This is a genomic window from Psychrobacter sp. PG1, from assembly GCF_014897815.1.
Lineage (GTDB): Bacteria > Pseudomonadota > Gammaproteobacteria > Pseudomonadales > Moraxellaceae > Psychrobacter.
In genome coordinates, this window is sequence record NZ_JABUZG010000056.1 from 1 (window position 1) to 57,444 (window position 57,444).

Here is a 57,444-nt window from a genome sequence, read left to right on the forward strand (position 1 = left end):
CTCAGAAGTGAAACATCATTGCGCCAATGGTAGTGTGGATTCGTCCATGTGAGAGTAGGTCATCGTCAGCTCTCTATTCTAAGAAAAACCCCCTGCGACTTATGTCACAGGGGGTTTTTCTTTGCCTGGGGGTTGGAAGATTAAGTGTAAAATTATACTTAATCTAACTTACTTTTATAATTCACACTCTATAAGTGTATTTTCTATTTGAATTGACGATTTTCTTTGTTTAATTGCTATGCAATTTTATGAATATAATTTTTAGTCCTGCCATCAAAATGATTTGACTTATATCATTATAGCTGCTAATTTTAAACTAGATTTTTATTACAGGTATGTAAAAGATATATTTAAAACTTGTAAATTATTACATCTGATATATTGGATTATTTACCAGTGATGTATTACTCCTATTTTTACAATTATCAAAAGGAATTGATAATGAAGCTAGCTCCTCTTTTTTTAATTGGTGCCTTAGCGGCTGTAAGTCTTTTAGGCTGCTCTAACCAATCTGCTAACACGACTGATGGCTCATCAGCAACCTCTCAAGAAACGACCGTTTTACGCTTCTCTCACTTTTGGCCAGCAACCTCCTCTATCAGTACAGAGGTTTTTGAACCTTGGGCAAAGCAAATTGAAACAGATTCTAATGGTCGCTTAAAAGTAGAGTTGTATCCTTCCGCGGGTCTTGCCAAAGCAGATGTTACGTACGAATCTGCTGCTAAAGGTACGATAGATATCGGCTCACAAGCACATGGTTATACCAGTGGTCGTTTTCCTTTAACTCAAATCACTGAACTTCCTGGTTTATCAAACTCAGCGACTCAAATGAGTTGTATGCTTCAGACTCTTTATGAGGATGGCACGCTTGCTAGTGAGTATGAAGACTCACATCTACTATTCATGTATGGTGCTGGACCTGGCTCACTGCATACTACGGATAAGTTGATTCGGACTCCTGAAGACATGAAAGGCATGCGCATCCGCCGCCCTTCTGCGGTCGCGGGTGACATTATCGAAAGCGCTGGGGCATCACCAGTAGGATTGCCTGCTAATGATATGTATACCTCGCTACAGCGCGGCGTCGTCGATGGGTTGAGTTTTCCATGGGAAGCCGTAACAGCATTCAAAATCGATGAAATCACTAAATATCACACCAATATTCCTTTTTATAGTTCGGCGCTGATGGTTACTATGAATAAGGATAAATATAACAACTTACCTGATGATTTAAAGCAAGTGTTGGATAAAAACTCAGGAATGGCATTGGCTAATAAAGTTGGTGAAGTGTTTGATAAGCATGATCAAATGGCCATTCAAGCTGCTAAAGCTAAAGGCGATGAGATCGTTGAAATTCCTGATCCATTGAATGATCCTGATTGGAAAGGACCACTTGAAAAAGGTACTAAAAAATATCTAAGTGATGTCAATGCTTTGGGTTTAGATGCTGATAGTGTCTATGAGAAAGCAAAAGCTGCCAGTGCTGCTTGTAAAGTGGTATAACCCGTTGGAGGTGTCACATGGTGTTTTTAGTAAAAATCAGCATTCTAATCTCTAGATTATGCCAGTTTATTGGTGGTATCAGTCTTATTATTATTGTTCTCACAACGATGCTCGATGTGACTGCTCGTTATATTTTCAAGCTGACTGGTGGCGAGTTTGGCTTTACTGTTAAAGGCAGTGTAGAGATCGTTTCTTACTTCATGCTGTTTGCTTTACTTGCTGCCTTTGGCGCTTTCGTCGAACGCTCACAAATCATCGTTGATGTCTTTACCCAAAAAATGCCGCAAGCCATTAAAGGTTATATGATGGGCGTCTTTATGATGGGCTTTTTTATCATTGGTATCGTCTTTGCTTGGGGGCTTTATGAGAGTGCTGTTGATGCCATAGAATACGGCAAAGTCACTCAAGATCTTAGGTTGTCAATGATGCCCATCTATGCATTTAGTGCATTTTTAAGTCTCTTACTCGCCATTCGCTCATTAATCGAATCCATTAATATCTTTAAAACGGGCGAGTTCTTTGACGCCGAGGAGACAGGCGCATGAGTCCAGAAATTATCGGTGCGATTGGCCTAGTTGTCATGATCTTGCTTGTTGTCCTACGAGTACCAGTGGCGCTTGCCATGTTAGGTGTTGGATTGGTTGGTTTTGGCGCAGTGACGGCACCCAGTGGTGCATTACAAATGCTCAAAGACATCCCAGTCGATGTTTTGGCAAAGTATGACTTTAGTGCGATTCCCTTATTTATTTTAATGGGCGTTTTTGCCACTCATTCAGGGATGGCAGGGAAATTGTTTGAAGCTACCCGAACTATTTTTGGTGGAGTGAGGGGTAGTTTGGGTATCGCTGGTATAGGATCGTCTGGTATTTTTGCTTCTATCTCAGGCTCATCCTTAGCCACAGCGTCCACTATGACCAAGGTTGCGCTGCCACAAATGGAGAAGTATGGTTATCAACCAGGTTTTGCCTGTGGTATTTTAGCAGCGGGTGGCACGTTAGGTATTATGATTCCGCCTAGCATTGCGCTACTGGTTTATGCCATCTTAACCCAGCAGTCAGTCGGTGACATGTTCATCGCTGGTTTCTTGCCTGGGATTTTGGGCATGGTGATGTATTCAATCACTGTTATGATTATGGTACGCTGGAAGCCGCATTTAGCGCGTCGCGGTGAGCCTACTTCTTGGAAAGCCAAGCTGCTGTCATTGACGGGACTCATACCATTTAGCTTTATTTTTATTGTGATTATTGCTGGTATTTTCTTTGGATTATTTACCCCAACAGAAGGAGCAGCAGTCGGTGCTTTTGTTTCTTGGGCTTATGCTTTTGCCAAAGGCATGCGTATAAAAGGTCTAAAGCAATCTTTGATTGAAACGCTTGCATTATCAGCGGTGGTGTTCTTTATGCTGCTGGGTGCAGAAGCCTTGGGTTACTTTATCTCCGTTTCACGCTTGTCTTATACCTTAGCGACTTGGATTGGTACATTAGCAGTTAGCCCAATGATTGTACTGATCTGTATCTTAATCATGTACTTCCTCTTAGGGTTGTTCATGGATGCTTTGGCGATGCTGGTCATTACCATTCCAGTGGTATATCCAATCATTGTGGCGTTAGGGTTTGATCCCGTATGGTTTGGTATCATCGCTGTATTGACAGTAGAGCTTGGACTGATTACGCCGCCGATGGGGATGAATATCTTTGTCATTAAGGCAATGGCACCGCATATTAAGCTGTCTGATATGTTCCGCGGGGTCGCACCGTTCATTGTCTCTGATCTGATTCGACTGGTTATTTTGGTCGCCTTTCCGGCGGTATCTTTAGTGCTGCTAACGTAAGCGCTATTGATAAAAGTAAGCTTAGAAAATCATAGCTTCGTCGTTCATCTGTATTGTTGATTAATAGGGCCATATTGTTTTTATAGCAATATGGCTTTTTTATGATAAAAGAAAAAGTCGACATAACAATTCTATGGTTAAATTATTCCACATAAAGGCATATAAAGTCACATTATGAGACATTTTTTGAGCGGTCATTTGGATTACTTAGAAGGTGGTTTTTATACTAAATGACATTATACGTGGATAACTTTTCTTATCATTCTAAGGGCTTGTGAATGTAGTAAACTGGTTGGCATTTCCGAATAGATAACTTTATAAATAGAGAAAATCATGGCAGTCGATTTTAGTAATACGCTCATCGTCGCGATTTCTGCAACGGCACTTTTTGATTTAACCGAATCAGAAAATTATTTGCTAGAGCTGCTAGAGCAGAGACCTGTAAGCGCCATAAAAGAGTTTCGAGATTATATGACCAAGCGTGAGAACGATGCTCTCAGCATTGGTGCTGGTTATCCATTAATTAAAGCTCTATTAAATCTGAATAATTATTGCAATGATGGCATGCAAGATTTAGAGGTTGAGACACCTTTGGTGGAAGTGGTCATTGTTTCAAAGAGTAGTCCAGATACGGGCATTCAAGTCCTCAATGCCATTCTTGAACATGAGCTGACTATCTCGCGCTCGGCATTTATTTCAGGCAGTCCTGTTGCTCCTTATATTAAAGACTTCAATGTCGATCTATTTTTGACGACCAATCGCGAAGATGCCCAGCAAGTGGCTGATGCTAATATCTGCGCTTGTGCGATACTCGACGCAACCCCTGTCAATACTTATGAGTTAGATACCGATCAGCTACGTATTGCTTTTGATGGTGATGCGGTGCTGTTTGATGATTCAGGTGAACTGCTGTACAAGCAAAAAGGACTGCGTGCTTTTCACGATCGCGAAATACAGATGCGTGATTTACCGATTGAAAAAGGCCCCTATGCTGAACTGTTGATTAAACTATCAAATTTACAGGAACGTCTACCCGCTGGTCTCAAGTATTCTCCCATAAAGATTGCATTGGTGACAGCTCGCAACGCACCCGCTGATCTGCGTGCGATTAAGACATTGCGAGAGTGGGGCGTCAATGTTGATATGGCGTTTTTCTTAGGAGGTTTAGAAAAAACAGCTGTACTTAGAACGTTTGCACCTCATATCTTTTTTGATGATTCTATCAAACATATCGATGCCGCTCGTCGCTTCGTACCCACCGCTTTGGTGCCTTATCACTCGACGTCGTTATTACATAGTGACAGTTATTTGATGACTGACAAAGAAGCTGCATTGTTAGATTTTACACCTGTAACACGCTCCACTGCTACGCTGAGTCATTAAAATATCGCTAAAAACATGAATTAAAACATGAATTAACAGAGTAGGGCCTTATATGAATTGGCAGCAACTGCTTAACTTGATTATGATACGAATAAAGCAGGTTATAGGCTTATATGCTTTTGTATTAATACCGATGTGGGGCATGTTTTTTTTAAATGAAGTGGCATTATTCGGCATGTGGAATATCTTTGGGATTGTACCTCGTGCCTTAGATGTGGGCAGTATGATTGGGGTATTTGCGTCATGGACGATGCATGGTAATTTTTCACATTTGCTTGGTAACACCTTGACGTTATTACAAATTTTATTTTTGTTTGGGTTGTTTGAGAAGAACGCCTATCGAACGGTAATTAAGCTGATTATGGCATCTGGATTGGTCACTTGGATCATTGGCTCACCATTGTCAATTCATATTGGTGCATCAGGGTTATGCTTCGCGATGCTCGGTTATATGATTGGCGGAGCTATATTTGCGCGGCGCTGGGGTTACTTGCTTGCCTGTATTGTCATGGGTACTGGCTATTGGTTGACTATCAAGCAAGGATTGATGCCGCAACAAGGTATCTCGTTTGCGGCGCACTTCGGTGGGTTATGTGCTGGTTTGCTGCTAGGTGCTAACTCTAAGCATACTTATACGTCAACTTCTCAGCGCAATTGAATACATGACTATAAGATAAGCAGACTTAAACCCCTTAATCATTATCATATGCGTTATCAGTATTTCATATATATATTTATGGGGAAATTAGCTTTTATCGGTGCAAATACTAATAAACAACGGATCATCTGTTGCCAACTCTCGCCATGCTGTTGTTTGTCTCACATGTTCATCAATCGTTAGCTTGCTGTCTTTTTCGGGCATTACATAATCTGCACGTGCAGGAATACGACAGTCTATAACTTGTGGTACTTTCTGCACACTTCTGCGTCTTTCAAACAAATATAAATTGACCAAATATACATTTGGATTGTCTACCTGTACGCTAGCATTACCTGTATCGGCAGCGATAAAACGCAATATTTGCGGCTTGACATAAGACCATGGGCGAAACCACTCGGTGCTTTTTGCTACTTTGACGACTTGTACGCCTGCTGGTAACTTGCTCACTTGCTGATCATACCAGTTATATTCTTGGTGTATTTGAAAGGCAAACATACCGATCGCCGCAAACAAAGGGATAAGCCACTTCGGTGCGCGTTTGCCAGCCAGTTTACTGAGGTGAGTTATAATCAGTGCTAGACCAGCCATGCCAAACGCGGCAGCGATGGTAGCGATAAACTCAAAAAGCATAAAATCTTCCTTAATGCGTTAGGCACTTTTAGTTGAGTGCTTTTAACTAAGCATAATTAGTAAAGTATATTCAATAAAGCAAAAATCTAACATTTTTTATAATAAATAAAAGATAAAAAAATCACTCACAAGCAGCTACTGCCTGTGAGTGATATATAGTAACTGAAGATATATCCTCATTAGTACGCTTAGTGGTCGACTGCCCCGCCTGCGCCACGTGGAGAGCGGACACTTTCAACCAGCTCTTGGATGTATAATGGTGGGGGAGCAGTAGCATAAGAGACAGCAAATGCTACGATAAAGTTGAGTAATGCTCCAACTGCACCAAATGACAGTGGCGAGATACCAAACAACCAGTACTCTGGTGTATCAGGGAAGTTCGCCGTACCGCTGATGAAGAACCAACCTTTAAAGACAAAGATATAAACAAGGATGCTGATCAGACCTGTTAGCATACCAGCGATGGCACCAACATTGTTGATACGTTTGGAGAAAATACCCATCATTAGTGCAGGGAAGAGCGATGCACCAGCGATACCGAATGCTAATGCGACTACCTGTGCGGCAAACCCTGGTGGATTTATTCCTAACCAAGTAGCAACTACAATCGCAACACCCATCGTAATACGCGCAACTCTCAATTCGCCTTTATCAGTAATGTTTGGATTAAGGTTTCGTTTAATCAAGTCATGACTGATCGCTGACGAAATAGCGAGTAATAGGCCTGCTGCTGTTGAGAGCGCTGCTGCCAAGCCACCTGCGGCGATAAGACCAATAACCCATGGTGGAAGATTCGCAATTTCTGGGTTAGCTAATACTAAGATATCGGCATTGACATCCAGCTCATTACCCTTCCAGCCTGCTGCGGTAAAGCGTCCATCAAGTTCTAGATCCTGTGCGACACGTGCAGTCTCTACGGCTGCAGTGGCAGCGGCTACATCGCCACCATCCGCTTGTGCAGCACTCAAGGCAAGCTCAGCGGCACCAAGCCCACTGTCGTTGTACATTTGGATACGACCATCATTATTAAGATCATTATATTTAATAAGACCGGTATCTTCCCATGTCTTCATCCAATCTGGACGTTGATCATAGTTTATAGGTGCTTCTGCTACCCCTTGTGGATAAATCGTATCAATCAGGTTTAAACGTGCCATTGCACCTACGGCAGGAGCAGTGAAGTATAATAGCGAGATAAATACCAACGTCCAACCAGCTGTCCAACGCGCATCAGCGACTTTAGGTACGGTGAAGAAGCGGATGATAACGTGTGGTAGACCTGCTGTACCAATCATGAGCGATAAGGTAAATAGCACCATGTTTAGCTTGTTAGGAACGTCAGCGGTATAAGCCGTGAAACCCAAATCAGTAACCACCTGATCTAGCTTGGTTAAGATAGGAACGCCTGCTTCCACATGGTTTGAAAACAAGCCCAAACCTGGAATTGGATTGCCTGTTAACTCAAGTGAGATGAAAACAGCAGGAATGGTATATGCAATCATTAGAACCACATACTGCGCTACCTGCGTATAAGTAATCCCTTTCATACCACCAAGTACAGCGTAGAAGAAGACAACAACCGCAGCAATCAGTAGACCAGTAGTGTTTTCAACTTCCAAGAAGCGTGAGAAAGCGACACCAGCACCCGTCATCTGACCAATAACATAAGTCGTTGACGCGATAATCAAACAAATTACGGCAATCATTGCTGCCGTTTTTGAATAAAAACGATCACCGATGAAGTCAGGTACCGTAAACTTACCAAACTTACGTAAATAAGGCGCTAGGAGCATTGCCAGTAGTACATAACCACCTGTCCAACCCATCAAATAAGTTGATGCGCCATAACCGCCAGCGGCAAGAATACCTGCCATCGAAATAAATGACGCAGCACTCATCCAGTCAGCAGCCGTTGCCATACCGTTGACCACAGGGTGAACACCGCCGCCTGCTACGTAGAATTCACTCGTTGTGCCAGCACGTGCCCAAATTGCAATACCGAAGTATAGAGCGAAAGATAGACCTACAAAAATAATATTAATCGTAAATTGACTCATGGGGCTATTCCTCGTCTACGCCGTATTGTTTATCTAACTTATTCATACGCCAAGCGTAGAAGAAAATTAAAACGATAAATACCCCAATGGATCCTTGCTGAGCAAACCAAAAGCCCAAGTCGGTACCACCGATTTTAATACCTGCTAAGAGAGGACGTAATAAAATCCCAAACCCGTATGAGCATAGCGCCCAAATAAATAGGCTACCTAAAATGAGACGGACATTGGCACGCCAATAACCGGATGGATCGTTGTGGTTTTCCATAGGACAACTCCTTTTGCCTAACATAAAAACAAGATTACTGATTTGAGCCTGACAAGTTATTTTGCTTTAGCATGTATCACATGATGAACGACAGTTCGATACGTTGTCTATAAACGGATCCTAAAATCAGTTTATAGGCTGATAAAGCAGAATGACCAACCAGTAATAAGTAACCCGATATTATCGAAAAAAAAGCAGATTTCTATCAATCAAAGCACTACGAAAAATACTTTTCTGTGGTTCGATTTTGCTAAAGATTACATTGTAAAATATGGCTGTGGGTCGACTATAACCTAAACATCTAACAAGATTTATGGGCTATAGAATGACTGGATTTATAGTATATAGAGATGAGGATTTATGGAGGAGGGTCGTTATTGATTGACAGTCCTCTGTCTTATTATGCTCATCATCCCTGATGATATTGTCTTAATATTTCAACTTGTTATTCATGCCAATAAGTATTGCAAGAAATATTTATGAACTTATTGGGAATATATACAATATTGACTTAATTAACAATAAATAAATTTTATTTACTTTATGTAACTAAATGTTTGCTTTATGGAAACCATGGTCAACTTATGTTAGAGAGACCAGCTAAAAAAACGGCCGTTGCTCAGGAGTTGTGCTAAAACCATATTTATATTAAGGATTTAGTTTTATAGAGGTATTAGAGCATTATTAGCAATAAAAGTCATTCATTCTATAAATATAGCCAATATTTTGCTCAATAAATATTATGGCAGAGACTATTTTTTTGGAATGGTATTTATATGAATACGTTTTAAAGTCTAACTGTTATACCTAGTCTTAAAAGTTTTCTTCAATATTTTATATAAAAAATATTCTTTTGATCTTTATCGAAATACCTTGCAAAAGTTCGTAAATATTTAATTTTTATAATAGAGGTTTGAAATAGTTAAATAATCTCTAGTCAGTTAAAATGTAGCGACAGGATGTTAGTGATTTACTTTGCCAGTATATTGATCAGATATTTACTGTTTCATGAGTAGGCAGAGGGATTAGTAAGCATTTTTAAATATCATTAATCACATCAATCCATAAAATATACTAGCAGTATAAAATGTAAGTGAGAGGATAGCAGTATGGGTGAAGGGATAGCAGGTTGGTTTAATAGCATCGTCAATTATGGTGTCAGCATTATTTGGGGCAACAATGATTGGTTGATTGCGAGTAACCCTTGGTATGGATTACTGATGTTCGTACTGATTGGTGCGGGTCTTTATTTTACCATTGCCACACGTTTTATTCAGTTTCGCCACTTTGGGCATATGTGGCAGCTATTGCGCGTGTCCAATCAAGGGCGTAAAGATGGCGGCATCAGCTCATTTGAGGCGCTGATGACCTCATTGGCAGCGCGGGTCGGTACGGGTAACTTGGCAGGGGTCGCAATCGCGATTTACCTTGGCGGTCCGGGTGCAGTGTTTTGGATGTGGATGACTGCGATCGTCGGTATGTCGACCAGTTTTATCGAATCAACATTAGCACAAGCCTATAAAGTGCCGCACAATGACAATGTTTACCGCGGTGGACCGGCTTATTATATCGAAAAAGGTCTCGGTCAGCGCTGGCTAGCGATATTTTTCTCATTATGCTTATTAGTAGCGTTCGGTTTAGCCTTTAATGGCGTGCAGTCAAATACTATCGCACAAGCGACCAACGAAGCGTTTGGCGTGCCAACGTGGATGACAGGCTTGGTGTTGGTCGTATTAGTCGCGCCAGTGGTATTCGGTGGTTTGCGCTCGGTTGCGCGTATTGCGGGTAAGATCGTACCCGTTATGGCGATTCTCTATATCCTATTAGCATTGTTCATTATCGTGACGAATTTTAGTCAATTTCCAGCGGCGATTGTGTTAATTGTTAAATCGGCATTTGGTTTTGAGCAAGCAGCAGGCGGGGTGATTGGTTATGGTATTGCTCAGGCAATGATTAACGGTATCAAGCGTGGTCTGTTTTCAAACGAAGCAGGTATGGGTTCAGCGCCTAATGCGGCGGCAACGGCGAAGAGTCACCCCGATCATCCAGCGGTGCAAGGATTTATGCAAATGCTGGGTGTGTTTATGGATACCCTTGTCATTTGTACGGCAACGGCGTCAATTATTATTTTGTCCGGTGTGGTCGATCCTAGTGTTGAGCAAGAAGGTATTCAGCTGACTCAGTTGGCACTGTCGCAATATGTGGGTGATATGGGTGTTATCTTCGTTGCGATTGCTATTTTCTTCTTCTCTTTCACCTCCATCATTGCCAATTATAGCTATGGTGAGTCAAATCTTGAATTCATCTCTGGTGCCAAAAATGCCAAAGTCATGATCATGATATTCCGCTTTATGGTGCTTGGCATGGTATTTGTGGGTGCTATTGCCAGTCTTCCTGCCATATGGAACTTCGCTGACTTATCAATGGGTCTAATGGCACTCGTTAACCTAGTGGCTATTTTAATCTTGTCACCCGTAGCACTGCGCATATTGCGTGATTACGAGCGTCAGATTAAAGAAGGTAAAACCGGCGATCAAATCAAGTTTAATCCTGATGACTTTGTGAAGCTTAAAGACGAAGCCAATCGTGATGCATGGACAGATTAATCTCACCTGATTAAAGATAAACTTGCCTCATGTTTCGAAGCCAAAAAAACCGCCCTTATGAATTCATAAGGGCGGTTTTTAGTATCAGCGATTAATTCTAATATTGTTTATATTTACATATTAGGGTAGTTAGGGCCACCGCCACCTTCTGGCGTTACCCAAGTGATATTCTGTGAAGGATCTTTGATATCACAAGTTTTACAATGCACACAGTTTTGCGCATTGATCACAAACTTAGCTCCTTCCGCATCTTTTACTATTTCATATACACCAGCTGGGCAGTATAAACGAGCAGGCTCAGCATATAGCGGTAAGTTAATTGAAACAGGTACCGTTGGATCAGTCAGTTTCAAATGTACCGGCTGGTCTTCTGCATGGTTAGTATTAGAGATAAATACCGATGACAGCTTGTCAAATACCAGTTTGCCATCAGGCTTGAGGTAGGTTGGCTGAAAAGCGTGATTGGCACGCTCTAACTGATCATAATCTGGCATGCTGTCATGTAAGGTAATTGGCATTTTACCCTTTAATAAGTTGTGCTCGATGAAGGTAAAAGCACCGCCCATAAACAGACCCATGCGATGTATTGCAGGCGAGAAGTTGCGTGACTCATAGTTGTCTTGATACAACCATGACTCTTTATACATGGTGGTATAAGCAACCACTTCATCATGCTGACGATCGGCTTGTAGTGCCTCGAAAATGGCTTCGGCGGCTAGCATGCCTGACTTCATCGATGTGTGTGTGCCTTTGATTTTAGCAGGGTTCAAGAATCCAGCATCATCACCGACCAATACACCACCTGGGAAAGTGAATTTCGGTAGAGAGTTTAAGCCACCTTTGGTTAAAGCACGTGCGCCATAGGAGATGCGCTTACCGCCTTCCAATACGTTTTTGATGACAGGATGGGTCTTTAGGCGCTGCATCTCATCGAATGGCGACATATATGGGTTGTGGTAAGACAAGTCAGCGACAAGACCAAAGCTTACTTGGTTGTTTTCATCGAAGTACAACCACCAGCCACCAGTAGAGCCAGTTTCGGTCAATGGCCAGCCAAGACCGTGCATGACCACGCCTTGCTCGTGTTTCTCAGGGGCTACGTCCCACAGCTCTTTTAGACCGATACCATAATGCTGAGGATCTGAGTCTTTATCAAGATCAAAACGGCTGATTAAGCGCTTACCTAAATGACCACGGCTGCCTTCGGCAAAAATAGTGTATTTAGCAAGTAACTCATAACCTGGCTCAAAGCTAGGCTTGGCTTCGCCATTGGCAGCCACACCCATATCGCCCGTTAAGACACCGCGTACAGAACCGTCATCATTGTATAAAATATCATCTGCAGGGAAGCCTGGGAACATCATGACTTCAAGCTCTTCAGCTTGTACCGCCAACCAGCGCACCACATTGCCCAAGGAGACAATATAGTTGCCATTGTTGTGCATCGGTCCTGGAATCAACGAGTCAGGTACTTTAGTAGAGCGCGTGGCTGAGTTTAGATAATAAAAGCGATCTTCGGTCGCTGGCACATTAAGCGGCGCGCCTTTTTCTTTCCAGTCTGGTATCAGCTCGTTCAAAGCGCGTGGTTCGATGACAGCACCTGATAAGGTATGCGCACCAAACTCAGAACCTTTCTCGACCACACAAACCATAAACTCATCATTACCAGCAGCGATAGCGAGCTGACGCAGGCGGATAGCAGCAGATAGCCCAGCAGGTCCACCACCAACAATGATAACGTCAAATTCCATGGACTCACGTTCAATCTCAGGCTCTGCCGCGACAGCTTCTACTACTACTGGCTCTGGCGCTTTGTCGATAGCGACTGTTTCAGCTGGCACTTCTTGGGTCACAACGGCTGACTCTGCTTTATCTAGATTTGCCGTCTCTGTCGCTACTGATGGGTCAGTATTCACAGTGTCACTATCAATGACTGGCTTTTGATTGTCTTGCTCTTGCATACCTACTCCTAAACTTTTAGTGGCTTATCTCAGGGCATCATTAGCTTAACAATTGAATAATAGACTTGCGGCGCTAACATTACTCAGACATATGGCTGCCCGATAAAAACTGTCTTTGCGACATCAATTGACCATGTTACTGTCGAGATCCATGTATTTAAGGATATCAACACATCACGTAAAATGTGTCATTAACACAACACCCACTTGACCATTTCAATAAAAAATCGTTACTCATTATAAAAGAAAAGTCCTACAAACACGATACGCATTTATGAGTATCGATGTTAAGGTAAGATTGAACTAATGAGGGTGCTAAGATGATATGTTTTCATCATACCCGAAACTAAAATTTATAGTAATAATAGATTTGCCAAACTTTGAATACTAAGTAAAGGATTATACGATGAATAACAATAATGAAGACATAATTCAAAACGATGAAACGGCAGCTAAACCGCCAAAAGACGTGCTATCTGAGCTAAGTAATATGGATTCGCTCAGTCAGTATCTAAAGTCTACCGTAGGCAAACGTGAAGGACGTGCCATCCCACCATTGGATAAATGGCACCCAAAAGATGTGGCCGATATGGATCTGGTCATAAAAGCAAATGGCGAGTGGTGGCATGAAGGCGGGCAAATGACCAGAGAGTCATTGGTGAGCTTATTTGCGACTATTTTATGGAAAGAAGACAATAATGGCATCATTGAATATTTTTTGAAGACGCCAGTACAGAAAATCCGTATCCAAGTTGAAGATGCCCCTTTATTAATCAATGACGTCGGTATCGTCAACGAAGGCAATAACCGTTGGCTAGAATTTACCACGACGACTGGCGATGTGGTGCGTTTAGATGATGAGCACACCATCACATTAAAGGCGTATAATCCTACAGACAATGATACGATTGATCAGCAGACAGCTGCGATAAATACTGAAAACAGTCAGCAGACAGCAATTGATATGCAGGTACGTCCTTATATGCCCGTTAGAAATGGTTTGGACGCACTTATTGGGCGTAATACTTTTTATCACTTGACCGAAATTGGCGAATTGACAGAGCAAAATGGTGAGACGATACTGACGTTACAAAGTGGCGGAAAATCCTATGAGCTGTCGATGCCAGACAGTAATGCAAGGTCTCAAAGCTAAGTATCTGTCAAATGATTTACGGCTTAGATATAGTCAATCCTATATAAATCAGATACGGTGTCAGGTTCGCTTAGTCTACTATTTGTAGTACTTTCGCTTGCCCTCCTTGTATCCAAATTATATTGAACCGACTATAGCGATAAATCACTAGATAATTACTGTAGTATGCCAAACAGCAAACAGCAAACAGCAAACAGCAAACAGCATAAAGATGACAATATGTATATAAAAATGGCAGTAGAGTAGTGATGGATATTGCTGCAAGTAATAGCTTAAATAGGGTGAAAATGCGCTCAGATAGCCTTGATGGTAAATATGTTGAGCATGTCGAGAATGCAACTAATGCTAAAGCTGACATCCATAAAATGAATCTCGGCACAGTTATAAATAATAAAAAGCGCAATGCGCCAATCGGATTGTTTGACTCTGGTGTCGGTGGACTGTCTGTTTATCTACATTTGGCACAGCAGTTGCCTGCCGAGCGTTATGTCTATTATGCAGACACCTTAAATGTGCCTTATGGTAATCGTGATAGCGCTGATATTGAAGCGTTGACTTTAACAGCCGTTGATTGGTTGTATAAGCAGGGCTGCAAGCTCATTGTTATTGCTTGTAATAGCGCCTCAGCCTATGCTTTGGAAACAGCCAGACGGCGTTATCCGCAGCTGCCTATCGTCGGATTAGTCCCGGCGCTAAAGCCCGCCATATCGGCGAGCAAAACTGGTCGCGTGGTCGTTTTAGCGACTAAAGCTACCTTGAATGGCACATTGCTTAATGAGGTCATCGATCACTTTGCCAAACCCAACAATACGGTAGTGACCAAATATTTTGATCCGCAATTGGTACCTTGGGTCGAGGCGGGAATGCCAGAGCAGGACGATACTGTTTTAAGATTACGCCAGCAGCTCACATTATTTGCTCATGATGGCGTTGATCAATTGGTACTAGGCTGTACGCACTATCCATTTTTCAAAACGTTTTTGTTAGATGAGATTGCTCAGCAGCAATTGGCGATGCAGGTCGTTGATTCTGGACAAGCGATTGCTGAGCGAGTTAAGCAGCTATTGGCTGCAAACCAGCTGTCTGCATTGGTTGACAATACCCCAGATGATCATTGTTTAGAAACAACTGACAGAACAAAAGTTGTCATTCGACCGCCATTGATTTTTTATGCGACTAAGTTCGATGATAAACTGGGTACTTTAATAGCGCGTTTGCTTGGCAAAGACGCCATCTTGCAATACTGTTCTGAATAGGCGCAGCTAAAGGTGTTTATATCAAACCCATAACCATAATATTGATATATTAAAAATAAATTGAGCTTATTTTTATAAGATTATGCTAGGCTGTGCAACACAAGATATTTGTGCTCTATTTTATATCATATTATTCTATGTCATGACCTAAGCTTAGAGGTGATTGTGCCAAACCGTCGCTATCATATTCACATCATATGCGCTGACAATGATGAATTGTTGGTCTTGGACAGCTTGGCGATATTTTTTCAGTCGCGGGCTTTCTTGACCTATGATGTGTCGAGCCAATTGCCAAAAGCATCGCTATATGGTCGACAATGTATCGACTCCTGCGATTATGCACTGATGCTCATTGGAGACAGTTATGGCACCGTGCAAAGGAATGGCGTTAGCCAAATGCATTTGAGCTATTTGAATGCCAAAGCCAAGCTCAAACCGTTAATCATCTTAATCAAAAATCATCATCCAGATGCGAGTATCAGTCGTCAACTGCAAGAATTTATTAAGTCGGTAACTCGGCAGGACAATACGATATATTATTATGATACAGAAACGGATATTGAGCCATTACTTGTACAAGCTTACTATAACGCAGTGACCAATCATCAGGTCGTTGGTGGATGGCTGAGAGCTAATGAGGAAATGATTAAATTTAGCAAGCAAACCGTGGCGGAACGGTTTGCAGATCTATTGTCTACTGACAAAACGCTAAAGGAAAATAACCCACCTGCTGATGAATTCGTCTCTGATGATGTGAGTAAGCCAATTGTATTGTTAGAAGCTTTTGATATTCAATATAGCGCTCAAGCTTATGCAGGTGGCAACCTGACGGATGTTACCAGACCCATGACCTTAACATGGCAAGAGATATTGATCGTCTTAATGAAAATACCGGCGACCTTTTCGAGCTATGGCTTGCAAAATGCTATGAATCGTTTAATAGCGTCAAAAGCTGAGCAAGACATCAAAAAAGAGATGCCGAATGTCCATGCCGTCTCGCGCTGCCAAATTTCTCAAGATGATTTGAATCAGCTACAACGTCAGCTAGTGGGTGCAAACTGGATACAGCTCACAACCTATGGCACTCGCGTCTCGCAAGAACTTTGGAAGTTGACCTTTCATGCAAAAAATCTATTGAACGAAGTCCATCATAACTCCCAATGATTCGCACTCTGCACTAATAATATTCCTGCCTTCCTCATTTAAAAATAGTCATAGCCTGTCTGCTGTAAAGAGCACACGTGTGGCTGTGACTACGTTTTGTAATACAAAGCATACGCGTCAACGGTTGTGAATCCATTTAAGACTGGTAATATTAAGACTAATCAGAGATTGATAATAAATACATTATTTATATTAAAATTACTGACTTATATATTGTATACATACAAATCGGATGTATATAAATCGCATAATAATACTGACTAAGGAGAGCACCTGATGAGTAACGCTAAAAACGATGCATTAAAAAAAGAGCTTGATGGCTTAGAAGAATCTATGCATGCTGCCGAGCAGTTTCATACACTAGAAGAGCAAGTAGCGGACATGAAACGTCGCGGTATCGACCCTAGCCAAGCTTATAAAGACTTGGACAGAAAAGAAGAAGATGCTGATTGGGGTGATGCTACTTGGAAAGAAAACGGCAAGTGGGAACCAAAAACGCCTGCTGATCTAGATGAAAAAGCACGTGAGAACTGGGATGGTGATAATGGCAAACCGAACCCACCACCGATCGTTTAAGTTGACAATTGACTAAAAACTAAAGAATGAACCTTATGAAAAAAGCCACGTTATTATTATGAACTGACCCCCATAAATTGGACATAATTTATGGGGGTTATTTTATGCGTTACGATCTAGACTTTAAGATTAAAGTCATTGCATACTATAGAAAAGGACGTACTGGAGTTTCCACAGCTAAGAAGTTTGGACTTGATGAGAAGATAGTATCTAGATGGGTCCAGCAATATCAAATCGGTGGTATCGATGCTATCAAGCCTAAAAATAGCAAAACCAGATATAGTGCTGATTTTAAGTATAAAGTGATAACAGTGATGTTGACAGAAGGTTTGAGCCAATCTGAAACGGCACTTAAATTTCATATTAGCTCACCTGCTCTCATCAGTCATTGGCATAAAGCTTATCGACTCTACGGTATGTCTGGCCTCACATCCAAACATAAAGGGAGTATCCCTATGAAGTCTCCTATCATAAGCAAACCTGACGATGAAAAGACGCCTGCTGAATTGAAGCGTGAGAATGAGTATCTACGCGCAGAGAATGCCTATCTAAAAAAGCTGGATGCCTTGCTAAGGGAAAGGGAACAAGCTGCGACAAAGCAAGGCTCATCGAAGCGTTAAGAGAGCAGCATCTATTATCTGACTTATTAACCATAGCAACCCTTGCAAGGAGTAATTTCTACTACCATAGAGCGCAGCTGTGGAATAAAGATAAGTATGCCGACTTAAAGCAGCATATCATCACCCTTTATCACCAGCACAAAGGCAGATATGGTTATCGTCGAATAACAGCTGCCTTAAAACAGCTAGGGATTCATCATAATCATAAACTTATCGCCAAGCTTATGAAGCAGCTGAAGCTCAGTGCACGGATTCGACGGCAAAAGTGGCGCTCATATAAGGGACAACAAGGCAAAATAGCAAACAATCATCTAAAGCGTCGGTTCAAGGCAAGTAGACCCTTTAAACGTTGGCTCACTGACATTACCGAGTTTAAGGTCGGTGATAAAAAATTATACTTATCACCGATACTCGATTGTTATAATAATGAGATTATTAGTTATACGCTCTCAAAAAGGCCGACCTATGATTTAGTAAGTCGAATGCTAAGTCAGGCACTGGAAAAAACCAAAGCCAGCCGTCATAAGAAGCTAATGCTACATTCAGATCAGGGATGGCATTATCAGATGAAGCCGTTTAAAAAGACGCTCAAAAAGCATCAGCTTAAACAAAGTATGAGCAGGAAAGGAAATTGCCTCGATAATGCGCTGATGGAAGGCTTCTTCGGTACACTAAAGTGTGAGACTATTTATATTGAGAAGCCAGACTCGATTGAGGCGTTAGAGAAACAGATTCATGAGTATATCCACTACTACAATCATGAAAGAATTCAGCTTAAACTAAAAAGACTGAGTCCTGTGCAATACAGAACTCAGTCCTTGAAATAAACTTAAACCGTCTAAGATTTGGGGGTCAGTTCATTAACGTGGCTTTTTTTATTTGCTTAACCTAAGATACATCTGCAGAATACTAAGAACCTTCGTCAACACGAACGAGCTTCACCACACCGTCGCTACCAATGACACGGCGATAGCGTGTGTTACCAGAGGTAGGTGATTGCGCAGAAGGCTGCGTCGAGTAAGTATTAGGAGTACTCGTTTGCTGCTGAATCAGCTGTCCCATGCGATCAGCAGAGGCAGGGTTTAAAGGCTGGCTATTCGACGGCTGTCCGTATTGATTGCCGTATTGCGTACTTTTCGGGGCTGTGTTTCCAGCATCTCCAATGATTGCGCGGTAGAATTTCTGTCCTGCGCGGCCATCCGCTGGCAAGATACCATGACTAGATTGGTATTGCTGAATCGCGATACGGGTATTATCGCCAATAATGCCGTCAACACCACCAATATCGTAACCCGCGTTCAATAACGCCTGCTGGATATCTTTGGCTTGCTGGCGACTGATACCAGGGTCATCGGTAGGCCATGCCGTGACAAAATCAGTTTTGCTGCTGTCCTCTTTGGTGATTAAGTCTGATAAATGGGCGATTGCCAATGCATAATTTTCTGACGCATTATAAGAGTAAAACGTATCAAAGTTTTTACCAACTAAGAAAGCAGGACCATCTTTGCCAGCGGGTAATAATAGACCAGCACTACTCAAATCGTTTGGCAATGGACTGCCATTGGCGAGCGTGATACCTTGATTGCGCCAGTGGCTGATAGACTTCTTGTTTTTACGGTCAGACGCTGCCCAAAATCCACTGGGCAGCTTGACTTCGTAACCCCAAGGCTCGCCCGTGCGATAGCCGCGCTTATCTAAGAAGTTGGCGGTAGAGGCTAGCGCGTCAGGCACACTATTGACCAAATCGCGGCGACCATCACCATCGAAATCAACTGCCAACTCTAAAAAGGTACTTGGCATAAATTGCGTTTGCCCAAAAGCGCCCGCCCATGAGCCCGTCATATCACTTGGCGCGATATCACCGTTTTGGACGATTTTTAGCGCATTGGCGTATTCACCTTGGAAGTAGCTCTGACGGCGATCGAAACAAGACAGCGTCGCTAGAGACTCAAACAAAGGTTTTTTGCCCAATGTCTGCCCAAAGTTTGACTCAACGCCCCATACACCTAATACGTGCTCGGCTTTGACGCCATAGCGTGATTCAATTTGACGTAGCGTATCCGCCCATTGACGCTTGGCGCGGATGCCATCTTCTACACGCTCTTTATCGACCAATGAAGATAAATAATCCCAAACGTCTTTTTGAAACTCTGGCTGATAATTCAATGACTGAATCACGCTAGGATCAGGCTGGCTAGGGCGATAGTTATTAAAAGTAGAGCTATCAACCCCTCGAAATTTGCTAGAGTTTTTCAAACCGTCTAAGCATTGTTGAAACTCGGCATTAGATAAGTCTGGCGCTGGAGGTTTGGCTGCTTGAGCAGTGCTAGCAAAACTCAGCCCAACAGCAAGGCTAAGTAATGATAAAGTAGAAACTGGAGTCAAACGCATGAAAATATCCTATAAACGTTGAAATAGTTATTAAAAGAGAAAGCAAAGCGGATTGGTACAGTATGGACTTAGAGTAACCAATCTCATGGGTAAAGAAAAGGTATCGAAGTAAGCGGTTACTATAAATTGACGGTGGCGTGAGGTTGGGATAGGGTTTAGGATAGATAAGCTAAAATGCATCAAGTACTAAACAAGAAATAGAATGAATCATTTCCATTTCCTTCAAACCCTAATCACTTACCTAAAACCCCATCTAACTCTTCAATAAACTTATGAATACGCGCCGCATTTTTGCCCAAATCGCTCCCACCAACCCGTGACTTGCTACGAATATCGACCAAACGTTCATTACCGTTATCCGTGATACGCACGACAACATCATCTTTAAAACCGAACCAAGCAGTCGTATCTGTCGCTTCAATGATGCCTTTGTCGGCTTCGGCATTTACCAACTCCCAGCCTAAATTATCGATGGCTTGTTTGGTCGCCTCAACCAGCTCGGATTTTGATTGGGGATAATTTAATGTTTGTAATTCAGGGTAGGCGGCGCGTTGTTGCTCTGCTGTCTCGATGCCATCATAGGCTATCGGATTGGGTGCATCAGCGCGTAGTGGGGCAATGGCTACAAATTCAGGTGGGTTCACTAAGTCAGTAGAAATATCATGAATAGGCGGTACATTTTTGGCGGTATTAATCATGCTTAGTGGAATAGCAATGGCAGTGATAGCAAGCACTGCCGATGTTAACGCGCTACCAAGGCTAGCCGTATCTCGTTTAAATAAAAGCTGTATGCCTAATAGTACCAATGCTGCGATACCAGCAAATATACCAAACTTAAACCCTGCAAACGCAGTCGCTAAATCTACTAAGCCAAACTTGTAAAGCGGACCTGCGAGTGTGACTAGTAAAATAGAGATTAAACTTATCAGCCCAACTAATATTTTCATTCAATTTCTCCATCATGATTTAGTAATGATTAATCGCTGCGCAAACGGCTTTATTAACGACTTATTTCATTTATTAACCACTTATTTCAACAACCAAACATGCTCAGAGGCTGTTAGCTCAGGTGCCGATCCTATAGAAGTAAGTTCACTCGTCAGTTCGCTGATATGATAGTTATCGCCATAATATTGCTGTATTTGCTCGCTACTGATAGAGAACGGGGGTCCCGCTTTTTTGCTTTGGTCATAAGTGAGAGTGATGATAAATTGTGGTGCATGACCACTTATTTTACGTATATGCTCGCTATACTTCGTACGCATATTTTCTGGCAGCGCAATCAATGCGGCTTTATCATACACCGCCTTTACAGATCCGATATCCTCAGATAACAGTGCAAAAATATCAGCAACCCATAAGGTAATGGTTTGTCCTGACAACTGACCTTGATAGTATTTAATGGCTGGATTGTCTGCATGCTGGTGCACAGCAGGGGAGATATTCTGCTCAGCAAAGAATTCTTGTACCGCTGTTTCCACCAATTCAACGCCTACGACGTCGTAGCCTTGCGCTGCCAGCCAAGCCATATCAATCGATTTACCGCAAAGAGGGACAAAGACACGGCTACCAGCTGGCAGGTTTAACTGCTTAAAGTACTTCATTAATAATGGATTCACTGCAGACTGATTAAAGCCAATGCGTTTCTCTTGCCAGCGGCTGTGCCAAAATTCAGCGTTCATACCTTCGCCTTTATTCGTTTAGGTTTATATTATGAGGTTTCTCTATAATAACCGTTTGAGTGAGAATGCTAAAGGTATCAAAAAGCCAAACGCTCATATAATAAGCGTTTGGCTATAATGAAATGCTAAGCTAACCTTTTTCCAAATGAAAACTATCTTCATTTTGTGGTTTAGCTCACCATATATTGACTAAACTCTTTACGCAATTTGGCAAGTTTTGGTGGTATGGCAAAGTTGCAATAAGCTTGTCCTGGATTTCGGTTAAAGAAATCTTGGTGGGTCTCTTCTGCTTGATAAAACTCAACGGCTGGGTGTACTTCGGTGACCACATTGATGCCCATATCGCGCAGTTTATTGATGGTGCGGTCAATGGTCGGTTTTTGGGCTTCATCTGTGTAGAACACAACGCTTCTATACTGGCTACCGACGTCATTGCCTTGACGATCCATTGTGGTGGGATCGTGGGTGGCAAAGAAAACATCGAGTATGACTTCTAATGGGACGATAGAGTCATCGAACTCGACTTTGATGACTTCAACGTGCCCTGTATTGCCACTACAGACCGCTTCGTAATTGGCAGAAACAGCGTCACCGCCCATGTAGCCTGAGACGACAGATTGCACGCCTTTTACGGATAAAAATACCGATTCGGTGCACCAAAAACAGCCACCGCCTAAAATAATGGTTTGCATAATTCTTCCTGTTTTTATAAATATAAAATACCAGCCAAGTGATGTTTACTTAGCAATACCTATTTAGCTTAGCAGGGGATCTGACCGCGATAAGTAACAAACAGTAATGTTATAATGAGCTTTTGCTACGTCGTGCCGCTTTCAACTAATAACGACAAGCAAGACCATCAATTATTTTTTAATTTAAGTTCTATTATCACAAAATGAGTCGCACCATGAGTCAATCTAAGCCTGCTATTGTTAAACATGACACCTTATTTACCACGCCACTCGATAAAGCGTCGCGTTTCTCCTTTGATGAGCAAGTGGTGGCTTGTTTCCCTGATATGATTCGTCGTAGTGTTCCCGGTTATGGTCAGGTGCTGGCGATGTTGCCCATATTTGCTCGACGTCATTGTAAGTATCGTCAACAGAGCGATAGTGGTCAGCGCGTCAGTCGAGTGTATGATTTGGGTTGTTCACTTGGCGCAGCAAGTATGGCGTTGGCGGGTGAGTTTGAGCCGCAAGATTTGCAAATTAAAGCGATTGATATCTCACCAGCGATGACGACCGAAGCGACTACTTTACTGGCTGATAACTATCCAGAGCATAATATTGAAGTCCTCACTGCGGATATTCGTGATGTCGAGCTTGAGCCGTGCGATATGGTGATTTTAAACTTAACCTTACAGTTTTTACCCGCCGCCGATAGAGTCGCAGTGTTAGAGAAAATTTATGCGGCATTAAGCGAAGGTGGCATACTGGTATTGACTGAAAAAACCCATGCTTTTGATGAGCAATATGACGCGTGGTTGGTTGAGCGTTATTATGACTTTAAACGTGCTAATGGGTATACCGAGATGGAAATCAGTGGCAAACGTAATGCATTAGAAAACGTTCTTATTACTGATACATTAGATGAGCATCATGCACGGTTAGATCAAGTTGGCTTTAAACGTCATCTGACGTGGTTTCAGTTTTTAAACTTTGTCTCAATTGTGGCGTTTAAATAATCCTTATTTTTAACACAGTTTTTTTTGATCAATACGGTAATCTGCTTTTATGCTTAACGATACTATTATTCACGCCGAACGCGAACTATATCTAACCCTACTAGAGCTGGCACAGCAGCAGCCAAGTGCTTATGAATGGCTGACCCGACTGCCAACATGGTTAGGTGATATAAAAGACAAAGCCAACTATGCGCATGCACCTGCTTATCAAGCGTCAGTCGCTCGTTTGCCAGAACTAACCGTCAATAACGTCGATCTGAACAGTGATGTCCTGACGATTGATGCGAGTCTTAATCAGTCTCAGCGCAAACAAACAATGGCATTATTAAAGCAGCTCATGCCGTGGCGCAAAGGGCCTTTTCAAATTGGTAGTGAAGAAGGCAATCCAATATTGATTGATACTGAATGGCACAGCGATTGGAAGTGGCAACGAGTCGCACCGCATTTAAGTAATTTAAAAGGTCGTCGCGTATTAGATGTGGGTGGTGGCTCTGGCTATCACGGCTGGCGTATGGCAGGGGCAGGAGCAGATACAGTCATTATCATTGATCCGTCATGCTTGTTTTATCATCAGTTTATGGCGATTCGGCATTTTGTCGGGGCTGCTGATAGCTATAGAACGCATTATATCCCCGTACCACTTGAAGCCTTGCCCGAGCATAGCCAATTATTTGATACCGTATTTAGCATGGGTGTGCTCTATCATCGCCAATCGCCGTTTGAGCATTTACAACAGCTTAAAGGGCAGTTGGTCAAAGGCGGTGAGCTGGTGCTTGAAACCTTGGTTATCGAAGGTGATGCCAATACCGTACTGGTGCCACACGACCGCTATGCCCAGATGAATAACGTGTATTTTTTACCATCAGTCGCCGCATTGATAGGCTGGCTAGAAAAAGCAGGATTCTCAGAGGTATGCTGCGTTGATGTCGCAGTGACTTTAACAGAAGAGCAGCGCAAAACGGAGTGGATGACCTATCATTCGCTATCCGACTTCTTAGATCCTAATGATTCCAGCAAAACCCTTGAAGGCTATCCTGCGCCGATGCGTGCAACTTTGATTGCCAAAAAGTAGCGCGTGCGTACTGTATCACTCATAAGGAAAATGGGTAGTGAAAAAAATAATGATTTTGCTCAGCGCTATGATGGGTTTATTGCCATTGACGTCCATATCAGCTCATGCTGCCTATGGTACGCCATTTGAAGGGTGGGGCTTTGTGCAGGATGATTGGCAAGTGGTTTGCGATAATACATTGACTTGTCGCGCAGCAGGTTATGCAGATGAGAGTATGTTCGATACGCCAGCTTCTATTTTATTAACTGTCATACCCAAAAAAGCCTTGCCGATTGCCCAAATCCAGTTTTTATCAGAAACTTCAGACAAAACCTACCATAGTGCTGGACTGTGGTTAAATGGCAAAAACCAAGGCATGCTACAACCAGATGCTGATGGTTCTGCGTACGATTTAACCGCCAAGCACACTCAGCAACTTCTGAGTCATTCGCGTCAAAATACTAAGATAGAGATAAGAGCGGGTGATGAAAATTGGTCTATTAGCGACAAAGGTATGAGTGCCGTGCTGCTCAAGCTTGACGAAGTACAAGGTCGCGTCGGCACACCGTTGGCACTGGTTAGTAAAAACAATCCAAATCGGCAAACGCCTAAAGCAGCAAAAGCGAAACCTGTGATTAAAAAAGCATATGCCTATGCTGACAATAAGCAAATGGATTCGTCAAAGTTGGCTTATTTTCAAGCGAATATAAACAAGTGGATCGATATTGATGCCAAGGAGCTTATAGGCTCTGAAGATGATATGGGAGACTGTGAGCTGATTAATCCAAAAACCGAAGTGTATCAACGAATGCAAGAGTATGGTGTTGATAGACTGGATTGGACATTTACACCCGTAGATGCCACCCATACGCTTGCTAGCCACCTGTGCTGGCAAGGCGCATATAATGAAAGTTCAGGTTATTGGCTTATTAATCATGACAAACCAAGCAAGCCAAAACTGATCACTACGGCAGGCAATGACTATTCTGATGGCGAGATTTGGGCCACCCATAAAGATCGAGGCTTGGGTGACTGCTGGAATCATGCGATATGGGTTTGGAATGGTCAAACATTTGCCAAATCGGAAGATTCCAGCTCAGGAATGTGTCGCGGTTTTGCTGGTGGTGCGTGGGATTTACCAACTTACGTGAGTGAAGTCGTAAAAAATGATAGCAAGGCTCAGTGAGTGATATTTTCATAGGAATGATTGCCACACTATAAAGTGAAGCCGTCATGAGCCATGCATTTTTTAATTGATTATTTAACCGTCTATTTACAGTGATAGGCGAGTTATTTATTACCTATCATTGACAGTGAGGATACTGCTTAATTATATAAAAACTATATCAACCACCTTTTAAAAGCGACTTCCAACAATAGCTTGAGTAAGAAGCCCACAAACCCTGCGCCTAGTGCTAAGAAAATCCAAAATGTGCCCGCGCGCCCAGCTTGAGATTCTTTAGAGATATCCCACATAATAAAAAATAAGAAGGCGATGAATATGGGTAGTAAAACATACAATCCCCAACTGGTAACTGTATTGGCAGCAATAGCAAACATGGCATAATCCTATAAAGTAGTAACGCCGTCTTTATTTATTTCTATTATTTTATGGATCTTTTGATAATAATTGCCTTCAAAATGAAGTATCACCATTCATGATATAAGCAGTAATCCATAAAATAAGTCAGAAAAAAGCAGGCAGCAATACAAACCGTTATTATAACGCGGAAGCGAGCAGGTATAAACTGCTGCTAAGTATGAGACAACAGTAACGCTACAATTTGCAGGGTTGACTGATCGGTAACAGCGCTAAATCCTGATCTATTTAAAATATTTCAATCTGACTTATCGTGAATGAAAGCACAGACAACTCTTGTTAGAGCGTGTCTTCAATTCAATCCATCATCCTCTAAAAGGGCTAAAAAGGGCTAAATTTTGCCAAACATCGTCAAATAGCTTATCAATATCTCGATATTATTTGCGCTACTTTCCTTGTTTGACGGCAATTTATCTCATGTTTATCACCATTTTTAAAATGAGGACACGTCCTAGTCACCTAAATTATCAGTGTTAACTGTCATAACCGTAAGATTTTAGTGCTAATTTTGGTGCAAATGGTGCAATGCAGGGCAAAGATTGTTATATTTACAGGTTACTTATCTTTTTTGTATTATTTTATCCCCTGCAATGTCGGTCGCTATTATAATAGGCAGTTATTGGCTGCTCGCATTCGCCACATTTTTATACCGTTTTTGTTGTTTATTTAACTGAGTTCAAATCCTTATGTCACAAGCCCAAATTGATACACTTGCATCACTATTTAACGATGCGATTCAAACCCTACAAGCAGATGGCACGTTACCAAGCGATTGGCAAAATAATAGCCAAATCACCCGTACTAAAGACTTAAGCCATGGTGATTTCGCCAGTAATATCGCGCTGACAGCGGCCAAAGCTGCCAAGGTCAATCCACGACAGCTTGCCGAAAAAATCGTCAATGCGCTGCCTGAAAACCAAGACATTCGCCAAGTAGAAATCGCAGGTCCAGGCTTTATTAACGTGTTCTTAAATGCGGAAGCCAAATTTGCGGTATTAGATGATGTCTTTGCCTTGCAAGATCGCTTTGGTTTAAGCGATCAGTTTGACGGGCAAAAAATTCAGGTTGAGTTTGTCTCTGCCAATCCAACGTCAAGTTTGCACGTTGGGCATGGTCGCGGTGCAGCGTTCGGTATGAGCGTGGCAAACTTGCTGGAAGCGATTGGTTATGACGTCACGCGTGAATATTATGTCAATGACGCCGGTCGTCAAATGGATATCTTGGCGACCAGTACCTATTTGCGTTATCTGGAAACCAATGGCGAGCAAATAATCTTCCCAGTCAATGGTTATCAAGGTGATTATGTCAGTGACATCGCCCAAACATTAAAAGCGCAACATGGTGATCATTACGTTCATAGCTTTGCAGCAATCGCCAAAGATTTGCCAGCAGATGCTGAGTTTGAGGTCAATGCGGACGGCGAAAAAACACTGCTATCAGGTGACAAAGAAGCGCATATTGATGGCTTGATTGCCAACAGTAAAGCCTTGCTTGGTGAAGGTTATGAGCTGTTTTTAAATGCGGCATTGAGCAGTATTTTAGCCGATATCAAAGATGACTTAAATGACTTTGGTGTGCGCTACGAGTGCTGGTTTAGCGAACGGTCTATTGATAGCGATATTGAGCCAGTCTTGCAAACCTTAGATGAAAAAGGCTATCTATACGAAAAAGACGGTAATATTTGGTTTAAATCAACCGATTTTGGTGATGAAAAAGACCGTGTTGTGCGCCGTGCCAATGGTCAATCTACTTATTTTGCTTCTGATATCGCCTATCACAAAAACAAATTTGATCGCGGTTTTGATAAAGTGGTCAATGTTTGGGGTGCCGATCACCATGGTTATGTGCCACGCGTAAAAGCCGCTTTATTGGCGCTTGGTATTGATGCTGAGCGTTTAGATGTGGTGCTTGTGCAATTTGTTGCACTATGGCGTGGTAGTGAAAAAGTGCAAATGTCCTCGCGTTCAGGTCAATTTGTCACCCTGCGTGATTTACGTACCGAAGTTGGTAACGACGCCGCGCGTTTTTATTATGTCGCCCGTAAGCCTGAAGTGCATATTGATTTTGATTTGGAGCTGGCTAAATCACAAAGCAAAGACAATCAAGTGTATTACATTCAATACGCGCATGCCCGTGTTTGCCGAGTATTAGAAAAGCTACAAAACAGTGGTCTTGTCGTAGACGATGCGATTGGTTTAGAACATCAAAACTTACTTAGCGCACCAAACGAAGACGAGCTGATTAAATTATTAGCAGGATATCCAGCGACGTTATTACGCGCCGCGACGGGTTATGAGCCACATGTTTTGACCAACTATCTTAAAGAGTTGGCAGCGCTATTTCATGGTTGGTATGACAGCAATCGCATTTTGCCAGTGAGTTTGACCTCAGGTGAGACACCAAGCTCGGATGAGATGGAATTGATGCAAGCCCGTTTGCGTTTGTCTAAAGCCGTGCGCCAAGTATTGGCCAATGGTCTTAGTTTGTTAGGGTTGTCGGCACCATCTAGCATGTAGTTTTTTTCTAGTATATAGTAACTTTCTAACATGTAGTATGAGTATAGATGACTGCCAGCCATAATTTGATGATAGTTAGATTCAGTAGGGAGAACCAGATCCATGCTAGCCAAAAAACCTAAAGGTGCGACTGAAAAACGCAAAACAAGTAGCGTATCAGGCTTATTGTGGATGTTTGTCGGGGCTGTATTGACCCTTATGATAGGGGTATTTATATACTTGTCACCATTATTTGATTTCAGTCCCGCTGACAGCACCGCTGGTAATGATCCTGATCGTCAGGTACAGCCACGTGTCGACACTGATACTGATAATGGTGATTATGAGTTCTATGATATTTTGCCCAATCAAGAGATGGCGACTATTCCTGATGAAGATATTGCTGAGACAGGCAATGATCGCATAGGGGATATCAGTACCTTTGAGCCTGATGTGGTGGTGACTCAACCTGAAGATGGCTCAGCCAGTCGCAATGATGATACTGGTAACTTTGGTATCTCTGAAAATACAGTGATTGCGCCCAGTCGTGGCAATAGCGCTGCTACCAGTAATAGCGGCGATGACATTGTGATCGTTGAAGAAGACGCGACCTATGATGGATCGACGCCTGCTAGTAGCAATAATACGTCCAATAATACGGGCGCAGGTACTGCTAGCGTTCAGGCTGCAAAACCTGCGGCAACTTACATTTTGCAGATCAACAGCTTCGGTGATGCGGATGAAGCAGATCGCCGCCGTGCTCAAGTGTTGATGGCAGGTGTAGACGCTCGCGTGGTCAAGAATACGACGGGTAATGGTTTGCCAATCTATCAAGTTATTTCTCGCCCGATGAATAACCGCCAAGCAGTAACCACTGCTCAGCAGCGCCTACAGAATAACGGTATTGACTCCATTATTGTTGAACAGCGTCGTTAAGTTATGCTGGTTAATGACAGTTATAGTTCTTTATGAATAATAAAAAAAGCGTCGCAATGACGTTTTTTTTATCTCTGATTTTTAGCAAAGTTATTTTTCTGTTGGTTTATTACCTTTCATCAAAAATTTTATAAAGAGCATGGCTATGACAGTCTCTCATTTAGCAACACCGCTTACTGGCTTTATTAAAGCATTTTTCCAAAAGTATTTTATTGATGCGTTTACTGGTATGGCTTTAGGGCTATTTGTCACATTGATTGCTGGTCTAATCATCTCGCAAATCGGTGGCTGGTTAGATTTGCCCGCATTGGTTGCGGTGGGCAAGCTTGCCTCAGTACTAATGGGTGCGGGTATCGGAGTAGGTATCGCCTATTACCTTAAAGCACCGACGCTCGTCATGCTCAGCTGCTTGGTGGCGGGTATGCTTGGCGCACACTCTGAAGCATTAATGGCAGGGACGTTATTTACGCCCCAAGTAGGCGGACCTGCGACCTTTGCCGCCTTACCGGGCAATCCGATAGGGGCGTATTTGACCTCGGTATTTGCTTATCGTGCTGGTACTTGGGTCGCTGGCAAAACCAAGCTCGATATTCTATTGGTTCCTTTATTGGTATGCGCGGTAGCATTAGCAGTTTGCGCCCTATTGAATCCACCTATCGTCGCTGCGGTCGCTGCCATTGGTCAAGGTATTCAAGCGGCCACTGAGTTACAGCCTCTGTTAATGGGTATTGTGATTGCAGTGGTGGTGGGTATTTTATTGACATTGCCAACGTCCAGCGCTGCTATTTGTATCGCAATTGGGCTTGGTGGCGTAGCAGGCGGGGCAGCAGTGGTAGGCTGTGCGGCACACATGATTGGTTTTGCCGTTGCAAGCTTTAAAGACAACGGCGTCAGTGGCGTAATATCTCAAGGTCTGGGCACCAGTATGCTACAGATTCCTAATGTATTAAAAAAACCGCTGGTGTTGTTGCCTGCTGTGATTGCCAGCGCCATCGTTGGTCCTATTGCGACAGTAGGTTTTGGACTGGCATGTACAGCAACGGGTGCGGGTATGGGTACCGCCGGATTGGTCGGCGTATTTGGAGTGATTGAAGCGTCACAAGAAATCATGAGTAGTACTCAGTTATGGACAGCGATTATTTTGTTGATGTTTGTATTACCTGCCCTAATTGCAGGGGTGGTCGCTCATGTGATGCGCCGCGTGGGCTGGCTGGTTGATGGTGATATGAAATTGCCTTAAATTAGAGATAAAGGACGCAAATTGTCCTAACTGTCCATAATAAAAAAGCCCAGCTATTAAATAACTGGGCTTTTTTATGGTAATTTTTAAAGGTGCTTAAAACTAGCGGCGTACATCTTTAGGGGCATCACCATTGGGCCAGTCTTTGTCTTTGTTGGCTTTGATAGGTCGCGGCAGATGGGTAAAGTAAGCGGCAATATCGACCGCTTCTTGGTCACTAAGCGAGTTACCTTGACCAAAGGGCATTTTGCCTTTGATAAAGGCAGCTGCTGTATAAGTTCGCGCCATACCTGCACCATCGTTGAAGGACTTGTCTCCAGCTACTGCTGGATAGATATAAGTGCCATCGTCATTATATTGACCTTCGCCATTTTCACCATGGCAAACGCTACATTTTTCAGCAAACAGCTTTTTGCCATTGTCCGTATTTGGCTCTAAAGTTTTGTCTACCTTAACAAAACCGCGACCTTCAGGCGAGACGCCATAAGGCAAGCCCTGTGATAGCCAGCTCATATAAGACACCATCGCATTCATATCATCTGAACCTAGGTCAAGTGCTTTGCCATTCATTGAGCGTTCAAAACAGCCATTGATGCGCTCTTGTATTGAATTAACGCGACCAGCACGTGACCGATAAATAGGATAAATGCCCGGCATGCCATTCCAAGGCGCTGCGTAAGCCTCTGAGCCGTTACCCAAGTGACAGCTGGTACAGTTCAACTGGTTGCCGACATTGTCAGGCATCTCTTTATAAGTATGATTGGCGATTTGTAAGCCGCGACGTACTGCTGCGCCAAACTCATCATCTGGAATAGTGGATTCATCTGGCATGCTAACGGTCAGTTTGGCGCTTGGATTTGCAGCCATCTCGTCTTTAATTTCTGCGGCACGTGCCTCAAGTGACTTAACACGGGCTAATGCTTCAGCTTCTTCGACACGGTCGACAGCCTTAGTATCTGATTCACTACAGCCTGACAGGCTAACTGCACCAATAGCAAAGATAGCAGCCAGTAAAACGGAGGAAGAGGGTTTGACCCTTAAAAGTATTTTCATTGGAATATCCTTATTATCAAAAATAATATGTAATAATATATTTTTATGATAATTTAGCTGTCAGAATGACAGAAGTAATCTTAATTTTTGTGCAAAAAATCTGAATGAGTCATCAATCTGTAAGTTGCTAGAAACATAATTGTACCAAATATTAAATACTTAAAGTATATAAATAGATAAAGTGTTTTGGCTTTAGAGTGATATGAATTAATTTCATACCGTATGAAGAACGATATTGAAAGACAGTATTGAAATTCTATCGATCAAAAAAGCGCTTAAATATTATCAATATTTAAGCGCTTTTTTGTGGGCAAATACTCTTAGAATATATTATTTTGGTGTGCTTGGTTTTTTATGGCGGCGTGGTTTGAGCTTACGAGAGAGCGTATGGACATCGTTCAATATTTGACTGTATGTCGCTGGAAAGACACGCTGTACCGCGTCGATTATTTTGGCATCATTGCCAATCAGACAGCGCGGTTGATTGGTCGCGGCAGCCTGCAAAATAATCAAAGCGGCATTGCTTGCATCAAATTTCAGGAATTTATTAAAGCTCTGAATGGCTTTGGGGCCAGTACGCATGCCAATATCATTGATACTATCATTGCCACGGGCACTATTGGCAATATTGGTTTTAATCCCGCCGGGATGAATGCAGGTCGCTGACACACCGCAGCGCTGAATATCTAGCTCTTGACGCAAGCTTTCAGTAAAGCCGCGTACAGCAAATTTACTGGCGTTATACGCAGATTGTGACGGCTGCGCGGTTAAGCCAAACAGGCTTGAGATATTAATGATGTGACCATGCTCGTTAAATTGGCGCGATCTGTTTTTTTTGCTGCCATTCGTCGATTCGCTTTGTTTGACACTATTTTTAATCAATGGCAAAAATGCCTTGGTGCCATAGACCACACCCCAAAAATTGATGTCCATCACCCATTCAAGCTCGCTAATGCTACTGCCTTCTACGGTCGAATATAGCGCCACGCCTGCATTATTAAAGATGAAGTTCACTTTGCCATGGTCTGCCATGACGCTATCTGCCCACGCTTCCACGGCTTTATTGTCTGAGACATCAAGTACTGTCATGGTCGCTTTGATATTATAACCGACGAGCAATTCTTTGGTCTGTGCCAGTTGCACCGCGTTGATATCAGAGAGCGCCACGTGGCAGCCCATCTTTGCCAAATGAATAGCCAACTCGCGCCCCATACCAGAGCCAGCACCCGTAATAGCCGCGACATGATTATGATAATAAGGCGCAATATCTTGGTCTGTCGTGGTATGAAAAGGCAAATGTTGACGTAATGAGGTTGCGATAGAAGTAACATTGTTAAGCATGATAAACAGTCCTTTGTTTCATCAGTGATAGGTGTTGGTAGCACATTTACCTTAGCATGCTTTGTGGTTTTAGCTGTGAACGATTGATAGACGCCGCTGTCACTTTACCCATACATTGGCTGTCGTAAAAAGATCATAAGTGAGCAGCCATAAAAAAACGTCTAGCATAAGATATGCTAGACGCCTTTACTTCAATGACAGTTTTAATAAAGCTGATAACCACCGCTAAGCATCTATCGCTATTTGCTCTGAGTCGTCGGTAGAAAAGATGATTTCAGGTGTTTTACCTTCATTAATCACTTGCTCGTCGACGATGACAGTCTTGGCATTCTTCATCGAAGGCAACTCGTACATGGTCTCAAGGAGCGCATTTTCAACGATAGAACGCAAACCACGAGCACCAGTCTTACGCGCCATGGCTTTTTTGGCAATCGCATCGAGCGCTTCTTTGGTAAAGCTAATGTCAGCGCCTTCCATATCGAATAGATACTTATATTGCTTAACCAAGGCGTTTTTTGGTTCCGTCAATATCTGAACTAATGCGTCCTCGTCCAGCTCTGTGAGTGCAGCGAGAACAGGAAGACGACCGATGAGCTCAGGAATAAGCCCAAATTTGATCAAATCTTCAGGCTCTACTTGTTGCAGTAATTCTGAGCTGCGTTTGCTATCGTCTTTTGAGCTGACATCCGCATTAAAGCCAATACCGCCTTTTTCTGTACGCTGCTGAATAACCGCATCAAGACCGGCAAACGCCCCGCCGACGATGATTAAGATGTTACTCGTATCAACTTGGATCAGCTCTTGCTGTGGATGTTTGCGCCCACCGTGCGGCGGAATGGCAGCAACCGTACCTTCGATAAGCTTTAGCAACGCTTGCTGTACGCCTTCGCCTGACACATCACGGGTGATAGACGGGTTGTCGCCTTTCTTACTGATTTTATCAATCTCATCGATATAGATGATGCCTTGTTCCGCTTTACTGACATCATAATCTGATGCTTGCAAAAGTTTTTGCACGATGTTTTCGACATCTTCACCGACATAACCTGCTTCGGTCAAGGTCGTCGCATCGGCCATTGCAAAAGGCACATCCAGTAGACGCGCCAAGGTTTGCGCCAGCAAGGTCTTACCAGAACCCGTTGGGCCAATCAGTAAGATATTGCTCTTAGCCAACTCAACCATGGCATCGTCAGCGCCAATCTTCGCTTTTTTGCTGTCATTGGCTAAGGTTTGGCTAACTTTTAGACGCTTATAATGGTTATAAACGGCAACTGCTAGTGCTTTTTTAGCAGCGTCTTGTCCAATGACGTATTCATCAAGCTTGGCACGCAGCTCTTTTGGCGTTGGTAGCTTTTTATTGACCCAAGAAGTATCAATGTCGCTCTCATCATCACCATCTTCGGCGCTATCAGCGATTAAATCGGTACATAGCTCAATACATTCATTACAGATATTGGCATCGTCAGCGGCAATCAGCTGCTGTACATCGCTTTTGGCTTTGCCGCAAAACGAGCAATGCGGGGTGTTATCTTCTGCCATAAAAGGCGCTCCTAAAATTTAAAACTTACAAATATTTTGATTTTTTACATCAAAGCCAAAACGTATAACGCTCAGGCTTTTGATGCCCATCAAAGCTTTTGCTCTTATGCGGTAATTATAAAGAAGTAGGGCGGCGCTCTAATACTTCATCAACCAGACCGTATTCTTTGGCTTCTTTCGCATCTAACCAAAAGTCACGCTCAACGTCTTTTTCAATTTTCTCTAATGGTTGACCAGTACGTTCTGCCAAAATCTCATTTAAACGGGCACGCGTTTTTAGAATTTCACGCGCATTAATTTCGATATCGGTTGCTTGACCTTGCGCGCCGCCTGAAGGCTGATGAATCATGACACGAGCATTGGCAAGAGAGTAACGCTTGCCTTTTTGACCAGCCGCTAATAAGAATGAACCCATGCTATAAGCGCCGCCCATACAGATGGTCGATACTTCAGGTTTGATAAAGTTCATGGTATCAAAGATTGCCAAGCCTGCACTCACTGAGCCGCCTGGTGAATTGATATACAAATGAATGTCTTTGTCTGGGTTTTCTGCTTCTAAAAATAGCAACTGTGCGACGATTAGATTGGCCATATGGTCTTCGACTTGACCGGTCAAAAAGATAACGCGCTCACGCAATAGACGAGAGAAAATATCAAACGAGCGTTCACCGCGAGAGGATTGTTCAACGACCATTGGCACTAATGCTGCATGCGCAGCTTGAGGGGCGCTTTGGGTATATTGCATGCCTTGTGCGTCATTGTGCGCACTCATCAGCATATCAAAATGTGGGTTGGCAGTGATGCGATCATAATCTGTCATAAAGATGTCCTGTTTATAAGTACATAAAATAAAGGGATTGAAGCTAGCGAGCGGCTACGCTTGTATGGCTGCTCATCATGCTAGATGTTGCCGCTTTTTAATAATATTCGCTGGCTGAAATAATAAGCGCCAGATATCGCTAAAAATAATTGAGCTAATGGTAACTTTTTTATTGAGGCAATAGTAACTTTTTCATGTGAAAAATAATTTTCTATTTATAACATGAGTGCTATTAATAAAATGATTGACTCACTATTAATAAGGCGTCTGTAACCATTTATCAAGGGGCTTGGTGATAAACTGTCCATAAAGATAGCATATAAATCCCCAATAAAAATGCCCTAACACATATGTTAGAGCATTGCGTTAGAGCATTATGTTAGAGCGTGTTTAGATTGAGATTAGCAATTTGCCATTGAATGGCAAATTGCTAAGTTATCTCACTAAATTACATGCCTTGCTGCTGTTGTTGCTGTGCAGCTAATAGGTCTTGGTAGCTAACTTCTTTGTCAGTTACTTTACCTTGCTCAATTAAATAATCAACTACTTGGTCTTCTAATACCACAGACTCAATGTTAGCGCGCTGCTGCTTGTCATTGGTGTAGTATTCGATTACTTCACTTGGATCTTCGTAGTTTTCAGCCGCTTCTTTGATGAAGGTTTCAACGCGTTCTTGATCGACTTCTAAGCCTTTGGTATCGATAACGCGAGCAACGATGATGCCAAGACGGGCAGCACGTAGCGCTTGCTCTTCAAATAGCTCATTTGGTAGCATGTCTTTATCGAAGCTATCAGCATTGGCACCGAACTGCTGAGAAAAACGTTGCATCATCATGTTGCGTTGACGCTCGATTTCTTGCTCTAGCATGGCGTTTGGTACGTCAAACTCGTTCTTTTCTAGCAATGCGTCAAAAGTCGCTTGCTTAACTTGGCTACGAGCCGCGTTTTTGATTTCGCGTTCCATGTTTTTGCGAACGTCTTCTTTCAACTTCTCAACGCCGCCTTCTTTCACGCCGAATAGCTCAAGGAACTCTTCGTTGATTTCAGGTAGCTTAGATTTTTCAACCAATTTGACATTGATTTTGAACTGAGCTTCTTTACCCGCTAAGTTTTCAGCTTGGTAATCTTCTGGGAAAGTCACGTCGATAACTTTCTCTTCGCCAGCTTTCATGCCTTTGATACCCGCTTCAAAACCAGGAATCATCTGGTTGCTACCGATAACCAGTTTAAAGTCTTCAGCAGAACCGCCTTCGAATTTTTCGCCATCGATAGAGCCTTCAAAGTCAAAAGTTACTTGATTGCCTTTGTCCGCTTTACCTTTTTTCTCAACGAATTCTTCACGTTGCTTTTGAAGGTTTTCGATCATAGTGTCGACGTCTTCTTCGCTTACTTTAGCCGTGTGACGCTCAACTTCGATCTCATCGATACCTTGTACGTCTACTTCTGGGAAGATTTCAACAGTGGCTTGATAAACCAAGAAATCATCTTCAAGTTTTACGTCGTCGATGTTAGGCATGCCAACCGCGCGGATGTCTTCAGATTTGATCGCTTCAAAAACGGTATCACGGATCACATCGTTGATGACTTCTTGTTGAATGCCAGCACCGTACTGAGAGCGGATGTGTGACATAGGGACGTTACCCTTACGGAAACCGTCAATCTTGGCAGTTTTCGCAACTTGGCGAATACGACCTTCGACTTTGTTTTGAATTTTTTCGACAGGTACTTTAACTGTCAATTGGGTTTCTTTATTAGATAACTTGTTGGTTGTGACTTGTAAATCTGTAGCCATGTTAATTACACCTTTAGGATTAAATAGTACGTTTGATTAAATAGTACTTAGGGTTAAATGGTAATAGACAAACCGTGCCTCAAATTACGGGCGTGTACCATGGGTTGCCGTTGGAATAAATAGGGGATAGCGATAGCGCGCAATGTCAAAGTCAGTACCTTGAGCAATCGCCTTTGGTCACCACTGGCGCTGACTGATACTAAAATGTGAAACGGGTATCTTAGTAATAGGCGCTATCAGATATCAATCATAAACCGTTAATGCACCGAATAATAACGCTTTTTGGTGAATTATACAGACAAATAACGGCTTTCAACAAAATTTTAAAAGTAGAACAGTATAATCTATCTGTTTATTAAAGTAAAAATTATCTCTTTATCGTCCATCCCCTTTGAATATGCTACATCGTCAATCTCGCTTAGAGTACGATTTGTACCTCTGCACTAGACTTTCTTGTATCAGCATTAATAGCTAAAGGAATAAATTGAATCGACTATAGCTTTTAGGGGTTATCTACAACGGTAACTGCGCCAATAATTGCTGAATCGCCTGACCACGATGACTGATGCGGTTTTTATCGGCAGCACTTAAGCTCGCGGCGCTAGCTTGTAACTTTGGCAACCAAAACAGCGGATCATAACCGAAACCGCCATCACCAAGCGGCGACTCTAAAATCTCACCCTGCCACAGACCTTGCGCGATAATCGGTAGCGGATCATCAGCATGGCGCACCATCGCTAGTACGCAAACAAATAATCCTTTAATAGGCTCGTTAGCTTGCGCATCACGGATAGGCTGTAAGTCAGCGATGAGCTTGGCGTTGTTTTTGCCATCATTGCCATGTTCACCAGCATAGCGAGCGGAGTAAATCCCCGGTGCGTTACCTAATACTGGCACACATAGTCCTGAATCATCAGCAATCGCAGGCAGTCCGCTGATACGGCTGGCATGTCGCGCTTTGATAATAGCGTTTTCTACAAAACTTAAACCATCCTCAACTGCATCTTCGATATCAAGCTGTCCTTGCGGGATGATTGTCACATCCAAATCTGCCTCGGCAAACAGCCTTTTAAACTCAGCCAGTTTGCCTTTATTATTACTGGCGAGCACCCATTGATTATCAGGGGTCGATTGGGTAGAGGATCGTGAGGTATTCGTGGTGCTCATAGGGTTATTCCGTTATGTCATTATTAAGAATATGGTTAGTGAACGTATGATTATTGAAAGTATGATCAGTTTTTAAATTATAGCTGTCTCTTAATACCAGTTTCATCAGTTTATCAGTCAGCTAAGTGCCCTAGTACGATTGGCATGGCAAGGCATTCTGCGCTTAGTCTATAGACAACCAAAGGCTATACTAACAGTGTTATCCATAACATTTGGTAACTGATATTTGTCGCCACTGTTGCTATAATAGCCGCCAAGCTACAGTGAATGATATCTTATGGCTTGTGAATATTAAGTTAATAAATGCTTATAAAGTCAAGCACTTGGCTTTTGAGCAAACTGTAACAAAAGTAAGTTAATTTTGGATTCATAATAATACGTGATACTGTGTTAAACAATAAACGGTATTAAGCAATAACATTCATTTCAAACAATAAACTCAGCCAATTTAGTCCGCTATTTTATAGTGTTTTTTGCGGTGTAAAAATAGCGTAAAATTCAGTTTCTATAATGAGTTTTTATCAAATGACGGCTAAACAGCAAGGATAAAATAACTATGTCAAACATTACATTGCCAGAACTACCATATGCAAAAGATGCTTTAGAGCCGCACATCAGTGCTGAAACTTTAGAGTTCCATCACGATAAGCATCACAATGCATACGTGACTAAGCTTAACGAATTGCTACCAGGTTCTGGTCTGGAAGACAAAACATTGCCAGAAATCATCCTAGCGACTGCTAACGATGATAGCAAGCAAGGTATGTTCAACCAAGCGGCCCAAGTATGGAACCACACGTTCTATTGGAACTGCATGACGCCAACGAACGGCGGCGGCGAACCTACTGGCGATCTAAAAGCTAAAATCGAAGAAGATTTCGGTAGCTATGACAAGTTCCGTGAAGAGTTCAAAAATGCAGCATTGACTCAGTTTGGTTCAGGTTGGGCATGGTTAGTTGCTGATAAAGTCGGTGGCAAACTGTCTATCGCCAAAACGGCTAACGCTGATACACCACTTGCACATGACCAAGTTGCTGTATTGACTTGTGATGTATGGGAACATGCTTACTACATCGATTATCGTAACCGTCGTCCTGACTATGTTGATACGTTCCTAGACAAACTAGTGAACTGGGACTACGCAAACGAAAAATATAAAGGTCAAGATGCTGGTGTTGAAGAGTAATCTTTAAAACTTAAGGTTTTGATTAATAAAAAAGGACGCTGAGAGGCGTCCTTTTTTTGGTTTAATTATTTACTTGATTCATTATGAGTTCTAAATATTGAATCGGCTAATCTTGTACCAGTGGATACTAATTTAGATAAAACCCTAAGCTGTTCTTTACACGAAATATTTTCTGTAGGATGTGGGTAATTGATCGTGTGATCAATTTCTCCCCAAATTTCTTCGAAGAGAGTTCTAACTTGTATCTCACAACAAATATTTGAGTTAGCCTTAGGCATAATCACATAATGAATACTAGTATAATATGAGGCTTTGATTTCAGGGTTTAATCCAAGTTCTTGAAAATAACTCGTTGATTCTGGATCCCATGAATAAGCTACTGGATTCTCTTTTAAAAACCAGTCCCCATTAGCCACTTGTTTTTGAATGTGTTCATGTAAAAACTTAAATTGATCTTGATAAAGATGAAGCACTCTGACTCCTGCTAAATCAGTAATCCTTTCAAAAATATTATCTGGTGTAAGAGGGTCCTCATCATTCCATTTTCTTGTAATTTTATCTCGGAGATGATCAGGATCTTTTAACCTACTCTTAATTGTATAAATAATTGGATTTCCATACTCATTTAATTTTGGTTCCAATTTGAATATATCAACAACACCATTCATAAAGCGCTCAAAATAGTGTTTTTCCTCTTCGTACACTGCAATAATTTCATTTATATCTTCCTTGCTCATATTACTGCTCCAACAGTTCTATTCGTGAAAGTAAATCTTCACAAAAACTAATATAGCCTTGTCTCGTTTCCCTATATTTGTCACCAGAACCGCCTAAAGTACTAACGTGTTCTCGATCTAAATTAGGCAAATCAGGTACACGCCACATAGGCTCATTATAATGTTGAGCCATAGATGGGAATGTATTGTGCGTATGCATTACTGAAGTTAAACCAATTGGAGCTTCCATTATCTCTTGGGTTAAGTGAGATCTCATTTCTGGTTTAATATTCTCTTCAATTGTAGCAGGGATTTTATTTGCATAACTAAGGTGAGCTCTAGCTAAATCCCACTCATTATAGCCTGTGTATTTTTTAGCGTTATATATCGTATATCCCAAGAAAGTTACGAAATTATCTGGAAAAATATGTCTTTTTTCATCTGATATTAATTTATAGATAACATCAAACTCTGCCTTCCATGAACTTAGAGCTTTCCCTATATTTTTTATACCGTACAAGCTGAACAAATCAGGTGATGCAGGTACAAAAAAGCCATCTACAGTAGATATGATTATCTTATTTAATGAACCTAAACTAGGTGACGTATCGATAATTACGTAATCATAATGATAAAGATCAGCATACTGTTCTGCTAAGGTTCTTATTTTAGTAATTGTTCTAATCGCTAAAGGCTCACCTCTATATATGTCAGTCCACCTACTAGCAACTTTTTCTTCATACAGGTGAAGTGTTAATCGTCCTGGTATGATATGTAAATTGTCATTTAAAATTATTGATGGGGGTAATTTTTCATGATCTCCTGTACCTTCTTCAGTAGGTTTCAATAGAAAGTGGATACTTCTTGGTGAATCGATAACTTCTAAATATTCAGTATCTGATAATTTATTTTTCGAAGTTTCAAAACCTTCATCAATAAATGAATCTTCAGTAGCCCAAAGATCATGTATGTAATCCTGTTTTAATGCATAAATAGTGAGGTTGCATTGTGGGTCTGCATCAATGATTAGTACTTTTTTTCCCATTTCTGAAAGAGCATTTGCTACATGATAAGTTAATGTTGTTTTACCGACTCCACCTTTATTGTTGAACACCGATATTATTTTCATTTTTATACTACCCTGTATTAAGTTAAGAGGTGGAAAAATTTAAGTAAGTATTACAAACTCTATGTATTTAAGATCTGCTGATCTATATTGATTCTTTATCAACTTAGGCATTCATGATGAATTGGTCCAGTTTACTTATATTTGGATCGAATTAATAATATATTGTATATTACTGAATATTATAATTATAAAACCTCAAACCCAAACTTACTCAACGCTTCCCGCAGCATTGCAATATTATAATAAGCATGGGCATTGACGGTATTTTGAAAGAAGATATATAGCGTATCAAAATGCTGACGCTGATTGGCAATCGCTTGTGCCCAGTCCTGCATTTCCGCCTCGCTATAACGATAATCATGACGGTCAGCAGCGCTCATCGCATCCCACCAGTTCAGATTGTTACCATGCATCCGTAGATAGCCAGTTCGCTCGGTAAATATCAATCGTGATGGCGGTAGACCGCTGACTTTGGGATAATCAACGCTACACCAAATCAAACCTTGCTTGATAAAGCTATCGACCACTTGCGGGGTATGCCAGCCGTTATGACGAAACTCGACCGCTAATGGATAATCTTGAAACCAGCTGACGAGATTGGCAAGATATAGACGATGCTCGCGGGTACGATCAAAGCCATGGGGAAATTGTAATAGTAAAGGCGCTAGAGCATTGGCTTCGATAAGCGGGGATAGGGCATTTAAAAACGCTTGCGCATGTTCGGCAGTGCCCTTACGCGCATGAGTAAAGTCTTGATGCAGCTTGACGGCGAACTTCAACTCACTGTCTGCTTGCACATAGGCTTTATCGACCATACCAGCAAAGGCTTTTTGCCCGATAGGCGCGTAGAAAGTGCTATTAATCTCGACCGCGCCATATTGTTTGGCGTATTCGCGTAAGAAGTCCGTTTTCTTTGTGCCCGTTGGATACAGCGTACCGAGTAGATCGGTATCGCTATAGCCACCAGTGCCAAGATAAATACGCGGGGTAGGGTTACTGTCCATGTTGACCACTCCTTACCGTTCTTTGATAATTAAATTTGTGACTATTTTTTACGTGCCCATAGCCATTCTATTAATGCCAGTAAAGCATCGTTGTTTGCGTCATTGCCAAGCTCGCTACCGCTTGATTCATGGCGACTCAGTTCACGAATGATGGCTGTGCGTCCGTCATTAAATAGCGATTGCGCATAGCTGGTCGCGTCTTCGACACCCATCAATTTCACATAGGTAGATTTGTCTAATTTTTCATCGCTGCCAGCAGGTTTGCCAAGGGTATCAGTAGAGGTCGTGACGTCTAAAATATCGTCTTGAACCTGAAAGGCGAGACCAATATGCTGGGCGCACTCCTGTAATGCCATACGCTGTGGAGCAGTCGCACCTGCACAGATACCGCCCATAAGCATAGCGGCTTCAATCAATGCGCCTGTTTTATCACGGTGGATAGCTTCTAACTCGCTTTGCGTGATATTAGTGCTGGCTTCAGCATTCAGGTCGAGCATTTGACCTGACACCATACGTCTGGCACGCGGCGCAAATATTGCGATAAGCTGGCTGGCGATGGCTGAATCAAAGGGTGCAAAAGTGGGCAGCTCTGCGGTCAATACTTCAAAGGCTAATGTTTGCAATACGTCGCCAGCGAGTAGGGCGGTTGATTCTTCAAAGACGATATGAGCGGTCGGCTGACCACGGCGCAAGTCATCATCGTCCATACAGGGCAAGTCATCATGTACCAATGAATAGGTATGCAGCAGCTCCACCGCCAATGCCGCACGGCGCGCCATATCATAATCGGAGTCGTTTTCTAACAGAGCTTCCAAACCATCAGCGTTAGCCATGCTGTTTTTATTGTCAGTGCTTTTATCTGTATTTTCATTGTCATTAGCATTGCTTTGATTAACACTATCAAAGGCACTGGCAACCAATAACGGACGCACCAATTTACCTTGACCGGTCATCACATAACGACAGGCATCAACCAAGGGGCTTGGCAGGTTGGCAAAAGCAAACAGCACGTCGATATCTTGTGACAGTTGAGCGCGCACGGCACTGTGAAATTGCTCGGTGTTGTTATTAAAGCTAGTAAAAGATACAAGTCTTGAAGGCATAAGGCTTTCAGGTATAAAGCTTGGCGTAGAAGAAACAGTCATAACCCAACCATTTATCAGGTGAATAATAAAAATATCGCTAGTGTAGCATGATAGATTATATAGCTTATGGGCTGAGCATCATCAATGCCATATTTTTGCAGCTTACTGTTAAAAATTCGATTAAGCACACCGAAATAATGCAACAAGCCCTCGTTACGTATTGGTGATTTAACTTAGTCAGTGGATATGTTTTGATAAAGAATCACGTTAAGCGTGTGACGGCGTGCGACGATAAGCATCTGTCATTATAATCTTTAAAAGACGAATTTTTAGTATACAATTTCAGTATACAAACCGTCACTTAAAGCACATTACTAGTCAGGTAAAGGGCTGCTGCTGATTTAAGAGTGACTTGTGAGTATGGTATTAGCTTGTGACAGTTAGGGGCATAATCCCCTACACTAATTGACGTAAAAATGATCTGATGATTCAGGGTCGGAGGTTTGCGAGCTTATTTCAGCGAAAAATTTGCTCAACTCTCAGTCCATATTTTTAATGTTAGTATGTTCAATATCAGTACTGGTCACAATATATATAAATGAAGCGCCGTATTCACTTGTGCTAACGCGGTAATATTAAGCATAAAAAATGAATATATAACCATGAGCGCTGGATAATAAAGACATCTTCACTGCTTACTCTATACTGACTTTATAACACAGTATATTGGCAGTGTTATTACTCGTTTTTCTAACAATAACTGGCTATGACCTTTAATTTTAAAACTTTTAATTTTAAAACGTAGCTTTCGTTATATAGCAAGGAGTTCCAAATGGTATACCAAGGAAATCGCATCACGGTGACAATGCTAGAAGATGGCATCGCCAACATGCAGTACAACGCCGAAAATGAGAGCGTGAATAAGTTTGATGCTGAAACCAATAAGCAATTTGGTGAAGCGGTTACTGCTTTAGAAAAAGCCGATGACGTCAAAGGTTTAATCGTGACCTCAGGCAAAGGCGTATTTATCGCTGGTGCTGACATCACAGAATTCGTTGGCTCATTTAAAAAACCAGAAAGTGAGATTAAAGATTGGGTTGTTAATATCAACGACGCCTTTAACCGCTTTGAGGATTTGCCATTTCCAAAAGTAGCGGCTATCAATGGCGCTGCGCTTGGCGGTGGTTGTGAGATGACCTTGGTTTGTGAATATCGCGTCATGAGCGATAAAGCCATTATTGGTCTACCAGAAACCCAATTGGGTATTTTCCCAGGTTTTGGTGGTACGGTGCGTAGTACGCGTGTCATTGGTATCGACAATGCGCTTGAACTTATCGCAACTGGCACACCAAAAAAACCACTCGATGCGCTAAAACTTGGTCTCGTTGATGCAACTGTACCTGCTGATGACTTGCAAGATGCAGCGATTGATCTGGTCAAAAAATGTATCTCAGGTGAGCTTGATTGGCAAGCGAAGCGTGAAGAGAAGCTTGTCCCTGTTAAGCTAAATCAGCTTGAGCAAGCGATGGCATTTAACAGTGCAAAAGGTATGATCTTTGCAAAAGCCAATCCTAAGCAATATCCTGCGCCAGCACTGGCTATCGCTGCGATGGAAAAACACGTTAATTTACCACGTGATAAAGCGATTGAAGTAGAAGCCGCAGGTTTTGCAAAAGCGGCGAAAACCCCACAAGCAGAAAGCTTGGTTGGTTTGTTCTTGAGCGATCAGTTGGTTAAAAAATTAGCCAAGCAGCATAGCAAAAAAGCGCATGAAATCAATGAAGCGGCCGTACTAGGCGCTGGTATCATGGGTGGCGGTATCGCTTATCAAGCAGCCAGCAAAGGCTTGCCAATCATCATGAAAGACATCAAGTCTGAGCAATTAGACCTTGGTATGGGTGAAGCCAGCAAGTTACTTGGCAAAATGGTTGATCGCGGTAAAATGACCCCAGCAAAAATGGGCGAAACCTTAAGCCGTATCCGTCCTACTTTGAATTATGGCGATTTTTCTGAGACTGATATCGTTATCGAAGCCGTTGTAGAAAATCCAAATGTGAAGCGTGCGGTTCTTAAAGAAGTTGAAGGCTTAGTAAAAGACGATTGTATCCTAGCGTCAAACACCTCGACCATCTCTATTACTTTCTTGGCTGAAGCACTTGAGCGTCCAGAAAACTTCGTTGGTATGCATTTCTTTAACCCTGTACACCGTATGCCATTAGTAGAAGTTATCCGCGGTGAGAAATCATCTGAAGAAGCGATTGCGACCACTGTTGCACTAGCCTCTAAAATGGGCAAAGTACCTGTTGTGGTTAATGACTGCCCAGGTTTCTTAGTCAACCGTGTGTTGTTCCCATATTTTGGTGCCTTTGATTTGCTATTGAAGCAAGGTGCTGACTTTGCTCATGTCGATAAAGTCATGGAAAAATTCGGCTGGCCGATGGGTCCAGCTTATCTAATCGACGTAGTTGGTTTAGATACTGGTGTTCATGGCGCAGAAGTCATGGCAGAAGGTTTCCCTGACCGTATGAAGCCTGATTATAAAGGTGCGATTGAGCTTTTATATGAAAACAAACGCTTAGGTCAGAAAAACGGCGTTGGTTTCTACAAGTATGAAATGGACAAACGCGGCAAGCCAAAGAAAGTTGCTGATGAAGCCACTTATGAGCTATTAAAAACCACGACTGATAGCGACAAGCAAACGTTTGAAGATCAAGCGATTATCGATCGCACCATGCTAGCTTTCTGTAATGAAACTGTACGTTGCTTAGAAGACAACATCGTCAGCACGCCGTCAGAAGCGGATATGGCGATGATTATGGGCGTTGGTTTCCCGCCATTCCGCGGTGGACCTTGCCGTTATATCGACCAAATGGGTCTAGATAACTACTTGGCACTGTGTGAAAAATACGCATACCTTGGCAAAGCTTATGAAGCGCCGCAAAAAATTCGCGACATGGCAGCAGCAGGCGAGACCTTTTACGCCACCGCGTAATGGGCAGTCATTACTAGGATGAAGTGCAGTACACAAGCTCGATAAGATTACTGGTGATTTATTTATTATCAATGATCTTAATTTTCTAAATTAGATAAGCGAGCATTGTGGTACTGCCACTGACAATAAAAATTGAAAAGGAAGATAGTATGACAATTTTAAGTCCAAAAGACGTGGTCATCGTAGATGGCGTACGCTCAGCGATGGGTAAAACCAAAAACGGTATGTTCCGTCATGTCCGCGCTGATAGCATGTCTGCTGAATTGGTTCGTGCATTGGTTGAGCGTAATGACTTTGACCCACGTGACGTCGAAGATATCATCTGGGGCTGTGTCAATCAGACCCTAGAGCAAGGCTTGAACATCGGTCGTAACATCGGTCTGCTGGCGGGTATTCCAAAGACTGCTGGCGGTCAAACCGTTAACCGTCTATGTGGCTCTTCTATGCAGGCGCTACATACTGCTGCTGCCCAAATCATGACCGGTCAAGGTGATGTATTCATCATCGGTGGTGTTGAGCATATGGGTCACGTCGGCATGATGCATGGCGTTGATCTTAACCCTGAAGCGTCAAAGCATTATGCTAAAGCCTCAAACATGATGGGCTTGACCGCTGAAATGCTTGGTCGCATGAATAATATCACCCGTGAAGAGCAAGATGCCTTTGGTCTTGAGTCGCATCGCCGCGCATGGGCTGCGACCACTGAAGGTCGTTTTGACAATGAAATCATCGGTATCGAAGGTCATGACGAAGTAGGTCGCTTGCAACTATGTACCGTTGATGAAGTGATTCGTCCTGACGCTACAATGGAGCAAATGCAAAAGCTACGTCCAGCCTTTGATCCAGTAGGCGGTACGGTAACGGCTGCTACCTCATCTGCATTATCGGATGGTGCATCAGCGATGCTAGTGATGAGCGCGCAAAAAGCTAAAGAGCTAGGTCTAAAGCCACGTGCTCGTATTCGTAGCATGGCTGTTGCTGGTTGTGATGCGGCTATCATGGGCTACGGTCCAGTACCTGCGACGCAAAAAGCACTTAAGCGTGCTGGCATGAGCATTGATGATATGCAAACCATCGAGCTAAACGAAGCGTTCGCAGCGCAAGGCTTATCAGTATTAAAAGCCTTGAATCTGACTGACAAGCAAGACATCGTCAACATCAACGGTGGCGCGATTGCATTAGGTCATCCACTAGGTTGTTCAGGTGCTCGTATCACGGTTACTTTGCTAAACGCCATGGAGCAATCAGATACTGAAATCGGTCTGGCGACGATGTGTATCGGTCTTGGCCAAGGTATTGCGACTATTATTGAGCGTGTTTAATTTTTATCTAATCTCCAAATAGCAGTAAATATTAATAAAGCTGATATTTGTCGATTAAATTTGTACTAATGTCTTGTAAAATGAGCGTCTCTCACTTAATGTTGGAGGCGCTTTTTTTGGTTTAAGTCATAGTAATGAAAGGTAGAGTATAAATGGCACATCATAAATCGTCAGATAAGAGGCGCTTAGATTTAGAGGTGTTTAAGTTAAAAATGCGCTATATCTTTCTTCCTTTTTTAGGTTTTAGTATTGGCGCCATTTTATTCTACAACATCATAAGATGGATGTTGGACATCTGTCTAGGGATATGGCCTCTAAAAGATACGGTCTGGAACTTAATTATCCCAATAATTATCAGTGTTATTTTAGTGCTTGTCATAATGCGATCAAGGATTAGACTGCTACGATTTGAATTATTTGATGATAATAGCGCTAATGTATTTTACATGGTGATGATACTTGCTTTATTTCCGCCTATATCAATCAGTCAAGCTTACTTATATGAAGCAGCATATGACATTATTGATATAAGTAATATAAGTGATATTAAATTATATCCAAAACAAAAATACTTCCAATTTGATAATAAAAGTATTGAGAAACAAGGGGTTGTTTCTTACTTCAATACTAGGGAGATGGGGAAATCTAGACAAGAGTTAAAAATATACTTATATTTTGCCACTCCTTTTTATGGAGATAAAGATATCTGGTGGGGACAGGCTTTTACTAAGGTTATTGATAATGATCTTGAAGAAAAAGAGAAAGTTCAACAAATAGAAAATTTTAAAAGGATTTCTAGACAACAATATGCAAATGAAGAGATATCTACTGCTGATTATTTTGAAAAATTGCAAAACTCAGATACTAAGTATGGTTATTTAGAAGCGATTAGATTGTCAGGTCAGCAACATATTAATGACCCAATAATACTTGTATCTCAGTTGAGCACACTTAACGAAAAAGCAGATAAAGAGTTAGCAAAATTCTTTAGATTTTTTATCATTGGAATGTTTATTTGCTTACTATTAGTCTTAAAAGCAACGATTGATAAAAAAGCATTTCAACAGTTTAAGTTACGCTAGATTTGTGGTGATAGGGCATGGATAATAACAAGCGAAGCCAGTATAGGTATAAGAATAAAAATAGAAGCAGAAACAGGAATAGAGTAAGCAAAAGGGATAAACAGAAGCGAATACAAAGCCTAAGCGCTAAAGAATCGATCAAGCTAAAACTAAAGCAAGTATTCTTGCCATATTTAGGTCTTAGTATCCTGACTATTCTACTTTTCGGTACTTTACGTTGGTTACTAGATATTTATCTAGATATTCTACCTCTAAAGGAATGCTATTGGGATTTTGGTATTCCTTTTCTCTTATCTGTTTTAGTTATTAGTATTTGGATGTGGCCGAGGTATGAGCTTCTGACTTTAAAGTGGGTTAAGCGTAGTAGTTCAGGCTACTTTTTTATAACGATGGTTTTAGCATTAGTGATACCGCTCGTTCTCAGCCAAAACTATTTGTCCAAAGCGGCTTACAAGGTCATTGAAGTAAATAGCTTGAATGATATTCGTCATTATCCAAAGCAAAAGTATTTCAAGGTGGATAATTTTGAGCCACTCAAATCAGAGCAGGTTTCTTATATAGAAACACAAGTAGTAAGTGGACGATATTTTGACTCAACATTGCATATTGATTATTACATTGCGACGCCATTTATAGCCGCTGATAATATTTGGCTAGGTTCTAGCTACCACACGAAATACGATAATCGTGCAGACCAAAGTATTAAAGACAGTCAATATTCAGCATTTATTAACGACTCGCGCCATAAGTACGAAGCCAAAGACCTCTCTAATATCAGCTACTTTAAGAAACTTAAATCATCAAATAGCAGAAATGCTTACTTACACACGATTTCTACGGCTAATAGGCAATCTAATTTGCCACCCTTGGTATTGATGCCTGAAACAGGATCACTTGCTGATAGCTTAGATCGTGATTTTTTTTGGGGATTTGGTTCATTTTTTATTGGTATGGTGCTGTGTTTGTTGCTCGTTCTCGCAGCAGAATTTGATAGTCAAGAAAAGAAAAGTACGCAAAAACATATACAAAAGCGAAAACATATACAAAAACAAAAGCCCGTAAAAAAACGAGCACCAGTAAGTGATGTATCAAAGAGCCTAGTAGTTTGGTTTAGAAGTAATAAAGAGCGACCTGCGACGTTAATGTTAATACTGACCTGTATAGGTGCATTTATACTGACCGTATTCATGGGTATGGATATCATTGACCCTTTATCTAGACAGGTAAATAGTGTAGGTGGGTTGACGATGGACGCGCTGCAAGCAGGTAAGTATTGGCGGGTGGTCACAGCACTTTTTGTACATGCAGGAATTATGCATTTAGTAATGAGTCTGGGGATGCTTTTTGCGACAGGTTATATTTTGGAAAAGGTATTGGGTCCTATACGTTTTACGATTGCGTTTTTTATATGTGGTATTTTCGCTAATGTTTTAGGGGTGCTATGTTTTGATATGGACATGGCAGGTGTTTGGGGTGCTACATTTGGCTTGTTCGGTATCGCGATACCGTTGGTGGCCTTTAAGATTTTTAATAAAAAATATCGAGAGCTATTCGGCGGTACTATCGCTGCGATATTAATCATTACTGTAACCAGCATGTTCTTTGCATTTATAAACACGCTCAGTTATATGGTGTATTATCTTTTAACCTTGTGTTTTGGTATTGTTTTCGGTGTGGTCATAGTCATGACTCAAAAACAGTCGTTATTAAGGAATGCTAGACGCCATAATATATAGTTATTGGCTACTCTTCATTAAGAAACTATATCAAGCAGTATGAATCAAACGTGATGAATTGTTATTAATCATTATTAGAGACTATCTCCATTGACGCCCTCAGCAAACTATGACTAAATAACAGTAAGGCTAGTAAAGACAATATCAATGATAAAATTAACATAGCCTTTAACAATAAAGTCAGCCGTACAAGGAGTGTGCCATGTCTACTATGATTACCGATCGTACCTATCGAATCGCTCGCGAAAATACCCAAGCGATGATAATCGATGTTCAAGAACGCTTAACACCGCATATTTATGACCATGAAAACATCGTCAAAAAAACAGTGACGCTTATTAAAGGTTTACAAGCACTGAATATTCCTATCATGCTCAATGAACAGTATAAAAAAGGGCTCGGCGATACGCTACCTGAAATACGCGAGGTATTAGAAGGCGATAACGCCAAAAGCTTTGAAAAGGTCACTTTTAGCGCTTGTGATAATGATGATTCGTGGCATTATTTAGCGCAGCAAAATCGAAGTATTGTTTTGCTATTTGGCGTAGAGACACATGTCTGCGTACTACAAACAGCGCTTGATTTGCTAGATAATGGTATGCAGCCGGTTATTATTGGTGATGCGGTCGGCTCACGCTTCCCATATGATAAAAAGCAAGCGATTCGCCGTATTCGCCGTGCTGGTGGCGTGATTACCACGGTTGAAACCATTCTGTTTGAGCTTTGCCGTAGTAGTCAAGACCCAGCGTTTAAAACCATCAGTAACTTGATTAAATAGTTATTTTATTCAAGATAGAACCGATAGCGCTTACTCACATAAGCGCTATTTTTTATAGTGGTGTTCATTAGCTATAGGTTGGCATGCGCTTTTATAGCGCTCATAAAATGTATAATAATTGCTTATGCGTAAAGATAAAATGAAGCGCTATATCTTCGTAGAAAAATTAAGAGAAAATTTATGCCATCAACCAAACCCTTTTTATTAACCAACCCAACGCTTGCCTCAAACATTGATATAGATCATGTCACTCATTTCTTATTAGAGCTTGATGCGCTTAAACGTATCAATCGTCGTAGCTATGTGACGCATACCACACGCAAAGAAACCTCTGCCGAACATTCATGGCATTTAGCCATGGCGTGCTGGTCTATCGCTGAACAGTTTGAGCTAGATGTCAATCATGAAAAGCTACTCAAGATGGCATTGGTACATGACTTGGGTGAGATTGACGCTGGCGATACGTTTTTATTCGCAAACAGTCGTAGCGAGGCGCACATTGAAGAACGTGCGGGCATTGCTCGATTGCAAGCTGAGCGTGGCAATGGCATCATGGATTTAAATGAGATTTGGGAAGAGCAGGAGACGGGTAGCAGCAATGAAAGTCAGCTGCTCAGAGTGGTTGACCGCTTATTGCCGTTTTTACTCAATCTCAATACTGAGGGGGAAACGTGGATTGATGCTAACATCACGCGTTCGCAAGTGACTGCGGCACTTGCTTTTATCAAAGACAGCTTTCCTCCCATTCATGATTGGCTATCAAAAAATATCGACTATGCGACCCAGCAAGGATGGTTGGTTGATGCTTAAATAGAGCCGTTATTTTGCCGTTTACATGTTTGCAAATATTCATCTTTTTCAACTAGTAAAGCATTTAGAATTAGCTAAATGAGCGATTAAGTACATCATATAGAGAGATTATTAAATGAGAGTCACTGGCACTTATAAGGTTTTTGCTAAATCGCTCGTCTTTGTTAGCCTATTAACTTTGGCGCAACTAACGCAGGCCGCCGCACCTATTAGTAATGGTGATAAACTGGCGCACGATGCCAAAAAACAGATCGGCATTACCACCAGCTATGATCCTACTTACCGCAAGTTGGATTTTCCGCGTGGTGATGTACCGATAGAAACTGGCGTCTGTACCGATGTTATCGTCCGTGCTTATCGCTTGCAAAATATAGATCTACAGCAATTAGTCAACCATGATATGAAGTCAAATTGGTCGGCTTATCCAAAGACTTGGGGGCTCAAATCAACCGATAAAAATATCGACCATCGCCGAGTGCCCAATCTTGAAGTGTTTTTTGCGCGTCACGCAAAGACATTATCGACGACTGATAAAGCCAGTTTTCAAGCAGGGGATGTGGTGACGTGGCGCCTACCGAATGGCAATTTGCCGCATACAGGTATCGTCTCCGATAAAGTCGCTGTGGATGGTACACCGCTGATTATTCACAATATCGGACGCGGTACGCAAGAAGAAAACATCTTATTTGCTTATCCTATTCTCAAGCACTTTCGTTATTAACTACTTTCATTATTAACTAGGGTGTGTCATCAATTAGATTGTGAGGCTTAAAATGAGAAAAATTGTAGATAAACAAGGAAGAAATTGCCGTTAATATGAACATATTGACAAAATTTCTGACGATGTTTAGCAAAATTTAGCCATTTTAAGACCACTAAATGTATTCATGTGCTAATTGATGACACGCCCTAATATGTTGCGATGAGATAATTACCCACAATAAAAAGCTCAGTTCAACATAGATTAGGATGCTGAACTGAGCTTTTTTGAGTCGTTAAATCGCTCGTCTAAGGAGTGTTAGCGACACCCACTAACTGTCCCATTTTCACCACACTATCGGCTTTCATACTGTCTTGCCAATCGGCTTTTGCGCCTTTTGGTAAAATAACAATTGCGGTTGAGCCTAAATAAAAACGTCCCAGCTCATCGCCTTTTTCAAAGCTCATATTGTGCTCAGCTTCTTGAATATCATCAGTGCGGGCAATTTTACCAGTTGCCACCGTTTCGATACCAGCGACAATCATCGCCCCAACCATCACCACCGCTGCTTTGCCATATTCTGTATCAAACAGACAAACCAAGCGTTCATTACGCGCAAATAAGTCCGGCACGTTCGCCGCCGTAGTATTGTTGACCGAAAACAGCGTACCCGGTACATAACGGGTTTTGGTCAGAGTACCGGCGAAGGGCATATGTACACGGTGATAGTTACTGGGCGCAAGATAAACCGTTGCAAAACTCCCATCCGCAAAATAGCGCCCATCTTCACTGTCAGCAAGCAGTTGACCAACGTCATAATAGCGACCTTTTGCTTGGAGCAATTTATGGTCGTCAATTTGACCCAACTGCGAGATAATACCATCGGCAGGACTGACGATACCATGAGGCGTCATGTCGATAGGGCGCGCGTCTTCTTTTAGCTCACGAGTAAAAAAATCATTAAAGCTCTCATAGGCGTTGAGACTTTGGCGCTCATACTCGTCCAAGCTGACGTTATAGGCTTTAGCAAAGCTGCGGATAAACGTGCGTTTAACATAAGGATGGCGGCTAGCGGCTAGACGCCCAGCAACTTTACTCAGTTGCTGCTGCGGGACAAGCTGTTGTAAAGTAGTGAATACATTCATAATGAGGCTACCAAAATAGGGTGTGATGTAATAATTAATAAGCAAGAGAATGGCCGTATTTTATCATGGACGGCGTATTATTGTATGGGCATAATTGGTAAGGAATCCGTAAATGAAAGCACTTATACAGCGCGTACGCCGTGCTAGTGTTACCGTCGATGCGCAGTGTGTTGGTACGATTGAGCAAGGCATATTGGCTTATATTGGTTTGGGGCCTGTTGACGACCTAACAAGCGCCCAGCGCATGGTGGATAAAATCCTCACCTATCGTATTTTTGATAATGATGATCCTGCCAAGTACGGCAAACTGGATAAAAACGTCCAGCAAGTTGGTGGCGGACTGTTATTGGTATCACAGTTTACGCTAATGGCAAAAACAGACAAGGGTCGTCGCCCTGACTTTGGTGGTGCGATGGCACCTGATGCGGCGCAAGCATTGTTTGCGCAATTGGTCGCCTATGCCAAGATACAACATACCGATGTGGCCACTGGTCAGTTTGGCGCTAATATGCAAGTGTCGAGCGTCAATGACGGGCCATTGAATTTCTTGTTAGAAGTGAATTGAGTAAACTAAGCATTAGCCGTCACGAGACCTATAAACCGCTTAAAAGTTGAATTTCATTAAACTGTCATAATTACCCCGTTTAATAGAGAGCAGCAGGCGAGCATTTATCGCCTTTTTTGTCAGCCAAATGTTGTCCTCTAACACTGAGAATGCCGTATGTATAATGAGCAAATTTTGATTGTTGAAGATGAACCTGCGATTCGTGAAATGATCGTCATGACGCTAGAGATGGCGGGATTTGATAGTCTGCAGGCAGCGGATGTATCTGAGGCGCACCAACAAGTGGTCGATCACCGCCCGGCGCTGATTTTGCTAGATTGGATGCTGCCCGGTGATAAAAGTGGCATTGATTTTTGCCGATTGCTCAAAAATGATGAGCTACTCGCTGAGATACCAGTCATTATGTTGACGGCTAAAAGTGAAGAGGACAGCAAGGTGCATGGCCTCGATGCTGGTGCTGATGATTATATGACCAAGCCTTTTTCGACACGTGAGTTAATATCCAGAATCAAAGCCGTATTGCGGCGTAGTAACGCGCTCAGTAGTGATAAACCTATCGAAATCGGCAATCTGAGCCTTGATCCCAAAAGTCAGCGAGTGACAGCGGCTGGTAAAATGGTTGATGTTGGTCCTACGGAATATCGATTATTGGCATTTTTTATGAGTCATCCAGAGCGTGCCTATACGCGGACGCAGCTGCTAGACCAAGTATGGGGCGGTAATGTATATATCGAAGATAGAACCATTGATGTGCATATCAAGCGTTTGCGGACATTATTACGACCGCATCAATGTGATACGTTGATACAGACAGTGCGTGGGACAGGCTATCGATTTTCTAGCTTTATTGAACCAATTTAACTGACGGTTTTTATTCGCTATAAAAGCAGTATGTTAATCGCAGCACAGTAAAAAATGGCGAATAGTGATAAGGATGATGGATGAACACCCTAATATCGGCTCAAGGCGACCAACAAAATAAATCACTGCTAGCAACTCAGCAGAATACAACGGATCAACTCAAAAAAATTAGAAGCGCACTACGCGCATTGCGAGATGCGGTGGTTTTGCTCAATGACGATGATGGGCTTGAATGGTGGAATCAGGCCGCCGAAGATTTAATGTTGTTACAGTTGTCAGATAAAGGTAAGTGCATTTTTGACTTTATTAGTGCGCCTGAATTTCGTCAGTATTATCAGGCGACGACCAACCCTAACGATGGTGCTCAGGATGGTGTACACATTGTCTCGTGGCGCGCGCCCAAGCGTTATCTAAAGTGTGAGCTCACGCCATTTGGCGATGAGAAGCTGCTCATTATTTATGATGTGACGCGCTTGCATCATTTAGAGGAGATGCGCCGCGATTTTGTGGCGAATGTCTCGCATGAGTTACGCACACCGTTGACCGTCATGATGGGTTATCTAGAAAATTTTTCGGATCAGCCAGATATGCCGCCGCATTGGAAGCGCGGGTTTGAGCTGATGAGCCAACAGACTGCGCGTATGAATAGAATTGTGAATGACTTATTGCTGTTATCTCGCATCGAAATCGAAGAAACCCATGAGCTCAGTTATATTGATATGACCAAGCTGCTGACCCATGTTTATGATGATGCGCAAGCGTACAATCAAGAATATGGGCATACCATTCACTTGCAGATAGACACTTATGACGGACTGTATGGCTCAGAGATGTATCTAAATAGTGCGCTTTCTAATCTGGTGATTAATGCCATCAAATACACGCCCAAGGGCGGTAATATCGCCATTAGCTGGACAAAAACGTCAGAAGGTTGCCGATTTGCCGTCGAAGACAACGGTATTGGTATTGCACCTGAGCATATCGCACGGTTGACGGAGCGCTTTTATCGTATTGATAAAGGTCGTAGTCGGGCGACTGGCGGCACAGGGCTAGGTTTGGCAATCGTTAAACACGTCTTGTATCAGCATGAGGCTAATTTACAAATTGAATCAGTAGAAGGGGTAGGCTCGACGTTCAGTATGGTATTTCCAGCTGCCCACATTAGATCAGCTGCGATACCCTAATTTTTTTGTAAAAGTGGATAGGGGTTCACTGCACTACCGCTGATATAAATACCGTAATGTACATGTGGCGGCGTACCTTTTGCATTGCCACTGTCGCCGACGTAGCCGATGATATCGCCGGCATTAACCCAGTCGTTTGGACTAATATCTGCATAATCTTCTAAATGCGCATAATAATGCCCTGCGCCGCCTGGTCCAACCACGACCACCACACGACCGCCTAACGTATTTTCACCAACTTTGCTGACGATGCCTTGTGTCGTGGCTCGTATTGGTGTGCCTCGTGCGGCAAAGATATCGATACCTTCATGACTGCGACCTTGACTGCGTGCAGCGCCCCATGTATCTGTTAGATGTTGTTCTGGAAGTGGACTGGGTAAGCTGTTTTCCGTCGGTAGTTCTTGCTGTAACAAACTGAGCTGTTGCCATTTTGCTATCACAAATGACTGAGTTTGTTGGCTGATACTGGGTAAGAGCCTATCAAATACAAATAATAGCATCAACAATACAGCCGCTTTAATAAGCACACTGAGTACACGATTTAAAAAGGTTGGCTTTTTCTTTTGTTTTAATTGCGGATTATTGTCATCTGCTGGCATCTATCTCTCTTTAGTTTTTTAAATGGACTTCAATTGATATTATATAAGTGAAGTTATACCAAACCCAAAATATATAGTATAATTCACTTATGA

49 protein-coding genes and 1 pseudogene are annotated in these 57,444 nt (G+C 42.2%); 29 read left to right on the plus strand and 21 right to left on the minus strand.

Annotated elements, in window-relative coordinates:
* The first annotated feature begins 441 nt into the window (after positions 1 to 441).
* From INT03_RS07805 to INT03_RS07825, 5 genes are all read left to right on the plus strand, one after another.
* Positions 442 to 1,503 carry a TRAP transporter substrate-binding protein gene (locus INT03_RS07805; protein ID WP_193008499.1) on the plus strand — a complete coding sequence of 354 codons (1,062 nt, stop codon included), beginning with the start codon at positions 442 to 444 and terminating at the stop codon, positions 1,501 to 1,503.
* A gap of 17 nt (positions 1,504 to 1,520) precedes the next feature.
* Positions 1,521 to 2,048 carry a TRAP transporter small permease gene (locus INT03_RS07810; protein WP_193008500.1) on the plus strand — a complete coding sequence of 176 codons (528 nt, stop codon included), beginning with the start codon at positions 1,521 to 1,523 and terminating at the stop codon, positions 2,046 to 2,048.
* Entirely contained in the window at positions 2,045 to 3,334 is a 1,290-nt protein-coding gene (locus tag INT03_RS07815; protein WP_193008501.1) for a TRAP transporter large permease, read from the plus strand. Before INT03_RS07810 ends, INT03_RS07815 begins: the two co-directional genes overlap by 4 nt.
* A 333-nt stretch (positions 3,335 to 3,667) precedes the next feature.
* Complete coding sequence (locus INT03_RS07820; protein ID WP_055125847.1) at positions 3,668 to 4,717, plus strand: 5'-nucleotidase; 1,050 nt, start codon at positions 3,668 to 3,670, stop codon at positions 4,715 to 4,717.
* Between the two features lie 52 nt (positions 4,718 to 4,769).
* Positions 4,770 to 5,375, plus strand: coding sequence for a rhomboid family intramembrane serine protease (locus INT03_RS07825; RefSeq protein WP_193008502.1), 606 nt, complete (start codon positions 4,770 to 4,772; stop codon positions 5,373 to 5,375).
* A gap of 87 nt (positions 5,376 to 5,462) precedes the next feature.
* Here the strand turns inward: INT03_RS07825 and INT03_RS07830 are convergent, their stop codons facing one another.
* From INT03_RS07830 to INT03_RS07840, 3 genes are all read right to left on the minus strand, one after another.
* Entirely contained in the window at positions 5,463 to 6,008 is a 546-nt protein-coding gene (locus tag INT03_RS07830; RefSeq protein ID WP_193008503.1) for a hypothetical protein, read from the minus strand.
* 188 nt (positions 6,009 to 6,196) lie between these two features.
* A complete protein-coding gene (locus INT03_RS07835; RefSeq protein ID WP_193008504.1) occupies positions 6,197 to 8,065 on the minus strand; it encodes a sodium:solute symporter family protein in 1,869 nt (622 codons plus the stop codon).
* A gap of 4 nt (positions 8,066 to 8,069) precedes the next feature.
* Positions 8,070 to 8,330 carry a DUF4212 domain-containing protein gene (locus INT03_RS07840; protein WP_045448034.1) on the minus strand — a complete coding sequence of 87 codons (261 nt, stop codon included), beginning with the start codon at positions 8,328 to 8,330 and terminating at the stop codon, positions 8,070 to 8,072.
* 1,109 nt (positions 8,331 to 9,439) lie between these two features.
* Between INT03_RS07840 and INT03_RS07845 the strand changes: the two genes are divergently transcribed.
* Positions 9,440 to 10,936, plus strand: coding sequence for an alanine/glycine:cation symporter family protein (locus tag INT03_RS07845; RefSeq protein ID WP_045448031.1), 1,497 nt, complete (start codon positions 9,440 to 9,442; stop codon positions 10,934 to 10,936).
* Between the two features lie 113 nt (positions 10,937 to 11,049).
* On the opposite strand, the gene INT03_RS07850 is transcribed toward INT03_RS07845, so the two are convergent.
* A complete protein-coding gene (locus INT03_RS07850) occupies positions 11,050 to 12,687 on the minus strand; it encodes an electron transfer flavoprotein-ubiquinone oxidoreductase (RefSeq protein WP_193008539.1) in 1,638 nt (545 codons plus the stop codon).
* Positions 12,688 to 13,303: 616 nt separating this feature from the next.
* Here INT03_RS07850 and INT03_RS07855 point away from each other — a divergent pair.
* From INT03_RS07855 to INT03_RS07880, 6 genes and pseudogenes are all read left to right on the plus strand, one after another.
* Positions 13,304 to 14,050, plus strand: coding sequence for a DUF1285 domain-containing protein (locus INT03_RS07855; protein WP_193008505.1), 747 nt, complete (start codon positions 13,304 to 13,306; stop codon positions 14,048 to 14,050).
* A gap of 365 nt (positions 14,051 to 14,415) precedes the next feature.
* Positions 14,416 to 15,306: a glutamate racemase gene (gene murI / locus INT03_RS07860; protein ID WP_404816130.1), complete on the plus strand. Its 891-nt coding sequence runs from the start codon at positions 14,416 to 14,418 to the stop codon at positions 15,304 to 15,306.
* Between the two features lie 165 nt (positions 15,307 to 15,471).
* Positions 15,472 to 16,470 (plus strand): DUF4062 domain-containing protein, encoded by a 999-nt coding sequence (locus INT03_RS07865; protein ID WP_287045547.1) that lies wholly within the window; start codon positions 15,472 to 15,474, stop codon positions 16,468 to 16,470.
* 276 nt (positions 16,471 to 16,746) lie between these two features.
* A complete protein-coding gene (locus INT03_RS07870) occupies positions 16,747 to 17,046 on the plus strand; it encodes a hypothetical protein (protein WP_045455583.1) in 300 nt (99 codons plus the stop codon).
* A 104-nt stretch (positions 17,047 to 17,150) separates the two neighbouring features.
* On the plus strand, positions 17,151 to 17,666 hold the full coding sequence (locus INT03_RS07875; protein WP_193008508.1) for a helix-turn-helix domain-containing protein: 516 nt from the start codon (positions 17,151 to 17,153) through the stop codon (positions 17,664 to 17,666).
* Positions 17,645 to 18,493: pseudogene (locus INT03_RS07880) on the plus strand (IS3 family transposase); the annotation flags it as partial. The gene INT03_RS07875 and the pseudogene INT03_RS07880, both read left to right, overlap by 22 nt.
* A gap of 82 nt (positions 18,494 to 18,575) precedes the next feature.
* Here the strand turns inward: INT03_RS07880 and INT03_RS07885 are convergent.
* The 4 genes from INT03_RS07885 to msrA form a co-directional block, all read right to left on the minus strand.
* Positions 18,576 to 20,057, minus strand: coding sequence for a lytic murein transglycosylase (locus tag INT03_RS07885; protein ID WP_193008509.1), 1,482 nt, complete (start codon positions 20,055 to 20,057; stop codon positions 18,576 to 18,578).
* Between the two features lie 233 nt (positions 20,058 to 20,290).
* Complete coding sequence (locus tag INT03_RS07890) at positions 20,291 to 21,004, minus strand: DUF1499 domain-containing protein (RefSeq protein ID WP_193008510.1); 714 nt, start codon at positions 21,002 to 21,004, stop codon at positions 20,291 to 20,293.
* Positions 21,005 to 21,085: 81 nt separating this feature from the next.
* A complete protein-coding gene (tmpT, locus tag INT03_RS07895; protein ID WP_193008511.1) occupies positions 21,086 to 21,739 on the minus strand; it encodes a thiopurine S-methyltransferase in 654 nt (217 codons plus the stop codon).
* Positions 21,740 to 21,909: 170 nt separating this feature from the next.
* A complete protein-coding gene (gene msrA / locus INT03_RS07900; protein WP_193008512.1) occupies positions 21,910 to 22,431 on the minus strand; it encodes a peptide-methionine (S)-S-oxide reductase MsrA in 522 nt (173 codons plus the stop codon).
* Positions 22,432 to 22,634: 203 nt separating this feature from the next.
* Between msrA and cmoA the strand changes: the two genes are divergently transcribed.
* From cmoA to INT03_RS07915, 3 genes are read left to right on the plus strand one after another with little or no spacing between them, the layout of a single operon-like run.
* The gene (gene cmoA / locus INT03_RS07905) at positions 22,635 to 23,423 is read left to right on the plus strand and encodes a carboxy-S-adenosyl-L-methionine synthase CmoA (RefSeq protein ID WP_193008513.1); all 789 of its coding nucleotides are present in this window, start codon (positions 22,635 to 22,637) and stop codon (positions 23,421 to 23,423) included.
* 49 nt (positions 23,424 to 23,472) lie between these two features.
* Positions 23,473 to 24,495: a tRNA 5-methoxyuridine(34)/uridine 5-oxyacetic acid(34) synthase CmoB gene (gene cmoB, locus INT03_RS07910; RefSeq protein ID WP_193008514.1), complete on the plus strand. Its 1,023-nt coding sequence runs from the start codon at positions 23,473 to 23,475 to the stop codon at positions 24,493 to 24,495.
* 37 nt (positions 24,496 to 24,532) lie between these two features.
* The gene (locus INT03_RS07915) at positions 24,533 to 25,660 is read left to right on the plus strand and encodes a DUF1176 domain-containing protein (protein WP_193008515.1); all 1,128 of its coding nucleotides are present in this window, start codon (positions 24,533 to 24,535) and stop codon (positions 25,658 to 25,660) included.
* A 155-nt stretch (positions 25,661 to 25,815) separates the two neighbouring features.
* On the opposite strand, the gene INT03_RS07920 is transcribed toward INT03_RS07915, so the two are convergent.
* The gene (locus INT03_RS07920) at positions 25,816 to 26,034 is read right to left on the minus strand and encodes a DUF2788 domain-containing protein (RefSeq protein ID WP_193008516.1); all 219 of its coding nucleotides are present in this window, start codon (positions 26,032 to 26,034) and stop codon (positions 25,816 to 25,818) included.
* A gap of 726 nt (positions 26,035 to 26,760) precedes the next feature.
* Here INT03_RS07920 and argS point away from each other — a divergent pair.
* The 3 genes from argS (at position 26,761) to INT03_RS07935 (ending at position 30,745) form a co-directional block, all read left to right on the plus strand.
* Positions 26,761 to 28,590, plus strand: coding sequence for an arginine--tRNA ligase (argS, locus tag INT03_RS07925; protein WP_193008517.1), 1,830 nt, complete (start codon positions 26,761 to 26,763; stop codon positions 28,588 to 28,590).
* A 102-nt stretch (positions 28,591 to 28,692) separates the two neighbouring features.
* Positions 28,693 to 29,505, plus strand: a complete 813-nt coding sequence (locus tag INT03_RS07930) for an SPOR domain-containing protein (RefSeq protein WP_193008518.1) — start codon at positions 28,693 to 28,695, stop codon at positions 29,503 to 29,505.
* A 145-nt stretch (positions 29,506 to 29,650) separates the two neighbouring features.
* On the plus strand, positions 29,651 to 30,745 hold the full coding sequence (locus INT03_RS07935; RefSeq protein WP_193008519.1) for a PTS transporter subunit IIC: 1,095 nt from the start codon (positions 29,651 to 29,653) through the stop codon (positions 30,743 to 30,745).
* Between the two features lie 102 nt (positions 30,746 to 30,847).
* On the opposite strand, the gene INT03_RS07940 is transcribed toward INT03_RS07935, so the two are convergent.
* The 6 genes from INT03_RS07940 to rdgB all read right to left on the minus strand — a co-directional run bounded on the left by INT03_RS07940 (position 30,848) and on the right by rdgB (position 38,457).
* Positions 30,848 to 31,798: a c-type cytochrome gene (locus INT03_RS07940; protein ID WP_087814797.1), complete on the minus strand. Its 951-nt coding sequence runs from the start codon at positions 31,796 to 31,798 to the stop codon at positions 30,848 to 30,850.
* Between the two features lie 330 nt (positions 31,799 to 32,128).
* On the minus strand, positions 32,129 to 33,139 hold the full coding sequence (locus INT03_RS07945) for an SDR family NAD(P)-dependent oxidoreductase (protein WP_193008520.1): 1,011 nt from the start codon (positions 33,137 to 33,139) through the stop codon (positions 32,129 to 32,131).
* A gap of 225 nt (positions 33,140 to 33,364) precedes the next feature.
* Positions 33,365 to 34,678, minus strand: coding sequence for an ATP-dependent protease ATP-binding subunit ClpX (gene clpX / locus INT03_RS07950; protein WP_193008521.1), 1,314 nt, complete (start codon positions 34,676 to 34,678; stop codon positions 33,365 to 33,367).
* Between the two features lie 115 nt (positions 34,679 to 34,793).
* Positions 34,794 to 35,498, minus strand: coding sequence for an ATP-dependent Clp endopeptidase proteolytic subunit ClpP (gene clpP, locus INT03_RS07955; RefSeq protein ID WP_270896824.1), 705 nt, complete (start codon positions 35,496 to 35,498; stop codon positions 34,794 to 34,796).
* Between the two features lie 448 nt (positions 35,499 to 35,946).
* Positions 35,947 to 37,290: a trigger factor gene (gene tig, locus INT03_RS07960; RefSeq protein WP_193008522.1), complete on the minus strand. Its 1,344-nt coding sequence runs from the start codon at positions 37,288 to 37,290 to the stop codon at positions 35,947 to 35,949.
* Between the two features lie 513 nt (positions 37,291 to 37,803).
* Positions 37,804 to 38,457, minus strand: coding sequence for an RdgB/HAM1 family non-canonical purine NTP pyrophosphatase (gene rdgB / locus INT03_RS07965; RefSeq protein WP_193008523.1), 654 nt, complete (start codon positions 38,455 to 38,457; stop codon positions 37,804 to 37,806).
* A gap of 556 nt (positions 38,458 to 39,013) precedes the next feature.
* Between rdgB and INT03_RS07970 the strand changes: the two genes are divergently transcribed.
* A complete protein-coding gene (locus INT03_RS07970) occupies positions 39,014 to 39,643 on the plus strand; it encodes a superoxide dismutase (protein WP_193008524.1) in 630 nt (209 codons plus the stop codon).
* 65 nt (positions 39,644 to 39,708) lie between these two features.
* Here INT03_RS07970 and INT03_RS07975 read toward each other — a convergent pair whose 3' ends face one another.
* The 4 genes from INT03_RS07975 to INT03_RS07990 all read right to left on the minus strand — a co-directional run bounded on the left by INT03_RS07975 (position 39,709) and on the right by INT03_RS07990 (position 43,637).
* Positions 39,709 to 40,380 (minus strand): RelA/SpoT domain-containing protein, encoded by a 672-nt coding sequence (locus tag INT03_RS07975; protein ID WP_193008525.1) that lies wholly within the window; start codon positions 40,378 to 40,380, stop codon positions 39,709 to 39,711.
* Position 40,381: 1 nt separating this feature from the next.
* A complete protein-coding gene (locus INT03_RS07980; protein WP_193008526.1) occupies positions 40,382 to 41,488 on the minus strand; it encodes a ParA family protein in 1,107 nt (368 codons plus the stop codon).
* A 185-nt stretch (positions 41,489 to 41,673) separates the two neighbouring features.
* On the minus strand, positions 41,674 to 42,492 hold the full coding sequence (locus INT03_RS07985) for a DUF72 domain-containing protein (RefSeq protein ID WP_193008527.1): 819 nt from the start codon (positions 42,490 to 42,492) through the stop codon (positions 41,674 to 41,676).
* A 41-nt stretch (positions 42,493 to 42,533) separates the two neighbouring features.
* Entirely contained in the window at positions 42,534 to 43,637 is a 1,104-nt protein-coding gene (locus tag INT03_RS07990) for a polyprenyl synthetase family protein (protein WP_193008528.1), read from the minus strand.
* A 772-nt stretch (positions 43,638 to 44,409) separates the two neighbouring features.
* On the opposite strand from INT03_RS07990, the gene fadB reads away from it, so the two are divergent.
* The 7 genes from fadB (at position 44,410) to INT03_RS08025 (ending at position 53,018) form a co-directional block, all read left to right on the plus strand.
* Positions 44,410 to 46,569: a fatty acid oxidation complex subunit alpha FadB gene (gene fadB / locus INT03_RS07995; RefSeq protein WP_193008529.1), complete on the plus strand. Its 2,160-nt coding sequence runs from the start codon at positions 44,410 to 44,412 to the stop codon at positions 46,567 to 46,569.
* 149 nt (positions 46,570 to 46,718) lie between these two features.
* The gene (gene fadA, locus INT03_RS08000) at positions 46,719 to 47,891 is read left to right on the plus strand and encodes an acetyl-CoA C-acyltransferase FadA (protein WP_193008530.1); all 1,173 of its coding nucleotides are present in this window, start codon (positions 46,719 to 46,721) and stop codon (positions 47,889 to 47,891) included.
* Between the two features lie 152 nt (positions 47,892 to 48,043).
* Positions 48,044 to 48,973, plus strand: coding sequence for a hypothetical protein (locus INT03_RS08005; RefSeq protein ID WP_193008531.1), 930 nt, complete (start codon positions 48,044 to 48,046; stop codon positions 48,971 to 48,973).
* Between the two features lie 17 nt (positions 48,974 to 48,990).
* Positions 48,991 to 50,709: a rhomboid family intramembrane serine protease gene (locus tag INT03_RS08010; protein WP_193008532.1), complete on the plus strand. Its 1,719-nt coding sequence runs from the start codon at positions 48,991 to 48,993 to the stop codon at positions 50,707 to 50,709.
* 202 nt (positions 50,710 to 50,911) lie between these two features.
* Positions 50,912 to 51,487, plus strand: coding sequence for an isochorismatase family protein (locus tag INT03_RS08015; RefSeq protein ID WP_045447933.1), 576 nt, complete (start codon positions 50,912 to 50,914; stop codon positions 51,485 to 51,487).
* Between the two features lie 180 nt (positions 51,488 to 51,667).
* Entirely contained in the window at positions 51,668 to 52,297 is a 630-nt protein-coding gene (locus tag INT03_RS08020; protein WP_193008533.1) for an HD domain-containing protein, read from the plus strand.
* A 115-nt stretch (positions 52,298 to 52,412) separates the two neighbouring features.
* Entirely contained in the window at positions 52,413 to 53,018 is a 606-nt protein-coding gene (locus INT03_RS08025) for a DUF1287 domain-containing protein (protein ID WP_193008534.1), read from the plus strand.
* A gap of 287 nt (positions 53,019 to 53,305) precedes the next feature.
* Here INT03_RS08025 and asd read toward each other — a convergent pair whose 3' ends face one another.
* The gene (gene asd / locus INT03_RS08030; protein ID WP_193008535.1) at positions 53,306 to 54,142 is read right to left on the minus strand and encodes an archaetidylserine decarboxylase; all 837 of its coding nucleotides are present in this window, start codon (positions 54,140 to 54,142) and stop codon (positions 53,306 to 53,308) included.
* Between the two features lie 112 nt (positions 54,143 to 54,254).
* On the opposite strand from asd, the gene dtd reads away from it, so the two are divergent.
* The 3 genes from dtd (at position 54,255) to phoR (ending at position 56,752) form a co-directional block, all read left to right on the plus strand.
* Positions 54,255 to 54,707 carry a D-aminoacyl-tRNA deacylase gene (dtd, locus tag INT03_RS08035; RefSeq protein ID WP_193008536.1) on the plus strand — a complete coding sequence of 151 codons (453 nt, stop codon included), beginning with the start codon at positions 54,255 to 54,257 and terminating at the stop codon, positions 54,705 to 54,707.
* A gap of 156 nt (positions 54,708 to 54,863) precedes the next feature.
* The gene (gene phoB, locus INT03_RS08040) at positions 54,864 to 55,568 is read left to right on the plus strand and encodes a phosphate regulon transcriptional regulator PhoB (RefSeq protein ID WP_193008537.1); all 705 of its coding nucleotides are present in this window, start codon (positions 54,864 to 54,866) and stop codon (positions 55,566 to 55,568) included.
* Between the two features lie 80 nt (positions 55,569 to 55,648).
* Complete coding sequence (gene phoR, locus INT03_RS08045) at positions 55,649 to 56,752, plus strand: phosphate regulon sensor histidine kinase PhoR (RefSeq protein ID WP_055125877.1); 1,104 nt, start codon at positions 55,649 to 55,651, stop codon at positions 56,750 to 56,752.
* On the opposite strand, the gene INT03_RS08050 is transcribed toward phoR, so the two are convergent.
* The gene (locus tag INT03_RS08050) at positions 56,749 to 57,351 is read right to left on the minus strand and encodes a M23 family metallopeptidase (protein ID WP_193008538.1); all 603 of its coding nucleotides are present in this window, start codon (positions 57,349 to 57,351) and stop codon (positions 56,749 to 56,751) included. The genes phoR and INT03_RS08050 overlap by 4 nt on opposite strands.
* Positions 57,352 to 57,444 lie beyond the last annotated feature (93 nt).

Excerpts from the sequence above, each read along its gene's own strand:
- INT03_RS07830 (WP_193008503.1), bottom strand. The coding sequence starts at position 6,008 with ATGCTTTTTGAGTTTATCGCTACCATCGCTGCCGCGTTTGGCATGGCT.
- argS (WP_193008517.1), top strand. The coding sequence starts at position 26,761 with ATGTCACAAGCCCAAATTGATACACTTGCATCACTATTTAACGATGCG.
- INT03_RS08010 (WP_193008532.1), top strand. The coding sequence starts at position 48,991 with ATGGATAATAACAAGCGAAGCCAGTATAGGTATAAGAATAAAAATAGA.
- cmoA (WP_193008513.1), top strand. The coding sequence starts at position 22,635 with ATGAGTCGCACCATGAGTCAATCTAAGCCTGCTATTGTTAAACATGAC.
- dtd (WP_193008536.1), top strand. The coding sequence starts at position 54,255 with ATGAAAGCACTTATACAGCGCGTACGCCGTGCTAGTGTTACCGTCGAT.
- INT03_RS08025 (WP_193008534.1), top strand. The coding sequence starts at position 52,413 with ATGAGAGTCACTGGCACTTATAAGGTTTTTGCTAAATCGCTCGTCTTT.
- INT03_RS07890 (WP_193008510.1), bottom strand. The coding sequence starts at position 21,004 with ATGAAAATATTAGTTGGGCTGATAAGTTTAATCTCTATTTTACTAGTC.
- INT03_RS07875 (WP_193008508.1), top strand. The coding sequence starts at position 17,151 with ATGCGTTACGATCTAGACTTTAAGATTAAAGTCATTGCATACTATAGA.
- INT03_RS07835 (WP_193008504.1), bottom strand. The coding sequence starts at position 8,065 with ATGAGTCAATTTACGATTAATATTATTTTTGTAGGTCTATCTTTCGCT.
- INT03_RS07805 (WP_193008499.1), top strand. The coding sequence starts at position 442 with ATGAAGCTAGCTCCTCTTTTTTTAATTGGTGCCTTAGCGGCTGTAAGT.
- INT03_RS07990 (WP_193008528.1), bottom strand. The coding sequence starts at position 43,637 with ATGACTGTTTCTTCTACGCCAAGCTTTATACCTGAAAGCCTTATGCCT.
- INT03_RS07935 (WP_193008519.1), top strand. The coding sequence starts at position 29,651 with ATGACAGTCTCTCATTTAGCAACACCGCTTACTGGCTTTATTAAAGCA.
- tig (WP_193008522.1), bottom strand. The coding sequence starts at position 37,290 with ATGGCTACAGATTTACAAGTCACAACCAACAAGTTATCTAATAAAGAA.
- clpX (WP_193008521.1), bottom strand. The coding sequence starts at position 34,678 with ATGGCAGAAGATAACACCCCGCATTGCTCGTTTTGCGGCAAAGCCAAA.
- INT03_RS08050 (WP_193008538.1), bottom strand. The coding sequence starts at position 57,351 with ATGCCAGCAGATGACAATAATCCGCAATTAAAACAAAAGAAAAAGCCA.
- INT03_RS07975 (WP_193008525.1), bottom strand. The coding sequence starts at position 40,380 with ATGAGCAAGGAAGATATAAATGAAATTATTGCAGTGTACGAAGAGGAA.
- clpP (WP_270896824.1), bottom strand. The coding sequence starts at position 35,498 with ATGACAGATTATGATCGCATCACTGCCAACCCACATTTTGATATGCTG.
- INT03_RS07820 (WP_055125847.1), top strand. The coding sequence starts at position 3,668 with ATGGCAGTCGATTTTAGTAATACGCTCATCGTCGCGATTTCTGCAACG.
- cmoB (WP_193008514.1), top strand. The coding sequence starts at position 23,473 with ATGCTTAACGATACTATTATTCACGCCGAACGCGAACTATATCTAACC.
- INT03_RS07920 (WP_193008516.1), bottom strand. The coding sequence starts at position 26,034 with ATGTTTGCTATTGCTGCCAATACAGTTACCAGTTGGGGATTGTATGTT.
- INT03_RS07940 (WP_087814797.1), bottom strand. The coding sequence starts at position 31,798 with ATGAAAATACTTTTAAGGGTCAAACCCTCTTCCTCCGTTTTACTGGCT.
- INT03_RS07885 (WP_193008509.1), bottom strand. The coding sequence starts at position 20,057 with ATGCGTTTGACTCCAGTTTCTACTTTATCATTACTTAGCCTTGCTGTT.
- INT03_RS07855 (WP_193008505.1), top strand. The coding sequence starts at position 13,304 with ATGAATAACAATAATGAAGACATAATTCAAAACGATGAAACGGCAGCT.
- murI (WP_404816130.1), top strand. The coding sequence starts at position 14,416 with ATGAATCTCGGCACAGTTATAAATAATAAAAAGCGCAATGCGCCAATC.
- INT03_RS07970 (WP_193008524.1), top strand. The coding sequence starts at position 39,014 with ATGTCAAACATTACATTGCCAGAACTACCATATGCAAAAGATGCTTTA.
- INT03_RS08015 (WP_045447933.1), top strand. The coding sequence starts at position 50,912 with ATGTCTACTATGATTACCGATCGTACCTATCGAATCGCTCGCGAAAAT.
- asd (WP_193008535.1), bottom strand. The coding sequence starts at position 54,142 with ATGAATGTATTCACTACTTTACAACAGCTTGTCCCGCAGCAGCAACTG.
- INT03_RS07870 (WP_045455583.1), top strand. The coding sequence starts at position 16,747 with ATGAGTAACGCTAAAAACGATGCATTAAAAAAAGAGCTTGATGGCTTA.
- tmpT (WP_193008511.1), bottom strand. The coding sequence starts at position 21,739 with ATGAACGCTGAATTTTGGCACAGCCGCTGGCAAGAGAAACGCATTGGC.
- INT03_RS07810 (WP_193008500.1), top strand. The coding sequence starts at position 1,521 with ATGGTGTTTTTAGTAAAAATCAGCATTCTAATCTCTAGATTATGCCAG.
- INT03_RS08005 (WP_193008531.1), top strand. The coding sequence starts at position 48,044 with ATGGCACATCATAAATCGTCAGATAAGAGGCGCTTAGATTTAGAGGTG.
- INT03_RS07850 (WP_193008539.1), bottom strand. The coding sequence starts at position 12,687 with ATGGAATTTGACGTTATCATTGTTGGTGGTGGACCTGCTGGGCTATCT.
- INT03_RS07985 (WP_193008527.1), bottom strand. The coding sequence starts at position 42,492 with ATGGACAGTAACCCTACCCCGCGTATTTATCTTGGCACTGGTGGCTAT.
- phoR (WP_055125877.1), top strand. The coding sequence starts at position 55,649 with ATGAACACCCTAATATCGGCTCAAGGCGACCAACAAAATAAATCACTG.
- INT03_RS08020 (WP_193008533.1), top strand. The coding sequence starts at position 51,668 with ATGCCATCAACCAAACCCTTTTTATTAACCAACCCAACGCTTGCCTCA.
- fadA (WP_193008530.1), top strand. The coding sequence starts at position 46,719 with ATGACAATTTTAAGTCCAAAAGACGTGGTCATCGTAGATGGCGTACGC.
- fadB (WP_193008529.1), top strand. The coding sequence starts at position 44,410 with ATGGTATACCAAGGAAATCGCATCACGGTGACAATGCTAGAAGATGGC.
- phoB (WP_193008537.1), top strand. The coding sequence starts at position 54,864 with ATGTATAATGAGCAAATTTTGATTGTTGAAGATGAACCTGCGATTCGT.
- INT03_RS07945 (WP_193008520.1), bottom strand. The coding sequence starts at position 33,139 with ATGCTTAACAATGTTACTTCTATCGCAACCTCATTACGTCAACATTTG.
- INT03_RS07980 (WP_193008526.1), bottom strand. The coding sequence starts at position 41,488 with ATGAAAATAATATCGGTGTTCAACAATAAAGGTGGAGTCGGTAAAACA.
- INT03_RS07815 (WP_193008501.1), top strand. The coding sequence starts at position 2,045 with ATGAGTCCAGAAATTATCGGTGCGATTGGCCTAGTTGTCATGATCTTG.
- msrA (WP_193008512.1), bottom strand. The coding sequence starts at position 22,431 with ATGCAAACCATTATTTTAGGCGGTGGCTGTTTTTGGTGCACCGAATCG.
- rdgB (WP_193008523.1), bottom strand. The coding sequence starts at position 38,457 with ATGAGCACCACGAATACCTCACGATCCTCTACCCAATCGACCCCTGAT.
- INT03_RS07930 (WP_193008518.1), top strand. The coding sequence starts at position 28,693 with ATGCTAGCCAAAAAACCTAAAGGTGCGACTGAAAAACGCAAAACAAGT.
- INT03_RS07825 (WP_193008502.1), top strand. The coding sequence starts at position 4,770 with ATGAATTGGCAGCAACTGCTTAACTTGATTATGATACGAATAAAGCAG.
- INT03_RS07840 (WP_045448034.1), bottom strand. The coding sequence starts at position 8,330 with ATGGAAAACCACAACGATCCATCCGGTTATTGGCGTGCCAATGTCCGT.
- INT03_RS07845 (WP_045448031.1), top strand. The coding sequence starts at position 9,440 with ATGGGTGAAGGGATAGCAGGTTGGTTTAATAGCATCGTCAATTATGGT.